The sequence below is a fragment of the Escherichia sp. KTE52 genome (assembly GCF_000408325.1).
In the GTDB taxonomy this organism is placed as follows: domain Bacteria; phylum Pseudomonadota; class Gammaproteobacteria; order Enterobacterales; family Enterobacteriaceae; genus Escherichia; species Escherichia marmotae.
In genome coordinates, this window is sequence record NZ_KE138680.1 from 1,138,398 (window position 1) to 1,196,068 (window position 57,671).

At 50.7% G+C, this 57,671-nt stretch carries 51 protein-coding genes, 3 tRNA genes, 3 rRNA genes and 1 pseudogene (2 of these 58 cut by a window edge); 27 read left to right on the forward strand and 31 right to left on the reverse strand.

Translation table 11 applies throughout. From position 1 onward, the window contains the following. The 5 genes from ilvE to ilvL form a co-directional block, all read right to left on the reverse strand. Positions 1–832 carry the 5' portion of a branched-chain-amino-acid transaminase gene (ilvE, locus tag A1SC_RS06245; RefSeq protein WP_000208520.1) on the reverse strand. It extends 98 nt beyond the left edge of the window, so 832 of the gene's 930 nt are visible here — the first part of the coding sequence; the start codon lies at positions 830–832; its stop codon lies off the left edge, out of view. A gap of 19 nt (positions 833–851) precedes the next feature. Next, positions 852–1,115, reverse strand: a complete 264-nt coding sequence (ilvM, locus tag A1SC_RS06240) for an acetolactate synthase 2 small subunit (protein ID WP_000983255.1) — start codon at positions 1,113–1,115, stop codon at positions 852–854. Then, complete coding sequence (ilvG, locus tag A1SC_RS06235) at positions 1,112–2,758, reverse strand: acetolactate synthase 2 catalytic subunit (protein WP_001012639.1); 1,647 nt, start codon at positions 2,756–2,758, stop codon at positions 1,112–1,114. Before ilvG ends, ilvM begins: the two co-directional genes overlap by 4 nt. Positions 2,759–2,760: 2 nt before the next feature. Next, complete coding sequence (gene ilvX, locus A1SC_RS25230) at positions 2,761–2,811, reverse strand: peptide IlvX (protein ID WP_001387183.1); 51 nt, start codon at positions 2,809–2,811, stop codon at positions 2,761–2,763. A gap of 86 nt (positions 2,812–2,897) precedes the next feature. Further along, complete coding sequence (ilvL, locus tag A1SC_RS0122270; protein ID WP_001311244.1) at positions 2,898–2,996, reverse strand: ilv operon leader peptide; 99 nt, start codon at positions 2,994–2,996, stop codon at positions 2,898–2,900. A gap of 350 nt (positions 2,997–3,346) precedes the next feature. On the opposite strand from ilvL, the gene A1SC_RS06230 reads away from it, so the two are divergent. Next, positions 3,347–4,867, forward strand: coding sequence for a YifB family Mg chelatase-like AAA ATPase (locus A1SC_RS06230; protein ID WP_000059010.1), 1,521 nt, complete (start codon positions 3,347–3,349; stop codon positions 4,865–4,867). Between the two features lie 25 nt (positions 4,868–4,892). Here the strand turns inward: A1SC_RS06230 and maoP are convergent, their stop codons facing one another. Further along, positions 4,893–5,231, reverse strand: a complete 339-nt coding sequence (gene maoP / locus A1SC_RS06225) for a macrodomain Ori organization protein MaoP (protein ID WP_000841001.1) — start codon at positions 5,229–5,231, stop codon at positions 4,893–4,895. A gap of 118 nt (positions 5,232–5,349) precedes the next feature. On the opposite strand from maoP, the gene hdfR reads away from it, so the two are divergent. After that, on the forward strand, positions 5,350–6,189 hold the full coding sequence (gene hdfR / locus A1SC_RS06220; protein ID WP_000379233.1) for an HTH-type transcriptional regulator HdfR: 840 nt from the start codon (positions 5,350–5,352) through the stop codon (positions 6,187–6,189). A 95-nt stretch (positions 6,190–6,284) separates the two neighbouring features. On the opposite strand, the gene A1SC_RS06215 is transcribed toward hdfR, so the two are convergent. The 6 genes from A1SC_RS06215 to A1SC_RS06190 form a co-directional block, all read right to left on the reverse strand. Continuing rightward, positions 6,285–6,360, reverse strand: a tRNA-Trp gene (locus A1SC_RS06215). A gap of 8 nt (positions 6,361–6,368) precedes the next feature. Then, positions 6,369–6,445 (reverse strand) — tRNA-Asp (locus A1SC_RS06210). A gap of 54 nt (positions 6,446–6,499) precedes the next feature. Continuing rightward, positions 6,500–6,615: ribosomal RNA gene (gene rrf, locus A1SC_RS06205) — 5S ribosomal RNA — on the reverse strand. Between the two features lie 93 nt (positions 6,616–6,708). Continuing rightward, positions 6,709–9,613, reverse strand: a 23S ribosomal RNA gene (locus A1SC_RS06200). Positions 9,614–9,806: 193 nt separating this feature from the next. Next, positions 9,807–9,882, reverse strand: a tRNA-Glu gene (locus A1SC_RS06195). An 85-nt stretch (positions 9,883–9,967) separates the two neighbouring features. Continuing rightward, a 16S ribosomal RNA gene (locus tag A1SC_RS06190) occupies positions 9,968–11,509 on the reverse strand. The 16S, 23S and 5S rRNA genes sit together here with 3 tRNA genes alongside, the layout of an rRNA operon. 477 nt (positions 11,510–11,986) lie before the next feature. Here A1SC_RS06190 and A1SC_RS06185 point away from each other — a divergent pair. Together A1SC_RS06185 and A1SC_RS23955 are read left to right on the forward strand one after the other, a co-directional pair. Further along, a complete protein-coding gene (locus A1SC_RS06185) occupies positions 11,987–12,679 on the forward strand; it encodes a FadR/GntR family transcriptional regulator (RefSeq protein WP_001131156.1) in 693 nt (230 codons plus the stop codon). A 21-nt stretch (positions 12,680–12,700) separates the two neighbouring features. After that, positions 12,701–12,880 (forward strand): annotated as a pseudogene (locus A1SC_RS23955) (MFS transporter); the annotation flags it as partial. Positions 12,881–12,893: 13 nt separating this feature from the next. On the opposite strand, the gene rbsR reads toward A1SC_RS23955, so the two are convergent. The 7 genes from rbsR to kup form a co-directional block, all read right to left on the reverse strand. Then, on the reverse strand, positions 12,894–13,886 hold the full coding sequence (gene rbsR, locus A1SC_RS06180; RefSeq protein WP_000224458.1) for a ribose operon transcriptional repressor RbsR: 993 nt from the start codon (positions 13,884–13,886) through the stop codon (positions 12,894–12,896). Positions 13,887–13,889: 3 nt separating this feature from the next. Continuing rightward, positions 13,890–14,819 (reverse strand): ribokinase, encoded by a 930-nt coding sequence (gene rbsK, locus A1SC_RS06175; RefSeq protein WP_001517412.1) that lies wholly within the window; start codon positions 14,817–14,819, stop codon positions 13,890–13,892. A gap of 126 nt (positions 14,820–14,945) precedes the next feature. Beyond that, positions 14,946–15,836 carry a ribose ABC transporter substrate-binding protein RbsB gene (gene rbsB / locus A1SC_RS06170; protein WP_001056270.1) on the reverse strand — a complete coding sequence of 297 codons (891 nt, stop codon included), beginning with the start codon at positions 15,834–15,836 and terminating at the stop codon, positions 14,946–14,948. 24 nt (positions 15,837–15,860) lie between these two features. Further along, positions 15,861–16,826, reverse strand: coding sequence for a ribose ABC transporter permease (gene rbsC / locus A1SC_RS06165; RefSeq protein ID WP_000211871.1), 966 nt, complete (start codon positions 16,824–16,826; stop codon positions 15,861–15,863). Between the two features lie 4 nt (positions 16,827–16,830). Then, positions 16,831–18,336, reverse strand: a complete 1,506-nt coding sequence (gene rbsA, locus A1SC_RS06160; protein ID WP_000387763.1) for a ribose ABC transporter ATP-binding protein RbsA — start codon at positions 18,334–18,336, stop codon at positions 16,831–16,833. Positions 18,337–18,343: 7 nt separating this feature from the next. Beyond that, positions 18,344–18,763 carry a D-ribose pyranase gene (rbsD, locus tag A1SC_RS06155; RefSeq protein ID WP_001517414.1) on the reverse strand — a complete coding sequence of 140 codons (420 nt, stop codon included), beginning with the start codon at positions 18,761–18,763 and terminating at the stop codon, positions 18,344–18,346. Between the two features lie 167 nt (positions 18,764–18,930). Next, positions 18,931–20,799, reverse strand: a complete 1,869-nt coding sequence (gene kup, locus A1SC_RS06150; RefSeq protein WP_000102299.1) for a low affinity potassium transporter Kup — start codon at positions 20,797–20,799, stop codon at positions 18,931–18,933. A gap of 222 nt (positions 20,800–21,021) precedes the next feature. Between kup and ravA the strand changes: the two genes are divergently transcribed. Next, a complete protein-coding gene (ravA, locus tag A1SC_RS06145) occupies positions 21,022–22,518 on the forward strand; it encodes an ATPase RavA (RefSeq protein ID WP_010377977.1) in 1,497 nt (498 codons plus the stop codon). Continuing rightward, positions 22,512–23,963 (forward strand): ATPase RavA stimulator ViaA, encoded by a 1,452-nt coding sequence (gene viaA, locus A1SC_RS06140; protein ID WP_016262703.1) that lies wholly within the window; start codon positions 22,512–22,514, stop codon positions 23,961–23,963. The genes ravA and viaA overlap by 7 nt, the downstream gene beginning before the upstream one ends. Before the next feature lie 4 nt (positions 23,964–23,967). Here viaA and asnA read toward each other — a convergent pair whose 3' ends face one another. Continuing rightward, positions 23,968–24,960: an aspartate--ammonia ligase gene (asnA, locus tag A1SC_RS06135; protein WP_000845139.1), complete on the reverse strand. Its 993-nt coding sequence runs from the start codon at positions 24,958–24,960 to the stop codon at positions 23,968–23,970. 151 nt (positions 24,961–25,111) lie between these two features. On the opposite strand from asnA, the gene asnC reads away from it, so the two are divergent. The 20 genes from asnC to phoU all read left to right on the forward strand — a co-directional run bounded on the left by asnC (position 25,112) and on the right by phoU (position 45,191). Next, positions 25,112–25,570 carry a transcriptional regulator AsnC gene (gene asnC, locus A1SC_RS06130; protein WP_000433019.1) on the forward strand — a complete coding sequence of 153 codons (459 nt, stop codon included), beginning with the start codon at positions 25,112–25,114 and terminating at the stop codon, positions 25,568–25,570. A gap of 89 nt (positions 25,571–25,659) precedes the next feature. After that, a complete protein-coding gene (gene mioC, locus A1SC_RS06125; protein ID WP_000763754.1) occupies positions 25,660–26,103 on the forward strand; it encodes an FMN-binding protein MioC in 444 nt (147 codons plus the stop codon). A gap of 378 nt (positions 26,104–26,481) precedes the next feature. After that, positions 26,482–28,371, forward strand: coding sequence for a tRNA uridine-5-carboxymethylaminomethyl(34) synthesis enzyme MnmG (gene mnmG / locus A1SC_RS06120; RefSeq protein WP_001517417.1), 1,890 nt, complete (start codon positions 26,482–26,484; stop codon positions 28,369–28,371). A gap of 63 nt (positions 28,372–28,434) precedes the next feature. Beyond that, positions 28,435–29,058, forward strand: coding sequence for a 16S rRNA (guanine(527)-N(7))-methyltransferase RsmG (gene rsmG, locus A1SC_RS06115; RefSeq protein ID WP_000932858.1), 624 nt, complete (start codon positions 28,435–28,437; stop codon positions 29,056–29,058). A gap of 616 nt (positions 29,059–29,674) precedes the next feature. Continuing rightward, positions 29,675–30,055 carry a F0F1 ATP synthase subunit I gene (atpI, locus tag A1SC_RS06110; RefSeq protein ID WP_000116664.1) on the forward strand — a complete coding sequence of 127 codons (381 nt, stop codon included), beginning with the start codon at positions 29,675–29,677 and terminating at the stop codon, positions 30,053–30,055. Between the two features lie 8 nt (positions 30,056–30,063). Then, complete coding sequence (atpB, locus tag A1SC_RS06105; protein ID WP_000135618.1) at positions 30,064–30,879, forward strand: F0F1 ATP synthase subunit A; 816 nt, start codon at positions 30,064–30,066, stop codon at positions 30,877–30,879. A gap of 46 nt (positions 30,880–30,925) precedes the next feature. Then, positions 30,926–31,165, forward strand: a complete 240-nt coding sequence (gene atpE, locus A1SC_RS06100) for a F0F1 ATP synthase subunit C (RefSeq protein ID WP_000429386.1) — start codon at positions 30,926–30,928, stop codon at positions 31,163–31,165. Between the two features lie 61 nt (positions 31,166–31,226). Continuing rightward, the gene (atpF, locus tag A1SC_RS06095) at positions 31,227–31,697 is read left to right on the forward strand and encodes a F0F1 ATP synthase subunit B (RefSeq protein WP_001052219.1); all 471 of its coding nucleotides are present in this window, start codon (positions 31,227–31,229) and stop codon (positions 31,695–31,697) included. A 14-nt stretch (positions 31,698–31,711) separates the two neighbouring features. Continuing rightward, positions 31,712–32,245, forward strand: a complete 534-nt coding sequence (gene atpH, locus A1SC_RS06090) for a F0F1 ATP synthase subunit delta (RefSeq protein WP_001288591.1) — start codon at positions 31,712–31,714, stop codon at positions 32,243–32,245. 12 nt (positions 32,246–32,257) lie between these two features. Then, positions 32,258–33,799: a F0F1 ATP synthase subunit alpha gene (atpA, locus tag A1SC_RS06085; protein ID WP_001176745.1), complete on the forward strand. Its 1,542-nt coding sequence runs from the start codon at positions 32,258–32,260 to the stop codon at positions 33,797–33,799. A gap of 50 nt (positions 33,800–33,849) precedes the next feature. After that, complete coding sequence (atpG, locus tag A1SC_RS06080; RefSeq protein ID WP_000896498.1) at positions 33,850–34,713, forward strand: F0F1 ATP synthase subunit gamma; 864 nt, start codon at positions 33,850–33,852, stop codon at positions 34,711–34,713. Positions 34,714–34,739: 26 nt separating this feature from the next. After that, the gene (atpD, locus tag A1SC_RS06075; RefSeq protein ID WP_000190506.1) at positions 34,740–36,122 is read left to right on the forward strand and encodes a F0F1 ATP synthase subunit beta; all 1,383 of its coding nucleotides are present in this window, start codon (positions 34,740–34,742) and stop codon (positions 36,120–36,122) included. A gap of 20 nt (positions 36,123–36,142) precedes the next feature. Continuing rightward, a complete protein-coding gene (locus tag A1SC_RS06070; protein WP_001251965.1) occupies positions 36,143–36,562 on the forward strand; it encodes a F0F1 ATP synthase subunit epsilon in 420 nt (139 codons plus the stop codon). Positions 36,563–36,938: 376 nt separating this feature from the next. Then, complete coding sequence (gene glmU, locus A1SC_RS06065; protein WP_000933745.1) at positions 36,939–38,309, forward strand: bifunctional UDP-N-acetylglucosamine diphosphorylase/glucosamine-1-phosphate N-acetyltransferase GlmU; 1,371 nt, start codon at positions 36,939–36,941, stop codon at positions 38,307–38,309. A 161-nt stretch (positions 38,310–38,470) separates the two neighbouring features. Next, positions 38,471–40,300: a glutamine--fructose-6-phosphate transaminase (isomerizing) gene (gene glmS / locus A1SC_RS06060; protein WP_000334041.1), complete on the forward strand. Its 1,830-nt coding sequence runs from the start codon at positions 38,471–38,473 to the stop codon at positions 40,298–40,300. 310 nt (positions 40,301–40,610) lie between these two features. Then, a complete protein-coding gene (gene pstS / locus A1SC_RS06055; protein ID WP_000867170.1) occupies positions 40,611–41,651 on the forward strand; it encodes a phosphate ABC transporter substrate-binding protein PstS in 1,041 nt (346 codons plus the stop codon). Positions 41,652–41,737: 86 nt separating this feature from the next. Then, positions 41,738–42,697 carry a phosphate ABC transporter permease PstC gene (gene pstC / locus A1SC_RS06050; protein WP_000741620.1) on the forward strand — a complete coding sequence of 320 codons (960 nt, stop codon included), beginning with the start codon at positions 41,738–41,740 and terminating at the stop codon, positions 42,695–42,697. Beyond that, on the forward strand, positions 42,697–43,587 hold the full coding sequence (gene pstA, locus A1SC_RS06045) for a phosphate ABC transporter permease PstA (RefSeq protein WP_001252002.1): 891 nt from the start codon (positions 42,697–42,699) through the stop codon (positions 43,585–43,587). Before pstC ends, pstA begins: the two co-directional genes overlap by 1 nt. Positions 43,588–43,677: 90 nt before the next feature. Then, positions 43,678–44,451, forward strand: a complete 774-nt coding sequence (gene pstB / locus A1SC_RS06040; protein WP_000063126.1) for a phosphate ABC transporter ATP-binding protein PstB — start codon at positions 43,678–43,680, stop codon at positions 44,449–44,451. A 14-nt stretch (positions 44,452–44,465) separates the two neighbouring features. Then, on the forward strand, positions 44,466–45,191 hold the full coding sequence (phoU, locus tag A1SC_RS06035; RefSeq protein WP_000377803.1) for a phosphate signaling complex protein PhoU: 726 nt from the start codon (positions 44,466–44,468) through the stop codon (positions 45,189–45,191). Positions 45,192–45,284: 93 nt separating this feature from the next. Here phoU and yieH read toward each other — a convergent pair whose 3' ends face one another. After that, positions 45,285–45,950, reverse strand: coding sequence for a 6-phosphogluconate phosphatase (yieH, locus tag A1SC_RS06030; protein ID WP_000078042.1), 666 nt, complete (start codon positions 45,948–45,950; stop codon positions 45,285–45,287). Between the two features lie 166 nt (positions 45,951–46,116). Between yieH and adeP the strand changes: the two genes are divergently transcribed. Beyond that, entirely contained in the window at positions 46,117–47,454 is a 1,338-nt protein-coding gene (gene adeP, locus A1SC_RS06025; protein ID WP_010377951.1) for an adenine permease AdeP, read from the forward strand. Between the two features lie 54 nt (positions 47,455–47,508). Here adeP and yieF read toward each other — a convergent pair whose 3' ends face one another. The 10 genes from yieF to yidD all read right to left on the reverse strand — a co-directional run. After that, positions 47,509–48,075, reverse strand: coding sequence for a class I chromate reductase YieF (yieF, locus tag A1SC_RS06020; protein ID WP_016262704.1), 567 nt, complete (start codon positions 48,073–48,075; stop codon positions 47,509–47,511). Positions 48,076–48,096: 21 nt separating this feature from the next. Beyond that, positions 48,097–48,846, reverse strand: coding sequence for a 4'-phosphopantetheinyl transferase family protein (locus A1SC_RS06015; protein ID WP_001517423.1), 750 nt, complete (start codon positions 48,844–48,846; stop codon positions 48,097–48,099). Between the two features lie 156 nt (positions 48,847–49,002). Beyond that, on the reverse strand, positions 49,003–49,962 hold the full coding sequence (gene yidZ, locus A1SC_RS06010) for an HTH-type transcriptional regulator YidZ (RefSeq protein ID WP_001517424.1): 960 nt from the start codon (positions 49,960–49,962) through the stop codon (positions 49,003–49,005). Continuing rightward, on the reverse strand, positions 49,937–51,112 hold the full coding sequence (gene mdtL / locus A1SC_RS06005; protein WP_000086015.1) for a multidrug efflux MFS transporter MdtL: 1,176 nt from the start codon (positions 51,110–51,112) through the stop codon (positions 49,937–49,939). The genes yidZ and mdtL overlap by 26 nt, the downstream gene beginning before the upstream one ends. 132 nt (positions 51,113–51,244) lie before the next feature. Further along, positions 51,245–52,492, reverse strand: a complete 1,248-nt coding sequence (gene tnaB / locus A1SC_RS06000; protein ID WP_001517425.1) for a low affinity tryptophan permease TnaB — start codon at positions 52,490–52,492, stop codon at positions 51,245–51,247. Positions 52,493–52,583: 91 nt separating this feature from the next. After that, positions 52,584–53,999, reverse strand: coding sequence for a tryptophanase (gene tnaA / locus A1SC_RS05995; RefSeq protein ID WP_001517426.1), 1,416 nt, complete (start codon positions 53,997–53,999; stop codon positions 52,584–52,586). A gap of 218 nt (positions 54,000–54,217) precedes the next feature. Next, positions 54,218–54,292, reverse strand: a complete 75-nt coding sequence (gene tnaC / locus A1SC_RS0122275) for a tryptophanase leader peptide (RefSeq protein WP_010377944.1) — start codon at positions 54,290–54,292, stop codon at positions 54,218–54,220. Between the two features lie 242 nt (positions 54,293–54,534). Beyond that, positions 54,535–55,899 carry a tRNA uridine-5-carboxymethylaminomethyl(34) synthesis GTPase MnmE gene (mnmE, locus tag A1SC_RS05990; protein WP_016262705.1) on the reverse strand — a complete coding sequence of 455 codons (1,365 nt, stop codon included), beginning with the start codon at positions 55,897–55,899 and terminating at the stop codon, positions 54,535–54,537. A 105-nt stretch (positions 55,900–56,004) separates the two neighbouring features. Further along, entirely contained in the window at positions 56,005–57,651 is a 1,647-nt protein-coding gene (gene yidC, locus A1SC_RS05985) for a membrane protein insertase YidC (protein WP_000378258.1), read from the reverse strand. A 2-nt stretch (positions 57,652–57,653) separates the two neighbouring features. After that, positions 57,654–57,671: the end of a membrane protein insertion efficiency factor YidD gene (yidD, locus tag A1SC_RS0122280; protein ID WP_001307474.1), read on the reverse strand. The gene runs 240 nt beyond the window's last position; only the last 18 of its 258 coding nucleotides appear in the window; its start codon lies off the right edge, out of view; its stop codon occupies positions 57,654–57,656.

Here is a 57,671-nt window from a genome sequence, read left to right on the forward strand (position 1 = left end):
AACGACCTTCGCCTACCTGAATACCGTCTACACTGCGCACTGGCGTGATTTCAGCCGCAGTACCGGACATAAAGACTTCATCTGCCAGATAGAGTGATTCGCGCGACAGAACTTGCTCACGCACTTCAATTCCCAGCTCTTTCGCCAGTTTGATGATGGCGTCACGGGTAATGCCCGGTAATGCGGATGAGGTAAACGGCGGGGTGAACAGCACGCCATCTTTCACTTCAAACAGGTTTTCGCCTGCACCTTCAGAGATGTAACCATTCACATCCAGCGCGATACCTTCCTGATAGCCATGGCGGCGCGCTTCGCTACCCACCAGCAGGGAAGAGAGGTAATTACCACCCGCTTTCGCCGCAGTTGGGATGGTGTTTGGTGCTGCGCGGTTCCAGGAGGAAACCATCGCATCAATCCCCTGCTCCAGCGCTTCTGCGCCCAGATACGCTCCCCACGGGAAAGCGGCGATAATCACGTCGGTGGAGTATCCCGCTGGCGGGTTTACGCCCATGCCAACGTCACCGACAAAAATCAGCGGACGGATATAGGCACTGGTGAGATTATTTTTGCGGATTACGTCGCGGCAGGCTTCCATCAGCTCATCAATACTCTGTGAAACCGGGAAGCGATAGATTTTTGCGGAGTCATGCAGACGCTGCATATGCTCACGATGACGGAATACAACCGGTCCTTTATGTGAGTCGTAGCAACGGATACCTTCAAAAACCGAGGTGCCATAGTGCAGCGCGTGCGACATTACATGCACCTTCGCGTCTTCCCAGCGAACCATCTCCCCATTGAACCAAATGTAATCAGCTTTCTTCGTGGTCATTTTTATATTCCTTTTGCGCTCAGGCGCGGATTTGTTGTGATGTTGTTGTGCTCTGGCAGATGGCAACGTGTGCGACGTCCACCAGTTTATTTAACTGACTAAACAGTAAGTCGACCGACCGTGGGCTGGCAACGGTCAATTCGATATTTATATTTTGTGCATCACTGGCGGCGGCCATATTCATTGAGCAAACATGGAAACCACGATGGCGCACCACGCGTAAAACACGTTCTAAGGTTTCCGGATTGAAGCGAGCCGATACATTAACCTGATGTTGCATCATGATAATTTCTCCAACATTTCTGAATTACTGGCACCAGGCGGCACCAGTGGCCAGACGTTCTCAAGTTCGTCGATTGAGACATGAAGCAGGTATGGCCCATCACTGTTCAGCATGGTGTCGAGTGCCGCTTCAACCTGGTCTTTACGGGTGATGTGTTGGCCAGGGATACCGAAGGCTCTGGCTAACATGAGGAAATCGGGGTTATCGGTAAGGGTGGTTTCGCTGTATCTTTCCTGGAAAAACAGTTGCTGCCATTGTCGAACCATCCCTAACCGTTGGTTATCGAGTAAGACGATTTTCAACGGTAATTGCTTGCGTTTTACGGTACCCAACTCTTGCACATTCATCATGAAAGAGCCGTCACCGGAGATACAAACAACGGTATCGTTCGGTCGCGCGACTTGCGCGCCAACCGCCGCTGGTAAACCGAAACCCATGGTGCCTAACCCACTGGATGTGATGAAATTTTCCGGGCGAGTATGGGCGATGTGCTGCGCGGCCCACATCTGATGCTGTCCCACATCCGTGGTCACAACACAATCCGCAGCCTTACGATCCGACAGTTGTTTTAACAACAACGGCGCGTAGATAGCCTCTCCGGGGTGATCGTAGCGCCAGGCATGTTCATCACGCAGTTGTGCGCAATATTGCTGCCAGCCATTGATATTTAACGACTGCTGTAATGCCGGTAACAAAGCATTCAAATCGCCCTGTAATGCCACATGCGCCTGACGCAGTTTGTTCATTTCTGCTGGGTCGATATCCATATGGATCACGCAGGCATGTGGTGCGAAGGTATTCAGTTTGCCGGTAACCCGGTCATCAAAACGTGCACCCACGGCGATCAGCAGATCACACTCCTGTACCGCGAAGTTCGCCGCTTTGGTGCCGTGCATCCCCAACATTCCCAGATAGTACGGATAATCCGTCTCGACTGCGCCCAGCCCTTTCAACGTACAGGTGACAGGCATTTTTGTGGTCGTGAGAAACTCACGCAGAGCAGGAACAGCCTGCGCCATACCGACACCGCCGCCGACATACAACATCGGCTTTTGCGCTTTAGTCAGCATCTGTCGCGCTTGCTCAACTTCTGCATGTGGAAAAGTCACTTCGTTTTCAACGGTGGTGAACCACGGTTCCAGATCGCCGCTGGCTAACTGAATATCTTTTGGGATATCAACCAGAACCGGGCCGGGACGACCTGAGCTGGCGACATCAAACGCTTCCGCCATGATGCGTGGTAATTCTTCCAGCGACTGCACCAGGAAGCTGTGTTTGGTACAGGCTAACGACAATCCCAGTACATCCACTTCCTGAAATGCGTCGGTGCCGATAAACGGTGCGGACACCTGACCGGTGATGGCAACAACCGGAACAGAATCTAACAGCGCATCCGCCAGTCCGGTGATCAGATTGGTTGCACCAGGGCCAGACGTGGCAATGCATACACCGGTTTTGCCGGTAGCACGAGCATAGCCGATAGCTGCCATTGCCGCCCCTTGCTCATGTCGGCACAACAAGTGCTCCACGCCGCCGTCATACAATGCATCATAAACCGGCATAATTGCGCCACCCGGATAACCAAAAACGGTATTCACCCCCTGTGCCCGCAACGCATGTACCACCCACTGTGCGCCATTCATAGTTAGTTCCCCGTCCTGAATCTTGAGAAACAGAATTTTGTGCTGTTATTCATTGTCTGCTTCTCGGTTATGTTTTTAAGGTCAAAAAAAACCCCCGGACCTTTCGGTGCGGGGGTCTTAGTTCGTTAAGGCTTGATCTCTAAGCCTTTCCTCGTCCAAGTGCAGCCCCGCACGGTGGGATAATAATCACCACCACGCTAATCACGACCAGGCTAATCACTCGTAGAAGGGCTGTCATTTTGTCTTTTCTTGCATCTTGTTCGAAGGAATACCTAAAGAGTTACCATAGATTTTGCGAATGGCACAAGATATTTTTTGGTCGCTTTTTATGACAAATATAATAATTTCTATAAAAACCATTGTTTTTTATATAAAAAATAGTGAATGAAAAAAATTCAATTTCCGTATAATTCTTGCCCTTTCTTAAAGACTAATTCTTGCACGCCTCATTTTTGCGAGCGTTAATCCATCGCTAATACAACTCAAATCACTTTGCATAAATAAACAGGAATCTACCGCCAAATAACACAATTTAGCAGGCTACAGCAGCGATCTCTTATGTTCATAATGGTGACTTAAGGAGGACTTATGTCACTGTCAATTGTTCATACCCGTGCCGCGCTGGGAGTAAACGCTCCGCCGATCACTGTTGAGGTACATATCAGTAAAGGTCTACCCGGATTAACGATGGTGGGCTTACCAGAAACAACGGTAAAAGAAGCACGCGATCGCGTGCGTAGCGCCATTATCAATAGCGGATATGAATATCCGTCGAAAAAAATCACCATAAATCTTGCGCCTGCCGATCTACCGAAAGAAGGTGGAAGATATGATTTACCTATCGCCATTGCGTTGCTGGCTGCCTCTGAACAGCTTACAGCCAATAAGTTGGATGAATATGAATTAGTTGGGGAACTGGCGCTTACAGGCGCTTTGCGTGGCGTTCCCGGCGCAATCTCCAGTGCAACTGAAGCTATTAAGTCGGGCAGAAAGATTATCGTCGCGAAAGACAATGAAGCGGAAGTAGGGCTAATTAACGGTGAAGGATGCCTGATAGCCGATCATCTACAAGCGGTCTGTGCATTTCTGGAAGGTAAACATGCTCTCGAACGCCCAAAACCAACAGATGCGGAATCCTGGGTATTACAACATGATCTCAGTGATGTTGTCGGTCAGGAGCAAGGAAAGCGAGGGCTGGAAATTACCGCCGCTGGCGGGCACAACCTTTTACTGATTGGGCCGCCGGGAACGGGTAAAACAATGCTCGCCAGCCGTATTAATGGTCTGTTGCCAGATTTAAGTAATGAAGAGGCACTGGAGAGTGCTGCGATATTAAGTCTGGTAAATGCCGAATCGGTACAAAAACAGTGGCGGCAACGCCCGTTCCGTTCACCACATCACAGTGCGTCGTTAACTGCGATGGTTGGCGGTGGTGCAATTCCCGGGCCTGGTGAAATTTCGCTGGCGCATAACGGCGTGCTTTTTCTTGATGAGCTACCTGAATTTGAACGGCGTACATTGGATGCCTTGCGGGAGCCCATAGAGTCAGGCCAGATCCATCTTTCACGCACGCGAGCGAAAATAACCTATCCGGCACGTTTCCAGCTTGTCGCGGCGATGAATCCCAGCCCTACCGGACATTATCAGGGGAACCATAACCGCTGTACGCCAGAACAAACATTACGTTATCTCAACCGACTCTCAGGTCCCTTTCTCGACCGCTTTGATCTCTCACTGGAGATCCCTCTCCCACCGCCCGGTATTCTGAGTAAAGCGGTAGTTCTGGGGGAAAACAGCGCCACCGTTAAACAACGCGTAATAGCTGCCAGAGAGCGCCAATTTAAGCGGCAGAATAAACTGAATGCCTGGCTGGATAGCCCAGAAATACGACAATTCTGCAAGCTTGAGAGTGAAGACGCACAGTGGCTGGAAGAAACGTTGATCCATCTGGGATTATCTATTCGTGCCTGGCAGCGGTTACTGAAAGTATCAAGAACCATTGCGGATATTGATCAGTCTGAGACCATCACACGCCCGCATCTGCAGGAGGCGGTTAGCTATCGAGCTATCGACCGCTTGTTAATCCATTTGCAAAAACTACTGGCATAAAAAAAGGGCATTTCGCCCTTTTTTATTAATCGTCGGAATCGGTGTAGTCTTCAGCACCTTCGACCTGCGGTTTACCGCCGGAAAGAGTGTGAAAACGTTTTGGACGCTTGATACGCGTCATATATTTAGACCACACGCGTTCTGCTTCTGTCACTGGCTCACGTTCGCCACGGCATACTGCTACGAAGAGTTTCTCTTCTTCGGTCACCGGCTCGCGTTTACCGAGATCCAGCTCATTGAAGGCATAACCATGACGTTCAAGCAGTTGTGCCTCTTTGATGGTAAAATCACCATGACGAGAGAACCCACGTGGATAATGTTTATTGTCGAAATATCGATTAGTCGTCGTAAAGCTTTCCGCCATCCTGCACGCTCCTAATTCTTTGACCGAGCTAGTTATGGCGCGGAGTATTAGTTACGCTTGACAGAGTGTAAAACAAAACATTTAAATCATAACGACAAATAATTTTGCGGAGAGCACTGTGGATACGGAATTGTTAAAAACTTTCCTGGAAGTTAGCCGAACACGTCACTTTGGTCGAGCGGCTGAATCGCTCTATCTGACCCAATCAGCTGTGAGTTTTCGGATCAGGCAACTGGAAAATCAACTGGGTGTGAACCTTTTCACCCGCCACAGGAATAATATCCGTCTGACCGCTGCAGGAGAAAAGCTCCTGCCTTATGCAGAAACGCTCATGAGTACCTGGCAGGCCGCCCGTAAGGAAGTGGCACATACCTCACGACATAATGAGTTCTCCATCGGTGCCAGCGCCTCGTTGTGGGAATGTATGCTTAATCAGTGGCTGGGACGTTTGTATCAAAATCAGGATGCCCACACAGGGTTGCAGTTCGAAGCGCGGATCGCCCAACGGCAGTCACTGGTAAAACAACTGCATGAACGTCAGCTTGATCTTCTTATTACCACTGAAGCGCCCAAAATGGACGAGTTTAGTAGCCAGTTGCTGGGGCATTTTACTTTGGCACTTTATGCCAGCACCCCTTCTAAATTAAAAGGAGATCTTAACTATCTGCGACTGGAATGGGGGCCAGATTTTCAACAACATGAGGCCGGTTTAATCGGTGCTGATGAAGTTCCAATCCTGACAACCAGTTCTGCCGAACTGGCACAGCAACAGATTGCAATGCTTAATTGTTGTACCTGGCTACCAGTAAGTTGGGCTCGCAAAAAAGGCGGATTGCATACTGTTGTCGACAGCACAACGCTTTCACGTCCTCTCTATGCTATATGGCTGCAAAATAGTGATAAACACGCGTTGATTCGCGATCTATTGAAAATTAACGTTCTGGATGATGTGTATTAATTAAAATAGCTGGCAAGGATGCCGGAAGAAGGTTTTACTTTGGATGAATTTATTACAGATAAAAAAAATCCTTAGCTTTCGCTAAGGATGATTTCTGGCAGGGGCGGAGAGACTCGAACTCCCAACACCCGGTTTTGGAGACCGGTGCTCTACCAATTGAACTACGCCCCTAATTAGGGTGGCGGAACGGACGGGACTCGAACCCGCGACCCCCTGCGTGACAGGCAGGTATTCTAACCGACTGAACTACCGCTCCACCGAATTCTTTTACAACCACCAGTTTTATGACCGGCTTACTGCTAAATTTGATGCCTGGCAGTTCCCTACTCTCGCATGGGGAGACCCCACACTACCATCGGCGCTACGGCGTTTCACTTCTGAGTTCGGCATGGGGTCAGGTGGGACCACCGCGCTATCTCCGCCAGGCAAATTCTGTTATCAACCCGCTTATCGCCGGTTAATCTAATCTGTATCAGGCTGAAAATCTTCTCTCATCCGCCAAAACATCTTCGGCGTTGTAAGGTTAAGCCTCACGGTTCATTAGTACCGGTTAGCTCAACGCATCGCTGCGCTTACACACCCGGCCTATCAACGTCGTCGTCTTCAACGTTCCTTCAGGAGACTTAAAGTCTCAGGGAGAACTCATCTCGGGGCAAGTTTCGTGCTTAGATGCTTTCAGCACTTATCTCTTCCGCATTTAGCTACCGGGCAGTGCCATTGGCATGACAACCCGAACACCAGTGATGCGTCCACTCCGGTCCTCTCGTACTAGGAGCAGCCCCCCTCAGTTCTCCAGCGCCCACGGCAGATAGGGACCGAACTGTCTCACGACGTTCTAAACCCAGCTCGCGTACCACTTTAAATGGCGAACAGCCATACCCTTGGGACCTACTTCAGCCCCAGGATGTGATGAGCCGACATCGAGGTGCCAAACACCGCCGTCGATATGAACTCTTGGGCGGTATCAGCCTGTTATCCCCGGAGTACCTTTTATCCGTTGAGCGATGGCCCTTCCATTCAGAACCACCGGATCACTATGACCTGCTTTCGCACCTGCTCGCGCCGTCACGCTCGCAGTCAAGCTGGCTTATGCCATTGCACTAACCTCCTGATGTCCGACCAGGATTAGCCAACCTTCGTGCTCCTCCGTTACTCTTTAGGAGGAGACCGCCCCAGTCAAACTACCCACCAGACACTGTCCGCAACCCGGATCACGGGTCCACGTTAGAACATCAAACATTAAAGGGTGGTATTTCAAGGTCGGCTCCATGCAGACTGGCGTCCACACTTCAAAGCCTCCCACCTATCCTACACATCAAGGCTCAATGTTCAGTGTCAAGCTATAGTAAAGGTTCACGGGGTCTTTCCGTCTTGCCGCGGGTACACTGCATCTTCACAGCGAGTTCAATTTCACTGAGTCTCGGGTGGAGACAGCCTGGCCATCATTACGCCATTCGTGCAGGTCGGAACTTACCCGACAAGGAATTTCGCTACCTTAGGACCGTTATAGTTACGGCCGCCGTTTACCGGGGCTTCGATCAAGAGCTTCGCCTTGCGGCTGACCCCATCAATTAACCTTCCGGCACCGGGCAGGCGTCACACCGTATACGTCCACTTTCGTGTTTGCACAGTGCTGTGTTTTTAATAAACAGTTGCAGCCAGCTGGTATCTTCGACTGATTTCAGCTCCACGAGCAAGTCGCTTCACCTACATATCAGCGTGCCTTCTCCCGAAGTTACGGCACCATTTTGCCTAGTTCCTTCACCCGAGTTCTCTCAAGCGCCTTGGTATTCTCTACCTGACCACCTGTGTCGGTTTGGGGTACGATTTGATGTTACCTGATGCTTAGAGGCTTTTCCTGGAAGCAGGGCATTTGTTGCTTCAGCACCGTAGTGCCTCGTCATCACGCCTCAGCCTTGATTCTCCGGATTTGCCTGGAAAATCAGCCTACACGCTTAAACCGGGACAACCGTCGCCCGGCCAACATAGCCTTCTCCGTCCCCCCTTCGCAGTAACACCAAGTACAGGAATATTAACCTGTTTCCCATCGACTACGCCTTTCGGCCTCGCCTTAGGGGTCGACTCACCCTGCCCCGATTAACGTTGGACAGGAACCCTTGGTCTTCCGGCGAGCGGGCTTTTCACCCGCTTTATCGTTACTTATGTCAGCATTCGCACTTCTGATACCTCCAGCATGCCTCACAGCACACCTTCAACGGCTTACAGAACGCTCCCCTACCCAACAACACATAGTGTCGCTGCCGCAGCTTCGGTGCATGGTTTAGCCCCGTTACATCTTCCGCGCAGGCCGACTCGACCAGTGAGCTATTACGCTTTCTTTAAATGATGGCTGCTTCTAAGCCAACATCCTGGCTGTCTGGGCCTTCCCACATCGTTTCCCACTTAACCATGACTTTGGGACCTTAGCTGGCGGTCTGGGTTGTTTCCCTCTTCACGACGGACGTTAGCACCCGCCGTGTGTCTCCCGTGATAACATTCTCCGGTATTCGCAGTTTGCATCGGGTTGGTAAGTCGGGATGACCCCCTTGCCGAAACAGTGCTCTACCCCCGGAGATGAATTCACGAGGCGCTACCTAAATAGCTTTCGGGGAGAACCAGCTATCTCCCGGTTTGATTGGCCTTTCACCCCCAGCCACAAGTCATCCGCTAATTTTTCAACATTAGTCGGTTCGGTCCTCCAGTTAGTGTTACCCAACCTTCAACCTGCCCATGGCTAGATCACCGGGTTTCGGGTCTATACCCTGCAACTTAACGCCCAGTTAAGACTCGGTTTCCCTTCGGCTCCCCTATTCGGTTAACCTTGCTACAGAATATAAGTCGCTGACCCATTATACAAAAGGTACGCAGTCACCCCATTAAAGAGGCTCCCACTGCTTGTACGTACACGGTTTCAGGTTCTTTTTCACTCCCCTCGCCGGGGTTCTTTTCGCCTTTCCCTCACGGTACTGGTTCACTATCGGTCAGTCAGGAGTATTTAGCCTTGGAGGATGGTCCCCCCATATTCAGACAGGATACCACGTGTCCCGCCCTACTCATCGAGCTCACAGCATGTGCATTTTTGTGTACGGGGCTGTCACCCTGTATCGCACGCCTTTCCAGACGCTTCCACTAACACACATACTGATTCAGGCTCTGGGCTCCTCCCCGTTCGCTCGCCGCTACTGGGGGAATCTCGGTTGATTTCTTTTCCTCGGGGTACTTAGATGTTTCAGTTCCCCCGGTTCGCCTCATTAACCTATGGATTCAGTTAATGATAGTGTGACGGATCACACTGGGTTTCCCCATTCGGAAATCGCCGGTTATAACGGTTCATATCACCTTACCGACGCTTATCGCAGATTAGCACGTCCTTCATCGCCTCTGACTGCCAGGGCATCCACCGTGTACGCTTAGTCGCTTAACCTCACAACCCGAAGATGTTTCTTACGAACCATCATCGTGTTGCGAAAATTTGAGAGACTCACGAACAACTTTCGTTGTTCAGTGTTTCAATTTTCAGCTTGATCCAGATTTTTAAAGAGCAAATATCTCAAACATCACTCGTAAGTGAGTTTTGAGATACAGTGGCCGGCGACTTTCACTCACAAACCAGCAAGTGGCGTCCCCTAGGGGATTCGAACCCCTGTTACCGCCGTGAAAGGGCGGTGTCCTGGGCCTCTAGACGAAGGGGACGTATCAGTCTGCTTCGCAAGACGCCTTGCTTTTCACTTTCTATCAGACAATCTGTGTGAGCACTACAAAGAACGCTTCTTTAAGGTAAGGAGGTGATCCAACCGCAGGTTCCCCTACGGTTACCTTGTTACGACTTCACCCCAGTCATGAATCACAAAGTGGTAAGCGCCCTCCCGAAGGTTAAGCTACCTACTTCTTTTGCAACCCACTCCCATGGTGTGACGGGCGGTGTGTACAAGGCCCGGGAACGTATTCACCGTGGCATTCTGATCCACGATTACTAGCGATTCCGACTTCATGGAGTCGAGTTGCAGACTCCAATCCGGACTACGACGCACTTTATGAGGTCCGCTTGCTCTCGCGAGGTCGCTTCTCTTTGTATGCGCCATTGTAGCACGTGTGTAGCCCTGGTCGTAAGGGCCATGATGACTTGACGTCATCCCCACCTTCCTCCAGTTTATCACTGGCAGTCTCCTTTGAGTTCCCGGCCGGACCGCTGGCAACAAAGGATAAGGGTTGCGCTCGTTGCGGGACTTAACCCAACATTTCACAACACGAGCTGACGACAGCCATGCAGCACCTGTCTCACAGTTCCCGAAGGCACCATCCCATCTCTGGAATGTTCTGTGGATGTCAAGACCAGGTAAGGTTCTTCGCGTTGCATCGAATTAAACCACATGCTCCACCGCTTGTGCGGGCCCCCGTCAATTCATTTGAGTTTTAACCTTGCGGCCGTACTCCCCAGGCGGTCGACTTAACGCGTTAGCTCCGGAAGCCACGCCTCAAGGGCACAACCTCCAAGTCGACATCGTTTACGGCGTGGACTACCAGGGTATCTAATCCTGTTTGCTCCCCACGCTTTCGCACCTGAGCGTCAGTCTTCGTCCAGGGGGCCGCCTTCGCCACCGGTATTCCTCCAGATCTCTACGCATTTCACCGCTACACCTGGAATTCTACCCCCCTCTACGAGACTCAAGCTTGCCAGTATCAGATGCAGTTCCCAGGTTGAGCCCGGGGATTTCACATCTGACTTAACAAACCGCCTGCGTGCGCTTTACGCCCAGTAATTCCGATTAACGCTTGCACCCTCCGTATTACCGCGGCTGCTGGCACGGAGTTAGCCGGTGCTTCTTCTGCGGGTAACGTCAATGAGCAAAGGTATTAACTTTACTCCCTTCCTCCCCGCTGAAAGTACTTTACAACCCGAAGGCCTTCTTCATACACGCGGCATGGCTGCATCAGGCTTGCGCCCATTGTGCAATATTCCCCACTGCTGCCTCCCGTAGGAGTCTGGACCGTGTCTCAGTTCCAGTGTGGCTGGTCATCCTCTCAGACCAGCTAGAGATCGTCGCCTAGGTGGGCCGTTACCCCGCCTACTAGCTAATCCCATCTGGGCACATCCGATGGCAAGAGGCCCGAAGGTCCCCCTCTTTGGTCTTGCGACATTATGCGGTATTAGCTACCGTTTCCAGTAGTTATCCCCCTCCATCGGGCAGTTTCCCAGACATTACTCACCCGTCCGCCACTCGTCAGCAAAGAAGCAAGCTTCTTTCTGTTACCGTTCGACTTGCATGTGTTAGGCCTGCCGCCAGCGTTCAATCTGAGCCATGATCAAACTCTTCAATTTAAAAGTTTGATGCTCAAAGAATTAAACTTCGTAATGAATTACGTGTTCACTCTTGAGACTTGGTATTCATTTAGCGTCTTGCGACGTTAAGAATCCGTATCTTCGAGTGCCCACACAGATTGTCTGATAAATTGTTAAAGAGCAGTGCCGCTTCGCTTTTTCTCAGCGGCGCGGGGTGTGCATAATACGCTTTCCCGCTACAGAGTCAAGCATTTTTTCGCTTTTCTCTGTCGAAGTTCTCAGGAGAACCCCGCTGACCCGGCGGCTTATTTGCCGTTGTTCCGTGTCAGTGGTGGCGCATTATAGGGAGTTATTCCGGCCTGACAAGAGGAAATTTAAAATAATTTTCCGAATGCGTGTTTTTTCATCAAAACACCTGTTAATGCGCCATAAAACAAGCAATTTGCCGTTTTTGCAACCGCAATCACACTTCCTGGTGGCATACTAAGGATGAAAAAAAGAATAAGGAAGATGAGTATGCCATTAAGCGCACAACAGTTAGCTGCACAGAAAAACCTTTCGTATGTTCTGGCTGAGAAGCTGGCGCAACGGATCTTAAAAGGTGAATACGCACCCGGCACCATTCTGCCTGGTGAAATTGAGCTGGGTGAGCAATTTGGAGTGAGCCGTACTGCGGTACGCGAAGCGGTCAAGACGTTAACGGCAAAAGGAATGGTTTTGCCACGTCCACGAATTGGTACGCGTGTCATGCCGCAATCCAACTGGAACTTTCTTGATCAAGAGTTGCTTACCTGGTGGATGACGGAAGATAACTTTCATCAAGTTATTGATCATTTTCTAGTTATGCGTATCTGTCTGGAACCGCAAGCCTGCTTACTGGCAGCAACGATGGGCACCGCAGAACAGAAGGCACATCTTAATACGCTGATGGCCGAAATGGTGGCATTAAAAGAAAATTTCCGCCGGGAACGTTGGGTTGAGGTTGATATGGCCTGGCATGAACACATTTATAAAATGAGTGCTAACCCGTTTTTGACCTCTTTCGCCTCGTTATTTCATTCGGTTTATCACACCTACTTTACATCGATAACCAGCAACACTGTAATAAAACTGGATCAGCACCAGGCGATCGTTGATGCGATAATCCATAGTGATGGCAACGCAGCTTTCAAAGCTTGTCAGGCACTGCTACTTCCCCTCGAGAAGTGAGACAGCCTAACGAAACACTGAATGAGCGATAAAAAGCGTGGTATGGCGAGTTTATTGTGGATTGCGGCAATGACCTTCTTTATGCAGACTCTCGATGCCGCCATTCTGAATACTTCCTTCCCCGCTATCGCTCATAGCCTCAATCGCTCACCCCTTGCCATGCAATCGGCCATTATCAGTTATACGTTAACGGCGGCAATATTTTGCTTAAAATCTAAGCAGAACCGCGCTCCATCAGAATCGGGGTGAGTTGTAATCGTTGTTGCTGTAAGGTTGGTTGAGCCATCCGGTGGATAAGTACATCAATTGCCAGCTCTCCCAGTTCATCTTTCGGTTGATGAATTGTGGTGAGCGGTGGCGTCATATAACGTGCCAGTTCAATATCGTCATAACCAATCACCGCGATGTCCTGCGGAACATGTAACCCAGCCTGGTATAACGCCTGGTACACACCGACCGCCATCGCGTCATTTCCAGTAAACACAGCCTGGGGACGTAACGGATGCGATAATAACTGCTGCATCGCGTCAAACCCGCCGTTAAATTCAAAATCGCCTGTCACTTCATAGCCATCAGGAACTTCCAGTCCAGCACGATCCATTGCCGCCCGGTAACCTTCCAGCCGCAAACGTGCAGGCGTTTTATCCAGCGGGCCGGTAATACAGGCAATACGGGTATAGCCTTTGTCGATCAGATATTGCGTCGCTAAATCCCCCCCCAGAAACGAGTTATCCTGAATGAGATCGCTGTCGCCATCGAACGGCGCCCAGTCCATCATCACGGTAGGAATTGTTGGATAGCGTTGCATGATCTCACGCGAAGGCTGGTGTGTTTCAGTACAGAGTAATAGCAAACCATCGACACGTTTTTGCATCAACGTTTCCAGATTGCGATTCATTCGCTGCTCATCGCCTTCGGTATTGCAGAGAACAAGGCTATAACCGCGTTCAAAGCAACTGCGTTCAACGCCACGCACCAGTTCAGAATAGAAAGGATTGGTACTGGCAGTGATCAACATGCCAATAGTATGTGTTTGATTGAGCTTGAGACTACGTGCCAGAGCTGATGGCGCGTAATTGAGTTCTTTAATCGCCGCTTCAACTTTGGCGGTAATCGCTTCGCTGACGAAGCGATCTTTATTGATGACGTGAGAAACTGTCGATGTAGAAACGCCCGCCAGACGGGCAACATCTTTCATTGTAGCCAAGCGTCACCTCTGCCTGTCTAAGAAGGTATCGATCTCTTCACGCCAGGGAACGGAAGGTTGTGCACCTTTACGTGTCACAGCAATCGCAGCGGCAGCATGGGCAAAACGAATCGCCTCAGGCAATGTTTTTTCTTCCAGCAACGCCGTGATTAACGCGCCATTAAAAGTATCTCCGGCAGCAATAGTATCAACAGCCTGAACCCGGAATCCAGGTACGCGCTGACCTTCGCCATTCACACTGGCCCACACGCCACGGCTCCCTAAGGTAATCAGTACAGTACGGATACCTTTCTCATGTAGTATCTGCGCAGCTTTCGCCGCATCTTCATCATTTTCAACACGAATACCGGTGAGCTTTTCTGCTTCCGTTTCGTTTGGCGTGATGATGTCCACCAGCGCCAGCAATTCGTCAGGAAGTTCACGAGCCGGAGCCGGGTTAAGTGCAACGATAGTTTTATTTTGATGGGCGATTTTCGCCGCTGCCATCACACTTTCGAGTGGTGATTCCAACTGCATTAATAATGCCGACGCGTTGGCAATACGCTCACGTTGCGCTTCCACCAGCGTTGGGGAAAGGGCTGCGTTAGCCCCGGCATGAATGCCGATAACGTTCTCGCCTTCGGCATTAACAAAAATCAGCGCTACGCCTGTCGATTCGCCCTTGATCACGCTGACCGGAGAAATATCAATATTATCAGTGGCGAGTTGCTGACGAACACTCTCACCAATGCTGTCATCCCCTGTGCAGGCAATGAACGCAATATTCGCGCCACTACGCCCTGCGGCCACAGCCTGATTCGCGCCTTTACCGCCGAATGCGACCTGATAGTGGTTACCGGTTACGGTTTCGCCTGGAGTAGGAAAAGATTGAAGATTAAGGATATGGTCAGCATTAATGCTGCCAAGAACAACGAGGCTGCCTGCATTTTGCATATTCGGGATGTCCATAAAATGCGCCACCGGGTTAGGGTGGCGCGTGCCCTGCTTTTCTTTATATTACACGTTCATCTGTCGATGCCGTATTTATGCCACCATCAGGTTATAAAACCTGATTAAAGACTACTGCTTAACAACCAGTTTCAGATCAACCGGATACTTAGCCTGAACTTTCTCGCCTTTCAGCACTTTATCGGCGGTTTCGACGCCTTTCGCGCCAATCTGATCGGGTAACTGAGCGATAGTCGCTGCTAGTTTGCCATCATTAACCGCTTTTTCGCCATCCGGCGTACCGTCAAATCCGACAACCATCACATCCGATTTACCGGCAGTTTGCAGAGCGCGCAGTGCGCCCAGCGCCATTTCATCGTTCTGCGCGAATACAGCCTGCACATCCGGGTGCGCCGTCAGCAAGTTCTGCATCACGTTCAGACCTTTGGTACGGTCGAAGTCTGCTGGCTGGCTGGCGAGAACGTTAAATTTGTGAGCTGCAACGGCCTGCTGGAAGCCTTCGCCACGTTCGCGAGCAGCGGATGTACCGGCGATGCCCTGCAATTCGATAACTTTCGCCCCTTCACCTGCTTTCTTCGCGATGTAATCACCGGCAATTTTGCCGCCCAGTACGTTATCGGAAGCAATGTGGCTAACAACGTCGCCTTTCGTTGCCTGGCGGTCAAGAGTGATTACCGGGATGTTCGCCTGGTTGGCCATCTTCACGGCGTTACCTACCGCGTCGGAGTCGGTCGGGTTAATCAGCAGAATTTTGGTGCCGCGAACAGTTAAGTCCTGCACATTCGCCAGTTCTTTTGCCGGGTTGTTCTGGGAGTCCAGCACCACCAGGTTATAGCCGAGTTTATCCGCCTCTTTCTGCGCGCCATCTTTCAGCGATACAAAGAACGGGTTATTGAGCGTGGAAACCACCAGCGCAATGGTATCTTTTGCCATTGCATTCGCACTGACGGTGGCGCTTAACGCAACAGCAGAAACCAGGGTAGCCAGTTTTTTCATGTTCATATTCAAGATGTCCTGTAGTCGTTATTACTGCTTTTTGTTGTCTACCAGCACCGCCAGCAAAATCACCACCGCTTTGACGATCATCTGGTAATAGGAGGAAACACCTAACAAATTCAAACCATTATTAAGGAAGCCAAGAATTAATGCGCCGATCAATGTCCCAACAATGCGACCTTTTCCGCCTGCCAGACTCGTCCCCCCCAGAACCACCGCGGCAATGGCATCCAGCTCGTAGCCAGTCCCCGCCGTCGGTTGCGCAGAGGAAAGACGCGCTACTTCAATGATCCCAGCCAGCGATGCCAGCAGTCCACAAAGAGAGTAGACGATGATTTTGATTCTATTGACATTGATACCAGAAAGACGCGTTGCCGCTTCGTTGCCACCCAGCGCGTAGATGTAACGCCCCAGACGCGTGTGATGCAGCATGTACCAGGCCGCGAGGAAGACAATACCCATGATCCACACAGGCGTCGGTACGCCCAGCGGACGACCAATACCAAACCAGCCAAACAAGTCGGCGTTCTCGGTAAAGCCGGTATTCACCGGGCTACCGTTGGTGTAAACCATCGTCACGCCACGCAGTAAAAGCATCATCACCAGGGTAGCGATAAACGCCTGGACGCGGCCTTTCGCTACAATCACCCCGGTTACCGCGCCAATTGCAGCTCCTAATGCCAGTGCGGCAGCAACAGCCACCAACGCGTTAACTTCAATGCCAACGATGGAGGCAGCAACTGCGCCAGTTAGCGCCAGCAGAGAACCGACGGACAGGTCGATACCCGACGTCAGGATCACCAGCGTCATGCCGACCGCCATAATGGCGTTAACCGAGGTTTGCTGGAGAATATTGAATAAGTTATTAACGGTGAAAAAGTTCGGACTTAACGTCGAGACAATCGCGATCAGCACCAGCAGAGCGATAAGCGATTTCTGCTCCATCAGCCACGCTTTCGTGAAATAACGGCGACCAGAGACAGTCTGGGTTGTCATTTTTTTACTCCTGATTCACGCGATTAAGCTTGCCCACAGCGGCAGCCATTAACACTTCCTGGGTGGCCTGCTCACGAGTAAATTCCCCGCTGAGATGCCCTTCATGCATAACGATGATGCGATCGCTCATGCCTAATACTTCTGGCATTTCCGATGACACCAGAATGATGCTCAAACCATCGGCTTTGAACTGGTTGATCAGTTGATAAATCTCTTTTTTCGCACCGACATCCACGCCACGGGTGGGTTCATCAAGGATAAGCACTTTCGGGCGCGTCATCAGACCGCGGGCAATCGCCACTTTTTGCTGATTGCCACCGGAAAGCAGACCAATTGCCTGTTCCATCGACGGCGTTTTCACATTGAACAGACGAATAAAATCACTCACCGCCTGTTGCTCATCGGCATGCTTCAGACTGCCATCAGCACGGCTGAAGTAACGCAGGGCAGTTAGCGACATGTTCTCTTTTACTGACATGCCCAGCACTAAACCGTCGCGTTTGCGGTCTTCGGAGATATACACAATGCCATTTGCCAGGCCATCCTGCGGTGAACGGGTAACAACTTCATGCCCATCCAGAGTGACGTAACCGCTGGTGCGCGGCAGTGCGCCGTAGAGCACTTTCATCAGTTCGGTGCGGCCGGCGCCCATCAAACCAGAGACGCCGAGAATTTCACCTTTACGTAGGGTAAAAGAGACATCGTTAACGCCAGGTCCGCAGAGATTATCAACTTTCAGACGGATATCTCCCGGCGCTTTTTCCAGGTGTGGATATTGTTCTTCCAGTTTGCGGCCCACCATCATCTCAATCAGCGAATCTTCGGTTAGTGATGCCACTTCACGCTCGGCAATAAATTGCCCGTCACGAAAAACCGTAACGTCATCACAAATCTCGAAGATTTCTTTCATACGGTGGGAAATGTAGACAACGCCGCGCCCTTGCAATTTCAGCTCGCGAATGACGCGGAACAGGGATTCGGTTTCGGTATCGGTCAGCGCATCGGTCGGTTCATCCATAATGATAACTTTCGACTCAAAGCTTAATACCTTCGCGATTTCAACCATCTGCTGGTCACCGATGGAAAGATCGCCCACCAGCTTGTCGCTTTTAAACCGCAGATTAAGTTTAGCCAGCAATTTATCCGCTTCGGCATACATGGTTTTCCAGTCAATTTTGCCAAAACGATTCACAAACTCTCGGCCGAGGAAAATATTTTCCGCAATGGTCAGTTGCGGGATCAGATTCAGTTCCTGGTGGATAATGCCAATTCCAGCTTCCTGAGAAGATTTCGGCCCGGTAAACGTCGTTTCTTTGCCCAGCCATAAAAGCGTACCAGCATCACGGGTATAGATACCGGTAAGCACTTTCATCATGGTGGATTTACCCGCGCCATTTTCACCTACCAGCGCCATCACGCGACCCGGATAGACATTTAGCGCGGCTCCCGAAAGCGCTTTTACGCCCGGGAAGGCTTTATCGATACCTTTAAGCTGTAGTAATGCTTCCATGGCGGCCTCAGAACGTCACGCCAGCACAGAGAATGATATTCGCATACGGGGAACACTCCCCGCTGCGAATTACCGCCTGACTGTTTGCGGTTTGTTGTTTGAATTGTTCATGCGTGATGTAACGAATTTCAATGAAATTTCCCTGGTGTTTTTGCAGCGTCTCAAGATGTGAGAGCAACGTTTCGTGGAGTTGCGGATTATGTTGTTTGATCTCTTCCGCGATAATGGCAGCCTCGACCTGCATTTCACTTGTGACGACGCCCAGCACCTGCATAAAAGAAGGTACGCCCTGGGTTAATGCCATATCGATACGCGTTGTACTTTTGGGGATAGGTAAACCAGCATCACACACCACCAGCGTATCGGTATGCCCCAGGCGGGAGATCACCGACGAAATACCTGAATTAAGAACGGCGCCTTTTTTCATTTTTTTCTCCATCAGCGAAACGTTTCGCTGACCCGCAGTTTAATCCCGTCTAATTAAGGAAAACCATCGCGACGTTGCAGAAATGTGATCAACATCGAAACGTTTTATATCGAGAGCAAACAATGAAAATAAAAACGCCCCCTTATGGAGAAAGGAGGCGTCTGGGGTTAGATCTCGACCTGTGTACCCAACTCGATAACCCGGTTTGGTGGGATTTCAAACTGATCCGGAGCGCGCAACGCATTACGTTGCAACAGCAAATACAGCTTGCCGCGCAAACGTAAGTACCACGGACGTTTGCCGAGGATCAGTGATTCATGTGACATAAAGAAGGACGTTTCCATCATTCGACAACTTAACCCTTCCAGACCACAGCGGTGGAAAACTTCTTCTACGTTTGGCGTTTCCCGCCAGCCGTAACTTGCCACCACGCGCCAGAAAGTAGGCGACAGTTGTTCAATCTGTACCCGACGGACGTTATGGACATATGGCGCGTCTTCAGTACGCAGAGTTAACAGAATAACCCGCTCGTGCAATACCTTGTTATGTTTGAGGTTATGCATTAGAGCAAAGGGAATGACATTGATTGCGCGCGACATATACACCGCAGTTCCGGGCACACGAACAGGCGGTGATTTCTCCAGCGAAGCAATCATCGCCTCCAGAGAGTTACCATGTTCATGCATCCGCCGCAGCAGGCGGAAACGCTCACTCTTCCAGGTGGTCATCACGATAAACATCACCGTACCGAGGCTCAATGGCAACCAGCCACCGGAGAGCAGTTTATCGAGGTTAGCGGTAAACAGCGGGATATCAACACACAAGAAGGCAATCAGAATCAGCGCAACAAAATACTTATTCCAGTGCCAGTTCTGGCGCGCCACGGTAGTTGAAAGAATAGACGTCAGTACCATAGTTCCGGTAACTGCAATCCCATATGCCGCCGCCAGGTTACTGGAGTGCTCAAAGCTGACTATCACAATCACGACTGCGACATAAAGCATCCAGTTCACAAATGGAATGTAGATTTGCCCCGATTCCATTTCAGAAGTGTGAATAATGCGCATCGGAGACAAATAGCCCAGACGTACCGCCTGACGCGTCAATGAGAAGACACCAGAGATAACCGCCTGCGAGGCAATTACCGTTGCCAGTGCGGCGATGATCAGCAGCGGGATCAGCGCCCAGTCCGGTGCCAACAGAAAAAACGGGTTTTTAATCGCTTCCGGGTTCTTTAACAGCAGCGCCCCCTGACCGAAGTAGTTAAGGGTTAAAGAAGGCAGTACGACGGTAAACCATGCCAGGCGAATCGGGAACTTACCAAAGTGCCCCATATCAGCGTACAGCGCCTCAACACCGGTAATCGACAGAACCACCGCGCCTAACGCAATAAAGGAAACGGTTTTATATTCAAGGAAGAAATGCACCGCCCACATTGGGTTTAAGGCATGCAACACTTCTGGATTGGCAATAATGCTACGTAACCCAAGAGCTGCCAGAATCAAAAACCAGGTCAGCATAATCGGCGCAAAAAGCTTACCGACCATAGCAGTGCCATGTTTTTGAATCATAAACAGTAACGTGAGAACGATGATTGAGAGGGGAACAATCCAGGTGTCCAGTTGTGGGGCGACGATTTCCAGACCTTCGATGGCAGACATTACCGAAATGGCGGGTGTTATGACAACTTCACCATAGAAAAAGCTGCCGCCTATTAGCCCCATAATCACCAGAATTGAGGTCGTTCGCGCCGACGTATTGCGCCCGGCAAGCGACATCAGCGTCAGAATTCCCCCTTCACCGGCGTTATCTGCACGCATCACGAAGGTGAGATATTTTATGGAAACCACAAAGATTAGCAGCCAGAAGATCAGCGATAAAAAGCCAAACACGGCATCGCGTTCAACGCCAAAACCAAACTGGCCGGACAAACATTCACGAAGCGTATATAACGGGCTGGTACCAATATCGCCGTAGACAACTCCAATCGCCGCGAGGGTAATCGCGGGCAACGATTGCTTATTATCAGTGCTCATAGACTAGTCTTTCGTTGAAATATGAAATGTGTGCGTAGTCCCTTGGCCCACAAAAAAGCGTTCAGTATGCACGATTAACGGCAAAATCGTACTCCTAAATGCGGTCACATTAACCTGGCTCAAAGAAAAATAGCCCTCCTTTGAGACTATTTTTGCCACCATCAAGAAACGTCTATACTCGCAGTTTACGCAGAACTTTTGACGAAAGGACGCCACTTCATTATGGCTCACCCTCATTTATTAGCGGAAAGAATTTCCCGCCTGAGCAGTTCGCTGGAAAAGGGGCTTTATGAACGTAGCCACGCCATCCGCCTGTGTTTGTTAGCGGCATTAAGCGGCGAAAGTGTATTCCTGCTCGGCCCGCCAGGTATTGCCAAAAGTCTGATTGCCCGGCGTTTAAAATTCGCCTTTCAGAATGCTCGCGCGTTTGAATATCTGATGACCCGCTTCTCCACCCCGGAAGAAGTTTTTGGCCCGCTTTCCATTCAGGCGCTAAAAGATGAAGGCCGCTATGAGCGTTTAACCACCGGTTACCTGCCGGAAGCAGAAATCGTCTTTCTTGATGAGATCTGGAAAGCCGGGCCAGCGATTCTTAATACCCTACTGACCGCTATTAATGAACGCCACTTCCGCAACGGTGCACATGTCGAAAAAATTCCTATGCGCCTGCTGGTGGCGGCCTCCAACGAACTGCCGGAAGCAGACAGTAGCCTGGAAGCGTTATATGACCGTATGCTGATTCGTCTGTGGTTAGATAAAGTGCAGGATAAAGCGAATTTCCGCTCCATGTTGACCAGCCAACAGGATGAAAATGACAATCCCGTTCCTCCCTCTCTACAGGTTACAGATGAGGAATATGAACGTTGGCAGAAAGAGATTAGTGAAATTACGCTGCCCGATCATGTATTTGAGCTGATTTTTATGCTGCGCCAACAACTGGATAAATTGCCGGATGCCCCCTATATTTCCGATCGCCGCTGGAAAAAAGCAATCCGTTTACTGCAGGCCAGCGCCTTTTTTAGCGGTCGCAATGCGGTAGCCCCGATTGATCTGATCTTGCTGAAAGATTGCCTGTGGTATGACGCGCAAAGCCTGAATTTGATTCAACAACAAATTGATGTATTGATGACCGGTCACGCATGGCAACAGCAAGGGATGTTGACTCGCCTGGGCGCGATTGTGCAGCGTCGCCTGCAACTTCAGCAACAACAAAGCGATAAAACGGCTTTTACCGTGATTCGTCAGGGCGGTATGTTCAGCCGTCGCCCACAATATCAACTTCCAGCCGACGTTACCGCTTCCACGTTGACCCTGCTGCTGCAAAAACCATTAAAACTGCATGATATGGAAGTGGTTCATATCGCTTTTGAGCGTAGCGCACTGGAACAGTGGCTGAACAAAGGCGGTGAAATTCGCGGCAAATTAAATGGTATTGGTTTTGCCCAGAAGCTGAATATGGAAGTTGATAGCGCCCAACATCTTGTTGTCCGTGATGTCAGTTTGCAGGGTACGACACTGGCTCTCCCCGGCACATCTGCAGAAGGCCTGCCTGGCGAAATAAAACAACAACTGGAAGAGCTTGAAAGTGACTGGCGTAAACAACAAGTTTTATTCAGCGAACAGCAAAAATGTCTGTTTATCCATAGCGACTGGTTAGGTCGCATTGAAGCCAGCCTACAGGATGTCGGTGCCCAGATTCGCCAGGCGCAACAATGCTAACACTGGATACGCTTAATGTAATGCTGGCCGTCAGCGAAGAGGGATTGATCGAAGAGATGATCATCACGCTGTTGGCCTCGCCACAACTGGCTGTTTTCTTTGAAAAATTCCCACGCCTGAAGGCGGCAATCACTGATGATATTCCCCGCTGGCGTGAGGCGCTGCGCAGTCGGCTGAAAGATGCACGCGTCCCACAGGAACTCACTGAAGAGGTCATGTGCTATCAGCAAAGCCAACTTCTCTCCATACCGCAATTTATTGTGCAGTTACCGCAGATCCTGGACTTACTGCATCGACTAAATTCCCCATGGGCCGAACAAGCCCGGCAGTTGGTTGATGCCAACAGCACGATCACCCCAGCATTACACACGCTTTTTCTCCAACGTTGGCGCTTAAGTCTAATCGTGCAAGCGACGACGTTAAATCAACAATTATTAGAAGAAGAACGTGAACAACTGTTGAGCGAGGTTCAGGAACGCATGACGTTAAGCGGTCAACTTGAACCGGTTCTGGCGGAAAACAACACCGCAGCCGGTCGCCTGTGGGATATGAGCGCCGGTCAGCTCAAACGCGGCGACTATCAGTTAATTGTGAAATATGGTGAATTTCTTAACGAGCAGCCGGAGCTGAAACGTCTGGCTGAACAGTTAGGGCGTTCACGGGAAGCAAAATCGATCCCCCGCAACGATGCGCAGATGGAAACCTTCCGCACAATGGTACGCGAACCAGCGACCGTTCCTGAGCAGGTTGATGGCTTGCAGCAAAGCGATGATATTTTACGCCTTCTGCCGCCGGAACTGGCGACTCTGGGCATTACTGAACTGGAGTATGAATTTTACCGTCGGCTGGTGGAAAAACAGTTGCTCACTTATCGCCTGCACGGTGAATCATGGCGTGAAAAAGTTATCGAACGTCCGGTCGTCCATAAAGATTATGACGAACAGCCGCGCGGGCCGTTTATTGTCTGCGTAGATACATCTGGCTCAATGGGCGGCTTTAATGAACAGTGCGCGAAAGCGTTCTGTCTGGCCTTGATGCGCATTGCCCTCGCTGAAAATAGGCGCTGCTTTATTATGTTATTTTCCACCGAGATCGTCCGTTATGAGCTTTCAGGCCCACAAGGCATCGAGCAAGCGATCCGTTTTTTAAGCCAGCAGTTTCGTGGCGGCACCGATCTTGCCAGTTGTTTTCGCGCCATTATGGAGCGCTTGCAAAGCCGGGAATGGTTTGACGCCGATGCGGTGGTGATTTCTGATTTTATCGCCCAACGGTTGCCTGACGACGTGACGAGTAAAGTAAAAGAGTTGCAGCGGGTACATCAGCATCGCTTTCATGCAGTGGCGATGTCGGCGCACGGCAAACCCGGCATCATGCGCATTTTCGATCATATCTGGCGCTTTGATACCGGGATGCGTAGCCGCCTGCTCAGACGCTGGCGGCGATAAGTCATTACAACAGAGAAGAGACGCTCTCGCGAACGGCCGCAGGCCATACGCCGCACTGAACCTGCCCAATATGTGGCAGTTGCAGCAACAACATGGTTAAACGAGACTGACCGATACCGCCGCCGATAGTCTGTGGCATTTCGCCGCGCAGCAGCGCCTGATGCCACTCCAGTTGCAGACGATCTTCATCACCGGTCAGCGCCAGTTGATGTTTCAACGTCTCGGCATCCACACGGATACCCATTGAAGAAAGCTCAAACGCATCTTCCAGTACGGGGTTCCACACCAGAATATCGCCGTTCAACCCCGCATATCCAAGCTCTGAAGGAGTACTCCAGTCATCATAATCCGGTGCGCGCACGTCGTGGCGGTGGCCATCGCTTAACTTGCCGCCAATTCCGACGAGGAATACCGCGCCAAGATCTTTCGCAATCGCCCGCTCACGCCCTTTGGCATCAAGATCCGGATAACGGGACAGTAATTCCTGACTATGTACAAAGTGGATCTGATCCGGCAGGAACGGTGCCAGGCCAAACTCTTTGCTAACTGCGGCTTCGGTCGCTTTAATTCCCGCCCAGATCGCCTCTACCGTGCTTTTCAGAGTGGAGAATTGGCGCTCACCGTCGCCCATTACGCGTTCCCAATCCCACTGATCAACATAGACCGAGTGCAACGGGGAAAGACGGTCTTCATCGGGGCGAAGGGCTTTCATGTGCGTGTAAAGCCCTTCGCCCACGCTGAAGTCGTGTTGCCCTAATGTCTGACGTTTCCACTTCGCCAGTGAATGAACCACTTCGAACTGGGCGTCAGGCAGCGCTTTCACTTTTACCTGCACCGCTTTTTCACAGCCCGACAAGTTATCCTGCGTGCCATCCCCCACACGGCTAAGGATTGGCGCCTGGACTTCAATCAGCCCTAAGCGTTCTTCCAGTTGACGAGAAAAGTGAGATTTCACGAAGCTAATTTGACGTTGTTTGGCAATGTAAGCGGTTTTCATTTTTTATACTCCTGCGTCCTGTTGCTTATGATTAAGCAACAAAAACCGGCACACATGCAATAATCATTCAATAAAAAGCCTTGCTTACTTTTGATTCATTAAAAGTTAAGGCTAAAATAGACTGAATCATTAATATTCATAAGAAAAATCTATGGAAAATTATCAAATCGACAATCTGGACCGCGGCATTCTGGAAGCATTAATGGGCAATGCGCGTACCGCTTACGCCGAACTGGCGAAACAATTTGGCGTCAGTCCGGGAACGATCCACGTTCGCGTAGAGAAAATGAAGCAGGCAGGGATTATTACTGGTGCTCGGATTGATGTTAGCCCGAAACAGCTCGGTTATGACGTAGGCTGCTTTATCGGCATTATATTGAAGAGCGCCAAAGACTATCCTTCCGCGCTGGCAAAACTGGAAAGCCTTGATGAAGTAACTGAAGCCTATTACACCACCGGCCACTACAGCATCTTTATTAAGGTAATGTGCCGCTCGATCGACGCTCTCCAGCATGTACTTATCAACAAGATCCAAACAATTGATGAAATTCAGTCCACTGAAACTCTGATCGTACTGCAGAACCCGATCATGCGTACTATCAAGCCATGATCGACTTTTTTAATCCCATACTTTTCCACAGGTAGATCCCAAAGCGTTCACAGCGTACAATACGCCACTCTAAAAAAAGGTGGCGGTTTATGGCAGATATTACTCTTATCAGCGGCAGCACCCTCGGTGGTGCCGAATATGTGGCAGAACACCTGGCTGAAAAGCTGGAAGAGGCAGGTTTTACCACCGAAACGCTGCACGGCCCGTTGTTAGAAGAGTTATCTACCTCTGGGATCTGGCTGGTTATCAGTTCTACCCACGGTGCCGGAGACATTCCGGACAACCTCTCTCCTTTCTATGAAGCATTGCTGGAACAAAAAACCGATCTTTCTGCGGTACGCTTTGGCGCAATCGGCATTGGTAGTCGTGAATACGACACTTTTTGTGGTGCTATCGATAAACTCGATGCTGAACTCAAAAATTCCGGTGCGAAACAGATTGGCGAAACACTGAAGATCAACATCCTTGATCATGACATTCCGGAAGATCCGGCAGAAGAATGGCTGGGATCGTGGGTTAATTTACTCAAATAACTATACAGATCGTGCGATCTACTGTGGATAACTCTGGTAGGAAGCTTGGATCAACCGGTAGTTATCCAAAGAACAACTGTTGTTCAGTTTTTGAGTTGTGTATAACTCCGCATTCTGATCCCAGCTTATACTGACCAGGATCACCGATCATTCACAGCTAATGATCCTCAGCAGGTCATTGATCTTAAAAGCCAGATCCTTGTTATCCACAGACCAGGTCGATCCTAATAAGAGATCACAATAGAACAGATCTCTAAATAAAAAGATCTTCTTTTTAATACTCAGGATCCCAGGTCTTTCTCAAGCCGTCAAAGTTGAGTAGAATCCACGGCCCGGGCTTCAATCCATTTTCATACCGCGTTATGCGAGGCAATCACCATGTTTTATCCGGATCCTTTTGACGTCATCATCATTGGCGGGGGTCATGCAGGCACCGAGGCAGCGATGGCCGCGGCGCGTATGGGTCAACAGACTCTGCTTTTGACACACAATATCGACACTCTGGGGCAGATGAGCTGCAACCCGGCGATCGGCGGTATTGGGAAGGGACATCTGGTAAAAGAAGTGGATGCACTCGGCGGTCTGATGGCAAAAGCGATCGACCATGCAGGTATTCAGTTTAGGATACTAAACGCCAGCAAGGGGCCAGCGGTTCGGGCTACCCGGGCACAGGCGGATCGCGTGCTCTATCGTCAAGCGGTACGTACTGCTTTGGAGAATCAACCGAACCTGATGATCTTCCAGCAGGCGGTTGAAGATCTTATTGTCGAAAACGATCGCGTGGTCGGCGCTGTTACCCAAATGGGCCTGAAATTCCGTGCCAAAGCTGTCGTTCTTACTGTCGGGACTTTCCTTGACGGTAAGATTCATATCGGTCTGGATAATTACAGCGGTGGTCGTGCTGGCGATCCTCCATCCATTCCGCTCTCGCGCCGTTTACGTGAACTTCCGCTGCGTGTTGGTCGTCTGAAAACCGGGACACCGCCGCGTATTGATGCGCGTACCATCGACTTTAGCGTCCTTGCACAACAGCATGGCGATAACCCGATGCCGGTGTTCTCGTTTATGGGCAATGCGGCCCAGCATCCACAGCAGGTGCCGTGCTACATCACCCATACCAACGAAAAAACGCATGACGTGATCCGCAGTAACCTCGATCGCAGTCCGATGTATGCCGGAGTGATCGAAGGTGTCGGCCCACGCTACTGTCCGTCGATCGAAGACAAAGTCATGCGCTTTGCTGACAGAAACCAGCATCAGATCTTCCTTGAGCCAGAAGGGTTAACGTCTAACGAAATTTATCCGAACGGTATCTCCACCAGCCTGCCGTTCGATGTGCAGATGCAAATCGTCCGCTCCATGCAGGGGATGGAAAACGCGAAGATCGTGCGTCCGGGTTATGCCATTGAATATGACTTCTTCGATCCGCGTGACCTGAAACCTACGCTGGAGAGTAAGTTTATCCAGGGGCTGTTCTTTGCCGGTCAAATTAATGGCACTACAGGTTACGAAGAAGCGGCGGCGCAAGGTTTGCTGGCCGGTCTTAACGCCGCTCGCCTGTCTGCAGACAAAGAAGGCTGGGCACCGGCGCGCTCCCAGGCGTACCTCGGCGTACTGGTAGATGACCTCTGCACACTGGGTACTAAAGAACCGTATCGTATGTTTACCTCTCGTGCGGAATATCGTCTGATGCTGCGCGAAGATAACGCCGACCTGCGTCTGACTGAAATCGGACGTGAGCTGGGGCTGGTTGACGATGAACGTTGGGCGCGCTTTAACGAGAAACTCGAAAATATCGAGCGTGAGCGTCAGCGTCTGAAATCCACTTGGGTAACCCCGTCGGCGGAAGCTGCTGCCGAAGTGAATGCTCACCTGACTGCGCCGCTTTCCCGTGAAGCCAGTGGTGAAGATCTGTTGCGTCGTCCGGAAATGACCTATGAAAAATTAACCTCGCTGACGCCGTTTGCCCCTGCGTTGACAGACGAGCAGGCGGCGGAACAGGTTGAGATTCAGGTTAAATATGAGGGTTATATTGCGCGCCAACAGGATGAGATCGAAAAACAGCAGCGTAACGAGAACACACTGCTGCCTGCGACACTGGATTACCGCCAGGTATCCGGTCTGTCTAACGAAGTGATCGCTAAACTCAACGATCACAAACCGGCCTCTATTGGTCAGGCTTCGCGTATTTCTGGCGTCACGCCTGCGGCCATCTCCATTCTGCTGGTGTGGCTGAAAAAACAAGGTATGCTGCGTCGTAGCGCATAACGCATTAAAAATGCCTGGTAAGCACCCGCTTACCGGGCAACGCATCAAGAACAGGTAATCACCGTGCTCAACAAACTCTCTTCACTGCTGAAAGACGCAGGAATTTCGCTTACCGATCACCAGAAAAATCAGCTTATTGCCTACGTAAATATGCTGCATAAATGGAATAAGGCGTACAACCTGACTTCGGTCCGCGATCCTAATGAGATGCTGGTACGCCATATTCTCGACAGCATTGTCGTGGCACCGTATCTGCAAGGTGAACGTTTTATCGATGTCGGTACAGGACCGGGTCTGCCAGGTATTCCACTCTCTATTGTGCGTCCTGAGGCCCACTTCACGTTGCTGGATAGCCTCGGTAAACGCGTGCGCTTCCTTCGTCAGGTGCAACATGAGTTAAAACTGGAGAACATTGAGCCAGTACAGAGTAGGGTAGAAGAGTTTCCGTCAGAGCCACCGTTTGATGGTGTGATTAGCCGTGCTTTTGCCTCTCTGAACGATATGGTGAGCTGGTGCCATCATCTTCCTGGTGAACAAGGTCGTTTTTATGCGCTGAAAGGCCAAATGCCAGAAGATGAAATGGCCCTGCTACCAGCAGAATATCAGGTTGAATCAGTGGTTAAACTTCAGGTTCCGGCTCTGGATGGCGAACGTCATCTGGTGGTGATTAAAGCAAATAAAATTTAATTTTTATCAAAAAAATCATAAAAAATTAATCGGTTTGACTGTTAACAACAACCGGGTTTTTTACTGATATAACTGGTTACATTTAACGCCACGTTCACGATTTTGATTCAATACTGTAACGTGGCTTTTTTTGATAAGCAGAAAATAAGTCATTAGTGAAAATATCAGCCGGCTAAAAATCGGCGCTAAGAAGCATAACTTGCTGTTAAAATATTATTAAGAATGTCAATGGCTGGTTTTTGTTATGTAAATGTCATTTATGAAAACAGTATCTGTTTTTAGACTGAAATATCAGAAGCTTGCAATGGCATCATTTGCCAAGTAAATAAATATGCTGTGCGCGAACATGCGCGATATGTGATCTGAAGCACGCTTTATCACCAGTGTTTACGCGTTATTTACAGTTTTTCATGATCCGACATGGTTAGCAGAAAAGTCGCAATTGTATGCACTGGAAAAATATTTAAACATTTATTCACCTTTTGGCTACTTATTGTTTGAAATCACGGGGGCGCACCGTATAATTTGACCGCTTTTTGATGCTTGACTCTAAGCCTTAAAGAAAGTTTTATACGACACGCGGCATACCTCGAAGGGAGCAGGAGTGAAAAACGTGATGTCTGTGTCGCTCTTGAGTCGAAACGTTGCTCGGAAGCTTCTGCTCGTTCAGTTACTGGTGGTGATAGCAAGTGGATTGCTGTTCAGCCTCAAAGACCCCTTCTGGGGCGTCTCTGCGTTAAGCGGGGGCCTGGCAGTCTTTCTGCCTAACGTTTTGTTTATGATATTTGCCTGGCGTCACCAGGCGCATACACCAGCGAAAGGCCGGGTAGCCTGGACATTCGCTTTAGGCGAAGCTTTCAAAGTTCTGGCAATGTTGGTGTTACTGGTGGTGGCGTTGGCGGTTTTAAAGGCGGTATTCTTGCCGCTGATCGTTACGTGGGTTTTGGTGCTGGTGGTTCAGATACTGGCGCCGGCTGTAATTAACAACAAAGGGTAAAAGGCATCATGGCTTCAGAAAATATGACGCCGCAGGATTACATAGGACACCACCTGAATAACCTTCAGCTGGACCTGCGTACATTCTCGCTGGTGGATCCGCATAACCCCCCAGCCACCTTCTGGACAATTAATATTGACTCCATGTTCTTCTCGGTGGTGCTGGGTCTGTTGTTCCTGGTTTTATTCCGTAGCGTAGCCAAAAAGGCAACCAGCGGCGTACCAGGTAAGTTTCAGACCGCGATTGAGCTGGTAATCGGCTTTGTTAATGGTAGCGTGAAAGACATGTACCATGGCAAAAGTAAGCTGATTGCTCCGCTGGCCCTGACGATTTTTGTCTGGGTGTTCCTGATGAACCTGATGGACTTACTGCCTATCGATCTGCTGCCGTACATTGCTGAACATGTACTGGGGCTGCCTGCTCTGCGTGTGGTTCCGTCTGCTGACGTGAACGTAACGCTGTCTATGGCACTGGGCGTATTTATCCTGATTCTGTTCTACAGCATCAAAATGAAAGGCATCGGCGGCTTCACGAAAGAGTTGACGCTGCAGCCGTTCAATCACTGGGCGTTCATTCCTGTCAACTTAATCCTTGAAGGGGTAAGCCTGCTGTCCAAACCTGTTTCACTCGGTTTGCGACTGTTCGGTAACATGTACGCGGGTGAGCTGATTTTCATTCTGATTGCTGGTCTGTTGCCGTGGTGGTCACAGTGGATCCTGAATGTGCCGTGGGCCATTTTCCACATCCTGATTATTACGCTGCAAGCCTTCATCTTCATGGTTCTGACGATCGTCTATCTGTCGATGGCGTCTGAAGAACATTAATTTACCAACACTACTACGTTTTAACTGAAACAAACTGGAGACTGTCATGGAAAACCTGAATATGGATCTGCTGTACATGGCTGCCGCTGTGATGATGGGTCTGGCGGCAATCGGTGCTGCGATCGGTATCGGCATCCTCGGGGGTAAATTCCTGGAAGGCGCAGCGCGTCAACCGGATCTGATTCCACTGCTGCGTACTCAGTTCTTTATCGTTATGGGTCTGGTGGATGCTATCCCGATGATCGCTGTAGGTCTGGGTCTGTACGTGATGTTCGCTGTCGCGTAGTAAGCGTTGCTTTTATTTAAAGAGCAATATCAGAACGTTAACTAAATAGAGGCATTGTGCTGTGAATCTTAACGCAACAATCCTCGGCCAGGCCATCGCGTTTGTCCTGTTCGTTCTGTTCTGCATGAAGTACGTATGGCCGCCATTAATGGCTGCCATCGAAAAACGTCAAAAAGAAATTGCTGACGGTCTTGCTTCCGCAGAACGAGCACACAAGGACCTTGACCTTGCAAAGGCCAGCGCGACCGACCAGCTGAAAAAAGCGAAAGCGGAAGCCCAGGTAATCATCGAGCAGGCGAACAAACGTCGCTCTCAGATTCTGGACGAAGCTAAAGCTGAGGCAGAACAGGAACGTACTAAAATCGTGGCTCAGGCGCAGGCGGAAATTGAAGCCGAGCGTAAACGTGCCCGTGAAGAGCTGCGTAAGCAAGTTGCTATCCTGGCTGTTGCTGGCGCCGAGAAGATCATCGAACGTTCCGTGGATGAAGCTGCTAACAGCGACATCGTGGATAAACTTGTCGCTGAACTGTAAGGAGGGAGGGGCTGATGTCTGAATTTATTACGGTAGCTCGCCCCTACGCCAAAGCAGCTTTTGACTTTGCCGTCGAACACCAAAGTGTAGAACGCTGGCAGGACATGCTGGCGTTTGCCGCCGAGGTAACCAAAAACGAACAGATGGCAGAGCTTCTGTCTGGTGCACTGGCACCAGAAACGCTCGCCGGGTCGTTTATCGCAGTTTGTGGTGAGCAACTGGACGAAAACGGTCAGAACCTGATTCGGGTTATGGCTGAAAATGGTCGTCTTAACGCGCTCCCGGATGTTCTGGAGCAGTTTATTCACCTGCGTGCTGTGAGTGAGGCTACCGCTGAGGTAGACGTCATTTCCGCTGCCGCGCTGAGTGAACAACAGCTCGCGAAAATTTCTGCTGCGATGGAAAAACGTCTGTCACGCAAAGTTAAGCTGAATTGCAAAATCGATAAGTCTGTAATGGCAGGCGTTATCATCCGAGCGGGTGATATGGTCATTGATGGCAGCGTACGCGGTCGTCTTGAGCGCCTTGCAGACGTCTTGCAGTCTTAAGGGGACTGGAGCATGCAACTGAATTCCACCGAAATCAGCGAACTGATCAAGCAGCGCATTGCTCAGTTCAATGTTGTGAGTGAAGCTCACAACGAAGGTACTATTGTTTCTGTAAGTGACGGTGTTATCCGCATCCACGGCCTGGCCGATTGTATGCAGGGTGAAATGATCTCCCTGCCGGGTAACCGTTACGCTATCGCACTGAACCTCGAGCGCGACTCTGTAGGTGCGGTTGTTATGGGTCCGTACGCTGACCTTGCCGAAGGCATGAAAGTTAAGTGTACTGGCCGTATCCTGGAAGTTCCGGTTGGCCGTGGCCTGCTGGGCCGTGTGGTTAACACTCTGGGTGCGCCAATCGACGGTAAAGGTCCGCTGGATCACGACGGCTTCTCTGCTGTAGAAGCTATCGCTCCGGGCGTTATCGAACGTCAGTCCGTAGATCAGCCGGTACAGACTGGTTATAAAGCTGTTGACTCCATGATCCCAATCGGTCGTGGTCAGCGTGAATTGATCATCGGTGACCGTCAGACCGGTAAAACCGCACTGGCTATCGATGCCATCATCAACCAGCGCGATTCCGGTATCAAATGTATCTATGTTGCTATCGGTCAGAAAGCGTCCACCATTTCTAACGTGGTACGTAAACTGGAAGAGCACGGCGCACTGGCTAACACCATCGTTGTGGTAGCAACCGCGTCTGAATCCGCTGCACTGCAATACCTGGCACCGTATGCGGGTTGCGCAATGGGCGAATACTTCCGTGACCGTGGTGAAGATGCGCTGATCATTTACGATGACCTGTCTAAACAGGCTGTTGCTTACCGTCAGATCTCCCTGCTGCTCCGTCGTCCGCCAGGACGTGAAGCATTCCCGGGTGACGTATTCTACCTCCACTCTCGTCTGCTGGAGCGTGCTGCGCGTGTTAACGCCGAATACGTTGAAGCTTTCACCAAAGGTGAAGTGAAAGGGAAAACCGGTTCTCTGACCGCGCTGCCGATTATCGAAACTCAGGCTGGTGACGTTTCTGCGTTCGTTCCGACCAACGTAATCTCTATTACCGATGGTCAGATCTTCCTGGAAACCAACCTGTTCAACGCCGGTATTCGTCCTGCGGTTAACCCGGGTATCTCCGTATCCCGTGTTGGTGGGGCAGCACAGACCAAGATCATGAAAAAACTGTCCGGTGGTATCCGTACCGCTCTGGCGCAGTATCGTGAACTGGCAGCGTTCTCTCAGTTTGCATCCGACCTTGACGATGCAACGCGTAAGCAGCTTGACCACGGTCAGAAAGTGACCGAACTGCTGAAACAGAAACAGTATGCGCCGATGTCCGTTGCGCAGCAGTCTCTGGTTCTGTTCGCAGCAGAACGTGGTTACCTGGCGGATGTTGAACTGTCGAAAATCGGCAGCTTCGAAGCCGCTCTGCTGGCTTACGTCGACCGTGATCACGCTCCGTTGATGCAAGAGATCAACCAGACCGGTGGCTACAACGACGAAATCGAAGGCAAGCTGAAAGGCATCCTCGATTCCTTCAAAGCAACCCAATCCTGGTAACGTCTGGCGGCTTGCCTTAGGGCAGGCCGCAAGGCATTGAGGAGAAGCTCATGGCCGGCGCAAAAGAGATACGTAGTAAGATCGCAAGCGTCCAGAACACGCAAAAGATCACTAAAGCGATGGAGATGGTCGCCGCTTCCAAAATGCGTAAATCGCAGGATCGCATGGCGGCCAGCCGTCCTTATGCAGAAACCATGCGCAAAGTGATTGGTCACCTTGCACACGGTAATCTGGAATATAAGCACCCATACCTGGAAGATCGCGACGTTAAACGCGTGGGCTACCTGGTGGTGTCGACCGACCGTGGTTTGTGCGGTGGTTTGAACATTAACCTGTTCAAAAAACTGCTGGCGGAAATGAAGACCTGGACCGACAAAGGCGTTCAATGCGACCTCGCAATGATCGGCTCGAAAGGTGTGTCGTTCTTCAACTCCGTGGGCGGCAATGTTGTTGCCCAGGTTACAGGTATGGGGGATAACCCTTCCCTGTCCGAACTGATCGGTCCGGTAAAAGTGATGTTGCAGGCCTACGACGAAGGCCGTCTGGACAAGCTTTACATTGTCAGCAACAAATTTATTAACACCATGTCTCAGGTTCCGACTATCAGCCAACTGCTGCCGTTACCGGCGTCAGATGATGATGATCTGAAACATAAATCCTGGGATTACCTGTACGAACCCGATCCGAAGGCGTTGCTGGATACCCTGCTGCGTCGTTATGTCGAATCTCAGGTTTATCAGGGCGTGGTTGAAAACCTGGCCAGCGAGCAGGCCGCCCGTATGGTGGCGATGAAAGCCGCGACCGACAATGGCGGCAGCCTGATTAAAGAGCTGCAGTTGGTATACAACAAAGCTCGTCAGGCCAGCATTACTCAGGAACTCACCGAGATCGTCTCGGGGGCCGCCGCGGTTTAAACAGGTTATTTCGTAGAGGATTTAAGATGGCTACTGGAAAGATTGTCCAGGTAATCGGCGCCGTAGTTGACGTCGAATTCCCTCAGGATGCCGTACCGCGCGTGTACGATGCTCTTGAGGTGCAAAATGGTAATGAGCGTCTGGTGCTGGAAGTTCAGCAGCAGCTCGGCGGCGGTATCGTGCGTACCATCGCAATGGGTTCCTCCGACGGTCTGCGTCGCGGTCTGGATGTAAAAGACCTCGAACACCCGATCGAAGTCCCGGTAGGTAAAGCGACTCTGGGCCGTATCATGAACGTACTGGGCGAACCGGTCGACATGAAAGGCGAGATCGGTGAAGAAGAGCGTTGGGCGATTCACCGCGCAGCACCTTCCTACGAAGAGCTGTCAAACTCTCAGGAACTGCTGGAAACCGGTATCAAAGTTATCGACCTGATGTGTCCGTTCGCGAAGGGCGGTAAAGTTGGTCTGTTCGGTGGTGCGGGTGTTGGTAAAACCGTAAACATGATGGAGCTTATTCGTAACATCGCGATCGAGCACTCCGGTTACTCTGTGTTTGCGGGCGTAGGTGAACGTACTCGTGAGGGTAACGACTTCTACCACGAAATGACCGACTCCAACGTTATCGATAAAGTATCCCTGGTGTATGGCCAGATGAACGAGCCGCCGGGAAACCGTCTGCGCGTTGCACTGACCGGCCTGACCATGGCGGAGAAATTCCGTGACGAAGGTCGTGACGTTCTGCTGTTCGTTGACAACATCTATCGTTACACCCTGGCCGGTACGGAAGTATCCGCACTGCTTGGCCGTATGCCTTCAGCGGTAGGTTATCAGCCGACCCTGGCGGAAGAGATGGGTGTTCTGCAGGAACGTATCACCTCCACCAAAACAGGTTCTATCACCTCCGTTCAGGCGGTATACGTACCTGCGGATGACTTGACTGACCCATCACCGGCCACCACCTTTGCGCACCTTGACGCAACCGTGGTACTGAGCCGTCAGATCGCGTCTCTGGGTATCTACCCGGCCGTTGACCCGCTGGACTCCACCAGCCGTCAGTTGGACCCGCTGGTAGTTGGTCAGGAACACTACGACACCGCGCGTGGCGTACAGTCCATCCTGCAACGTTATCAGGAACTGAAAGACATCATCGCCATCCTGGGTATGGATGAACTGTCTGAAGAAGATAAACTGGTGGTAGCGCGCGCTCGTAAGATCCAGCGCTTCCTGTCCCAGCCGTTCTTCGTGGCAGAAGTATTCACCGGTTCTCCGGGTAAATACGTCTCCTTGAAAGACACCATCCGTGGCTTTAAAGGCATCATGGAAGGCGAATACGATCACCTGCCGGAGCAGGCGTTCTACATGGTCGGTTCCATCGAAGAAGCTGTGGAAAAAGCCAAAAAACTTTAACGCCTTAATCGGAGGGTGATATGGCAATGACTTACCACCTGGACGTCGTCAGCGCAGAGCAACAAATGTTCTCTGGTCTGGTCGAGAAAATCCAGGTAACGGGTAGCGAAGGTGAACTGGGAATTTACCCGGGCCACGCACCGCTGCTCACCGCCATTAAGCCTGGTATGATTCGCATCGTGAAACAGCACGGTCACGAAGAGTTTATCTATCTGTCTGGCGGCATTCTTGAAGTGCAGCCTGGCAACGTGACCGTTCTGGCCGACACCGCAATTCGCGGCCAGGATCTCGACGAAGCGCGAGCCATGGAAGCGAAACGTAAGGCTGAAGAGCACATTAGCAGCTCTCACGGCGACGTAGATTACGCTCAGGCGTCTGCGGAACTGGCCAAAGCGATCGCGCAGTTGCGCGTTATCGAGTTGACTAAAAAAGCGATGTAACACCGGCTTGAAAAGCACAAAAGCCAGTCTGGAAACAGGCTGGCTTTTTTTCGCGCGTCGCCGCGAGATTTGTTCTGCTATGTTTTTATATCCCGCAATTAAACCGTCTTTATAACTCAGCGAAATCCTTCGTTGGTTTTCTTGTTTATTCATTGATCGAAATAAGAGCAAAAACATCAGGCTGACGCTTAAATGAAGGTGATGCCTTACTTTTATGCAGACAAAAGGCGTGACGATGGTCGAAAATGGTGCTTTCGCCAGCGAGGATAATCCGTTATTGAACAATTTATCCTCTGTCCATTTCACGATGAAAAAAATGTAGTTTTTTCAAGGTGAAGCGGTTTAAATTCGTTCTCAAATTACAGTCAGGACGCGTATGTTGAATAATGCTATGAGCGTAGTGATCCTTGCCGCGGGCAAAGGCACTCGCATGTATTCCGATCTTCCGAAAGTGCTGCATACCCTTGCCGGGAAAGCGATGGTTCAGCATGTCATTGATGCTGCGAATGAATTAGGCGCAGCACACGTTCATCTGGTGTATGGTCACGGTGGCGATCTGCTTAAACAGGCGCTGAAAGATGACAACCTGAACTGGGTACTTCAGGCAGAGCAACTGGGTACTGGTCATGCGATGCAGCAGGCTGCGCCTTTCTTTGCCGATGATGAAGACATTTTAATGCTTTACGGCGACGTACCGCTGATCTCTGTCGAAACACTCCAGCGTCTGCGTGATGCTAAACCGCAGGGCGGCATTGGTCTGTTGACGGTGAAACTGGATGACCCGACCGGTTATGGTCGTATCACCCGTGAAAACGGCAAAGTTACTGGCATTGTTGAACATAAAGATGCCACCGATGAGCAGCGTCAGATTCAGGAAATCAACACCGGCATTCTGATCGCCAACGGCGCAGATATGAAACGCTGGCTGGCGAAGCTGACTAACAATAACGCTCAGGGCGAATACTACATCACCGATATTATTGCGCTGGCGTATCAGGAAGGGCGTGAAATCGTCGCTGTACATCCGCAACGCTTAAGCGAAGTTGAAGGCGTGAATAACCGCCTGCAACTCTCCCGTCTGGAGCGCGTTTATCAGTCCGAACAGGCTGAAAAACTGCTGTTGGCAGGGGTTATGCTACGCGATCCGGCCCGTTTTGATCTGCGCGGAACGCTTACTCACGGGCGTGATGTTGAAATTGATACTAACGTTATCATCGAGGGTAATGTTACTCTCGGCAATCGCGTGAAAATTGGCACTGGTTGCGTGATTAAAAACAGCGTGATTGGTGATGATTGCGAAATCAGCCCATATACAGTGGTGGAAGACGCGAATCTGGCAGCGGCCTGTACCATTGGCCCGTTTGCCCGTCTGCGCCCGGGGGCAGAGCTGCTTGAAGGCGCACACGTCGGTAACTTTGTTGAGATGAAAAAAGCGCGTCTGGGTAAAGGTTCAAAAGCCGGTCATCTGACTTATCTGGGCGATGCGGAAATCGGTGATAACGTTAACATCGGTGCAGGAACCATTACCTGCAACTATGATGGTGCGAATAAATTTAAAACCATTATTGGCGACGATGTGTTTGTCGGCTCTGACACCCAACTTGTTGCACCGGTAACGGTTGGTAAAGGCGCGACTATTGCTGCGGGTACTACCGTAACGCGCAATGTTGGCGAAAACGCTCTGGCAATTAGCCGCGTGCCGCAGTCGCAAAAAGAAGGTTGGCGTCGTCCAGTAAAGAAAAAGTAATTCTGGCCGGGTAATCCGGCCTCCTGGGATGAGGAGATAACATAATCTCCCGCCTGCAAGCAGTAACAATAAAAATAACCCCACTCTCTACAAGGCTCGGGGCGCCCGGAAAAACGGGCATACAGGTTGACCGACAACGATATCAATCGGAATTAAAAACTATGTGTGGAATTGTTGGCGCGATCGCGCAACGTGATGTAGCTGAAATCCTTCTTGAAGGTTTACGTCGTCTGGAATACCGCGGTTATGACTCTGCTGGCCTGGCAGTAGTCGATGCGGACGGTAATATGACCCGTCTGCGTCGTCTCGGTAAAGTGCAAATGCTGGCCCAGGCAGCGGAAGAACATCCTCTGCATGGCGGAACGGGTATTGCTCATACCCGTTGGGCGACCCACGGTGAACCTTCAGAAGTGAATGCGCATCCGCATGTTTCTGAACACATTGTGGTGGTGCATAACGGCATCATCGAAAACCATGAACCACTGCGTGAAGAGTTAAAAGCGCGTGGCTATACCTTCGTTTCTGAAACCGACACCGAAGTGATTGCGCATTTGGTTAACTGGGAACTGAAACAGGGCGGCACCCTGCGTGAAGCTGTTCTGCGTGCTATCCCGCAACTGCGTGGCGCTTACGGTACGGTAATTATGGATACCCGTCACCCGGATACCCTGCTGGCGGCTCGTTCCGGTAGTCCGCTGGTTATCGGCCTTGGCATGGGCGAAAACTTTATCGCTTCTGACCAACTGGCACTGCTGCCGGTGACCCGTCGCTTTATCTTCCTTGAAGAGGGTGATATTGCGGAAATCACTCGCCGTTCAGTAAACATCTTCGATAAATCTGGCGCGGAAGTTAAACGCCAGGATATCGAATCCAATCTGCAATATGATGCGGGCGATAAAGGCATTTACCGTCATTACATGCAGAAAGAGATCTACGAACAGCCGAACGCGATCAAAAACACTCTTGCCGGGCGTATCAGCCACGGTCAGGTGGATCTAAGTGAACTGGGGCCGAACGCAGATGAACTGCTGTCGAAGGTTGAGCATATTCAGATCCTCGCCTGTGGTACTTCGTACAATTCAGGTATGGTTTCCCGTTACTGGTTTGAATCGCTGGCTGGTATTCCGTGCGACGTCGAAATCGCCTCTGAATTCCGCTATCGCAAATCTGCTGTTCGCCGTAACAGTCTGATGATCACCCTGTCGCAGTCGGGAGAAACCGCGGATACACTGGCTGGCCTGCGCCTGTCGAAAGAGCTGGGATATCTCGGCTCGCTGGCGATCTGTAACGTTGCAGGCTCTTCTCTGGTTCGTGAATCCGATTTGGCGCTGATGACCAACGCAGGTACTGAAATTGGCGTGGCGTCCACCAAAGCATTCACCACTCAGTTAACTGTGCTGTTGATGCTGGTGGCAAAACTGTCCCGCCTGAAAGGCCTGGATGCCTCCATTGAACATGACATCGTGCATGGTCTGCAGGCGCTGCCGAGCCGTATCGAGCAGATGCTGTCTCAGGACAAACGTATTGAAGCTCTGGCGGAAGATTTCTCTGATAAACACCACGCGTTGTTCCTGGGCCGTGGCGATCAGTACCCCATCGCGCTGGAAGGCGCATTGAAGCTGAAAGAGATCTCCTACATTCACGCCGAAGCCTATGCTGCGGGCGAACTGAAACACGGCCCGCTGGCGCTGATTGACGCTGATATGCCGGTTATCGTCGTTGCACCGAACAACGAACTGCTGGAAAAACTAAAATCCAACATCGAAGAAGTTCGTGCGCGTGGCGGTCAGTTGTACGTCTTTGCCGATCAGGATGCAGGATTTGTGAGCAGCGATAACATGCACATCATCGAGATGCCGCATGTGGAAGAAGTGATTGCTCCGATCTTCTATACCGTTCCGCTGCAACTATTGGCGTACCACGTCGCGCTGATCAAAGGCACCGACGTTGACCAGCCGCGTAACCTGGCAAAATCGGTTACGGTTGAGTAATACACAGATGCCCTGCTTTCGCAGGGCATTTTTTCCTGTTATGTTTTTAATCAAACATCCAGCCCACGTCATGTGACAAATCGTCATCTTCGGCTATTTTTTCACTGTCACAGAGTGAAAATTTTCTGTTATCTCTTCTTTATTAATATTTGTAACATACTGAATTTAAATGGTTATTTAAATAAGAGTGAAGACTTTCTTTCTCTGTCATAAAACTGTCATAAACCTTACATATAACTGTCACCTGTTTGTCCTATTTTGCTTCTTGTAGCCAACAAACAATGCTTTATGAATCCTCCCAGGAGACATTATGAAAGTTATGCGTACCACCGTCGCAACTGTTGTCGCCGCGACCTTATCGATGAGTGCTTTCTCTGTGTTTGCAGAAGCAAGCCTGACAGGTGCAGGTGCAACCTTCCCTGCGCCGGTGTATGCCAAATGGGCTGACACTTATCAGAAAGAAACCGGTAATAAAGTTAACTACCAGGGGATTGGTTCTTCTGGTGGCGTAAAACAGATTATCGCTAACACCGTTGATTTCGGTGCTTCTGACGCACCGCTGTCTGACGAAAAACTGGCTCAGGAAGGACTGTTCCAATTTCCGACCGTGATTGGCGGCGTCGTGCTGGCAGTTAACCTGCCGGGTCTTAAATCTGGCGAATTGGTGCTGGATGGTAAAACCCTCGGTGACATCTACCTGGGCAAAATTAAAAAGTGGGATGACGAAGCGATCGTCAAACTGAATCCGGGTCTGAAACTGCCTTCACAGAACATCGCCGTGGTGCGCCGCGCAGATGGCTCCGGGACTTCTTTCGTTTTCACCAGCTACCTGGCGAAAGTAAATGAAGAGTGGAAAAACAGCGTTGGTACTGGCTCTACCGTAAAATGGCCGATCGGTCTGGGTGGTAAAGGTAACGACGGTATTGCCGCATTTGTTCAGCGTCTGCCTGGGGCAATTGGCTACGTTGAATATGCTTACGCGAAGCAAAACAACCTCGCCTACACCAAACTGATCTCCGCTGATGGTAAACCTGTTGCGCCGACCGAAGAGAACTTCGCAAATGCGGCAAAAGGCGCAGACTGGAGCAAAACATTCGCTCAGGATCTGACCAACCAGAAAGGCGAAGATGCGTGGCCGATCACCTCTACCACGTTCATTCTGGTTCACAAAGATCAGAAGAAACCAGAGCAAGGTGCAGAAGTGCTGAAGTTCTTCGACTGGGCATACAAAACCGGAGCTAAACAGGCCAACGACCTGGATTACGCCAGCCTGCCGGATAGCGTAGTTGAACAGGTTCGCGCTGCGTGGAAGACCAATATTAAAGACAGTAGCGGTAAGCCGCTGTACTAATAAAACTCCAGGCCGGATAAGGCGTTTTACACCGTATCCGGCATTACAAAATGACTTTGTAAACGCGTTTAACTGAAGAGTAACTTATGGCTGCAACCAAGCCTGCTTTTAACCCACCGGGTAAAAAGGGCGACATAATTTTCAGCGTGCTGGTAAAACTGGCGGCGCTGATTGTGCTATTGATGTTGGGTGGCATTATTGTCTCTCTGATCATCTCCTCCTGGCCGAGCATTCAGAAATTTGGTCTGGCTTTCCTGTGGACCAAAGAGTGGGATGCGCCGAACGATATTTACGGGGCGCTGGTGCCGATCTACGGTACGCTGGTGACTTCGTTTATCGCGCTGCTGATCGCCGTCCCGGTGAGTTTCGGGATTGCCCTGTTCCTGACAGAGCTTGCGCCAGGCTGGCTGAAGCGCCCGCTGGGTATCGCCATTGAACTGCTGGCAGCCATTCCAAGTATCGTTTACGGCATGTGGGGGCTGTTTATTTTTGCACCGCTGTTTGCCGTCTACTTCCAGGAACCAGTCGGCAATATCATGTCGAATATCCCGATTGTTGGCGCGCTGTTCTCCGGCCCGGCATTTGGTATCGGTATCCTCGCGGCGGGCGTGATCCTCGCCATTATGATCATTCCGTACATTGCGGCGGTAATGCGCGATGTCTTCGAACAAACCCCGGTGATGATGAAAGAGTCAGCCTACGGTATCGGCTGCACCACCTGGGAAGTTATCTGGCGTATCGTTCTTCCGTTCACCAAAAATGGTGTGATCGGCGGCATTATGCTGGGTCTGGGGCGCGCGCTCGGTGAAACGATGGCGGTGACCTTTATCATCGGTAACACCTACCAGCTCGACAGCGCCTCGCTGTATATGCCAGGTAACAGTATTACTTCCGCGTTGGCGAACGAATTTGCGGAAGCAGAATCCGGTCTGCACGTGGCTGCACTGATGGAACTCGGCCTGATCCTGTTTGTGATTACCTTCATCGTCCTGGCCGCATCGAAGTTTATGATTATGCGCCTGGCTAAGAATGAGGGGGCACGCTAATGGCTATGGTTGAAACACAAACTACCGCGGCGCTGGCAGAATCCCGCCGCAAAATGCAGGCGCGTCGCCGCCTCAAAAACCGTATTGCGCTGACGCTCTCAATGGCGACGATGGCTTTCGGTCTGTTCTGGCTGATCTGGATTTTAATGTCCACCATCACCCGCGGTATCGACGGTATGTCTCTGGCGCTGTTCACCGAAATGACGCCGCCGCCAAATACAGAAGGTGGTGGCCTGGCGAACGCCCTGGCGGGTAGCGGCCTGTTAATTTTGTGGGCCACGGTATTCGGTACGCCGCTGGGGATTATGGCGGGGATTTATCTGGCGGAATATGGACGTAAATCCTGGCTGGCTGAAGTTATTCGCTTCATTAACGACATTCTGCTCTCCGCGCCGTCGATTGTTGTTGGTCTGTTTGTTTATACCATCGTGGTGGCTCAGATGGAGCACTTCTCCGGTTGGGCTGGCGTGATTGCCCTGGCACTGTTGCAGGTGCCGATTGTTATCCGCACCACCGAGAACATGCTGAAACTGGTGCCGGACAGCCTGCGTGAAGCGGCTTATGCGCTGGGGACGCCGAAGTGGAAGATGATCTCCGCGATTACTCTGAAAGCGTCGGTCTCCGGGATTATGACCGGTATTCTGCTGGCGATTGCTCGTATTGCGGGTGAAACCGCGCCGCTGCTGTTTACCGCGCTCTCCAACCAGTTCTGGAGCACGGACATGATGCAGCCGATCGCTAACCTGCCGGTAACGATCTTTAAGTTCGCGATGAGCCCGTTTGCGGAATGGCAGCAACTGGCCTGGGCTGGTGTGTTGATCATTACCCTGTGCGTACTGCTGCTGAACATTCTGGCGCGCGTTGTTTTTGCCAAGAATAAACACGGTTAACACTTTGCCGGATGCGGCGTGAACGCCTTATCCGGCCTACGGTAAGCCTGATTAGCGAAGTGCATCAGGCACGATGAGGAAAAGATTGCAATGAGTATGGTTGAAACTGCCCCGAGTAAAATTCAGGTTCGTAATTTGAACTTCTACTACGGCAAATTCCATGCCCTGAAAAACATCAACCTGGATATCGCTAAAAACCAGGTTACGGCGTTTATCGGGCCGTCTGGCTGCGGTAAATCGACGCTGCTGCGTACCTTCAACAAAATGTTTGAACTGTATCCGGAGCAGCGTGCGGAAGGTGAAATTCTGCTTGATGGCGACAACATCCTGACCAACACTCAGGATATCGCCCTGCTGCGTGCGAAAGTGGGCATGGTGTTCCAGAAACCGACGCCGTTCCCGATGTCCATTTACGACAACATTGCCTTTGGTGTCCGTCTGTTTGAGAAACTCTCCCGTGCCGACATGGACGAGCGTGTACAGTGGGCATTGACCAAGGCCGCATTGTGGAACGAAACCAAAGATAAATTACACCAGAGTGGTTACTCTCTCTCTGGTGGTCAGCAACAACGTCTGTGCATTGCGCGTGGTATCGCTATTCGCCCGGAAGTGTTGTTGCTCGATGAACCGTGTTCGGCACTCGACCCTATCTCCACCGGGCGTATTGAAGAGCTGATCACCGAATTGAAGCAGGATTACACCGTAGTGATCGTAACTCACAACATGCAGCAGGCTGCGCGTTGTTCTGACCACACGGCGTTTATGTACCTGGGCGAATTGATTGAGTTCAGCAACACGGACGATCTGTTCACCAAGCCAGCGAAGAAACAAACAGAAGACTACATCACCGGCCGTTACGGTTGATTCAGGAGTGCGTTATGGACAGTCTCAATCTTAATAAACATATTTCCGGCCAGTTCAACGCCGAACTGGAAAGCATCCGCACGCAGGTGATGACCATGGGCGGGATGGTGGAGCAACAGCTTACCGATGCCATCACTGCGATGCACAACCAGGACAGCGATCTGGCGAAGCGCGTGATCGAAGGCGACAAAAACGTCAACATGATGGAAGTGGCGATCGATGAAGCCTGCGTGCGCATTATTGCCAAACGTCAGCCGACGGCGAGCGACCTGCGTCTGGTGATGGTGATCAGTAAAACTATCGCTGAGCTGGAGCGTATTGGTGATGTGGCGGACAAAATCTGCCGTACTGCGCTGGAGAAATTCTCCCAGCAGCATCAGCCATTGTTAGTCAGTCTGGAGTCGCTGGGGCGTCACACCATCCAAATGCTGCACGACGTGCTGGACGCGTTCGCGCGCATGGACATTGACGAAGCCGTGCGAATCTATCGTGAAGATAAAAAAGTTGATCAGGAGTACGAAGGTATTGTTCGTCAACTGATGACCTACATGATGGAAGATTCGCGCACCATTCCGAGCGTACTTACCGCGCTGTTCTGTGCACGCTCCATCGAACGTATTGGTGACCGCTGCCAGAATATCTGCGAATACATCTTCTACTACGTGAAGGGGCAAGATTTCCGCCACGTAGGCGGTGATGAGCTGGATAAACTGCTGGCAGAAAAAGAACCGAAAAAGTAACGCTAACTGTAGGACGGATAAGGCGTTTACGCCGCATCCGGAAAAATGTGAATATGTAATCTGCCCGGTGAACATATCACCGGGTTTCTTTATTTACCGTGTAATATCCCAGCCACGCGCCTTCCACAGTTCCGGCAACTGCGAAAGATGGGTAAAGGTAGTGACTTTCGGATGAACGATCGGCTTATTGTGCGGGTCAGCGCAGAAGTAAAACACTTCCATACCGGCATCGATTCCTGACTGTGCTCCTGCGCTGGAGTCATCGACCAGAATGCAGTTTTCAACGTTCACATTCATTGCTTTTGCGGCGTGGAACATTAATGCCGGATCGGGTTTCCAACGCTGAATGTCGTAACCGCTGAACAGTTTTTCCGGGAAATAGTGCAGCATGTTGAGTTTGCCGAGTGAATGCTGCATTTTGTTGACCGGACCGTTAGAGACGACGCACATCGGCACTTTCACGCTTTCCAGTAAGGCGTTTGCTCCCGCAATCACCTCCAGTTCGCTATCAAACAGACGCGCCACCTCTGCACGATAAACGTGTTCGGCATCGGCACGGACTATTTCTACGCCCTGTTCTTTGCTAATGATGTCGATGATTTCGTAGAGTTTTACGCCTTTAAAGCGGGTAAAAATCTCTTCAAGGTCAACGTTAATGCCAAACTCTTTGAACATCGTGACATAGGCACGAGAGCAAATAACCTCGCTGTCGACCAGCGTACCGTCGCAGTCGAAAAATACCGCTTCTATCTGGGACATGTCTTTCCTTTATCGTTAGTTTAACGTTTTCGTCATGCAGATTTGAGTGACGCAATCGTTGCCGTATAAGCAAATACAATTAAAAAAAGTTATCTTCAGCCGTCCATATTGTCTCATTTTGGTATAGGATAGCGACGGATTTTCCCTCCTTGTTCGGAAATAGATAATGAGTCAACAACACACAACCCAGGCTTCTGGCCAGGGGATGCTGGAACGCGTGTTTAAACTGCGCGAACATGGCACGACGGCACGGACCGAAGTGATCGCCGGTTTTACCACTTTCCTGACGATGGTTTACATCGTTTTTGTTAACCCGCAAATTCTTGGCGTAGCTGGCATGGACACCAGCGCCGTCTTCGTCACCACCTGTCTGATTGCTGCGTTCGGCAGTATTCTGATGGGGCTGTTTGCTAACCTGCCAGTCGCGCTGGCTCCCGCTATGGGCCTGAACGCGTTCTTCGCTTTTGTAGTGGTGCAGGCGATGGGCTTGCCGTGGCAAGTCGGGATGGGCGCAATTTTCTGGGGCGCGATTGGTCTGCTGCTGCTGACTATTTTCCGCGTTCGCTACTGGATGATTGCCAACATTCCAGTAAGTCTGCGTGTGGGCATTACCAGCGGTATCGGTCTGTTCATTGGTATGATGGGGCTGAAAAACGCGGGGGTGATTGTTGCTAACCCGGAAACGCTGGTGAGTATCGGTAACCTGACATCTCACAGCGTACTGCTGGGTATCCTCGGCTTCTTCATCATTGCTATTCTGGCCTCGCGCAACATTCACGCGGCGGTGCTGGTTTCCATCGTGGTGACGACGCTTCTGGGCTGGATGCTGGGTGATGTGCACTACAACGGCATCGTCTCTGCGCCACCGAGCGTAATGACGGTGGTGGGGCACGTGGATTTGGCCGGGTCGTTTAACCTCGGCCTGGCAGGCGTAATTTTCTCTTTCATGCTGGTCAACCTGTTTGACTCCTCCGGCACCCTGATTGGCGTGACCGATAAGGCGGGTCTGGCTGATGAAAAGGGTAAATTCCCGCGCATGAAGCAGGCGCTGTATGTCGACAGTATCTCTTCTGTTACCGGTTCGTTTATCGGTACATCTTCTGTCACGGCGTATATTGAATCTTCTTCTGGTGTTTCCGTTGGCGGTCGTACTGGTCTGACGGCAGTGGTTGTTGGTTTGCTGTTCCTGCTGGTTATCTTCTTGTCGCCGCTGGCGGGAATGGTGCCTGGCTATGCTGCTGCTGGTGCGCTGATTTACGTTGGCGTACTGATGACTTCCAGTTTAGCACGCGTGAAATGGCAGGATCTGACTGAATCCGTTCCGGCGTTTATTACCGCTGTGATGATGCCGTTCAGTTTCTCGATTACCGAAGGTATCGCGCTGGGCTTTATCTCCTACTGCGTGATGAAGATCGGCACAGGACGTCTGCGTGATCTAAGCCCGTGCGTAGTCATCGTTGCACTGCTGTTTATCCTGAAAATTGTGTTTATTGACGCTCATTAAAATCGATAGCACGCTAAAAAACCCGCCATGCGTTATTGCTGGCGGGTTTTTTATTTAGATTTTCACCCGCTGAATAAACTCGCCAAACGCAGTTAACTGCCCGGCCAGGTGATCCAGCGTTCCCTGATCAATCACCTCTCTGGTTTGCGGATCGACTTTGTTCTGAATCACGCCGCCCATAAACTCAGGTTTGTTCATTACCATCGCATCGAGGAAGACCAGAATCTGGCGCAGGTGATACTGACAACGTGCGCCGCCAATCACACCCATTGAACTGGTCTGAATCAGCACCGGTTTACCGGCCAACGGTTGATCCGGCAGGCGAGATAGCCAGTCGATGGCATTTTTCAGCCCACCCGGCACCGAGTAGTTATATTCCGGCGTGACAATCACCACACCGTCAGCCTGACGGATCTGTTCCGCCAGAGCTTCAACTGTCGCGGGAAAGCCTTCTTCCTGCTGAACATCTGCGTCATACAGGGGAATATCGGCAATGGAAGGCAACGCGTTGACTTCCATATCCGCCGGGGCAATTTTCGGCAGCGTACGTGCAACCATGCCATTAAATGAACCTTTACGCAGGCTCCCCAATAACGTAACCACCTTCAATTTTTCAGACATGATGACTCCTGTGGTTGTTTATTAATTTGGCGAAAAAGACTTCACGGTAGAAAGCTGGGCAAAACGCATCATCCGGCTGGTGGGGTTGTTGGCACGGTTGTGAATATCAGGCAGGCTTTTCCAGCCTTGTTTGCCATCAAACTCCCAGACATTGAGCTTTTCAATTGCCGGAGTGACTGCCACGGACCACACCAGCACGTCCTCTGCGTCGCATAATACTTCTACATGATTGAGATGGGCACATTTCAGGCGTCCCGCAATGGGCATCAATTGCAGATCGCGCGGGTCGTCATTCAGTACATCGCCGGTAAGTTTTAGCACGCTTCGACGCAAAGTAATGAGTTGCGCTCGTGCTTCGTTAGGATCGTTCTGTTTGCTGATCCATAACGATTCATTGCTGGAAAAAATAGGGTTATCGGGTGCATGGGGGCTATGAAACCCGCGTGTCGCGCGCTGGAGTTCCATATCGAGGCCGCATTCGCCTTCGGTTGTTAACGCCACACCGACGATATTTCCGGCATAGGATATTGAAAATGATGGCAAACTTTTATCGCGGAAAACTGGCTTTCCTTTAGCCTGGGTGACGATTTCCGGCAATTCACTAATGCCATACAGCATGAACATCAGTTCTGCGAGTAAACCTCTGGACGCCAGGAAACGGCTTTGACGATGAGGGGGAATATTTTGGGTTTCTTGATGACACTGCGAGGGTAGGCGAACAGATATCAGATGTCCTTCCGTTAACGTTCCTCGGGCAAAGTGAGTCGCCATTTTTCGCTCCATGCTTAATGGTCCATTATGAATACAAGAGTAATCATTTACTGGAACTATGGACAGACTAAAGCGGCGAAAAGTTCGATTCGGATAAACTTATTACATATATTTTACATTTAAACGCGAGATATGGTCGTATTTCATACAACTTGATTATGCCATCGAGGCGTAAAGATTTTTAATGGTTTCTCGTAACCAGACAATCTTCGGGTTATGGCTATTCCGTTTGTGCCACAGCAGAGTAAACGGTACTTCCAGCTTTTTTTGCTGGATTTCATCAAACGGGAGAGGGAGAGCAACCAGCGGAAGCTGGTGGAGCTGGTTGTAGTACTGACAGTAGCGTGGCGCGGTCGCCAGTAGCAGATTGTCAGGCTGCGCCGCCATAAATAGCGCCTGCTCAAATTCCGGTAGACTCATAGCAATCGTGCGTTCGCGTCCTGATTCTTGCAATACATTGTCCAGCGCCCAGGTATCGCTCTGTTCCCAGCAAATGCTGATATGCGGATAACGCAGAAACGAGTCCAGGTTCCACGCTTCATTCAGCACCGGATGATCTTTACGCAGCCAGACGCAGGGTAAATCGCTAAATAGCACTTCATAATCAATGGATAACGGCAGTGAACTTAGCAGTTCCCGGGAGCGTGGATGACTTTCACGCCCGGAAAAACCGATATCCACTTCACCACGAGTAATGGCATCCAGCGAATCGTAATCCCAGTTACGTAATTTAATAGTCGCCTGGGGGTAACGCTGGTAGATCTGTTTCGATAGCGCATTAAACATGATCATCATCAGCGGCGACTCCGCCGCCAGCTCAAATTTCAGGCCGCGCGGCGTTTCATGATGCGGTTTGTCCAGCAGTTGATTGCTCATTTGCATCCACTCCGCCAGATTTTGCTCCATGCTGACCATCAGCGGTGTGGGCGTCAGACCCAACGGGGAGTTCACAAAGAGCGGATCATCAAACCATGTCCGAAGCTTTGCCAGCGATTTACTCACTGCCGAAGGTGTTACGTTCATCCGCTTCGCCGCTTTGGTCACGCTGCGCTCCTGCATCAGTAATTGCAGGCAGAGCAGTAAATTGAGATCAAGCGTGGTGATGGATTTCTTCATGAGCGGCAACAGGGCGTCCAGGTGCGACGAGCATAATCAGCAACAGGCTTACTATGCTACAGGCAATCAGAATCCCGATCAGCATATTCCAGGCGCTGATGCCAATCACTGCCGCCAGCCAAATCCACAGTGACGAGCCACAAACCTGTGCAATGCCTAACGTCGAGCTGGCCACGCCTGCGCGTAATGAAAACGGGCCTAATGCCTGGCTCATTGCCACGCCGAAGCCCACTGAGAAACCGGCGCAAATCAGCGTGATGCCAAACAGCGAAACCGCATGGGAAGGCGAAACTGCAAGGATGATACCCGCCGCCAGGAATAACATTTGCGAGGTGATCATCAGTGTGCGCGGCTTAAAAATTCCCAATGCAAACGGCGTGGAAAACGAAACGGTCATGCTGACGCCTGCGGTTAACGCCATAATGGTGGCGTATTCACCACGTTCGAAGCCCATAATTTCCATCATCAATACAGGCGACGTATTCACGAAGGTAAGAATCACGGAAACGCTGAGAGTGGTGATAAGCACACGGCTAAGGAAAAAACGATTAAGCAGCGACTCGGTATTCTCTCGTGGTCTGTCCGAAGCAGCAGGTGCAGCAGGGCGTGTTTCTTTTAAAATAAACAAAGACAACATGAGTACAGTGATGCCCATCATCGCCATTGTCCAGAACAGGCTCTGCCACGGAAATTTGAGCATAATCAGGTGCCCGAGTACCGGAGCTAACACCGGAATGATGCAGGTAATACCATTGAGCAATGACAGCACTTTTGCTCTGCGTCGATCATCCAGCGTGTCGCGTAAAATCGCGAATGCGACGACATAACAGCAGCCAGCGCCCAGCCCTTGCATAAAGCGTCCGACAAGAAATAGCGTGCTGGTTTCAGACAGTGAACAGAGCACAGAGGCGATAATAAATAGCGCCGCGCCGGGAATGGCGACAGGTTTTCTTCCTGAACGATCGGCCACTTTACCGGCAAACAGCATTGCTGCCGCCATCCCCGCCAGATAAACCGAGAAAGCTATATGCAACTGCGCTTCGCTGGCATTGAGATCGGCGGCAATGCGTGGCAAGCCGACCAGATACATATCAATACCTGCGGGATAAAGTAAAACCAGAGCAAAACTACAAATCAAAAAACGGGACATGGGCTAGCGTCCTGACGGTAAGGTGACGCAAAGCATACGTGGTGAAAGAGAATCAGGCGAGTTGCCATTTGGACATGAGTGATTTCCTGACAGGCAAAAAGCCAGCGAATGACCGCTGGCTTTTTGAAGTGCTTAACCAAATTTGGGTAACACATTAAAGACGTTACCAAACCAGCACAAAATCACGGTTATGCCAAAGAGAATAACAATCGCCGGAATAAGATTACCGCCCCAAACTGTGAATATCTGGTTGGGAAATTTCTTGCGGGCTTTGATAGCCAGTACCGCGGGGATAATCACCGCCCAGATGGTGGCGCACAACCCGGCACCGCCGATCCCGTAAATAAAGCCATTAGGGAAGACCAGATACAACAAAGCGGGTGGCAGGAAGGTTAACAGCACGGTTTTGCAACGTCCGGCGTGGGAGTTATCAATCTTAAACAGATCCGCCAGATAATCGAACAGCCCCAGCGTGACGCCAAAAAATGAACTGGCAACAGCTAAGTTTGAGAACACCAGCAGGCAAAACTCGATAATGCCATGCTGTTTGGTGCCGAGGAACGATTTTACCAGCGAATCAACATTGCCGCCCGAAGAGATAATCGCCTTAAAGCTTTCTCGCGGAATATTCCCCATTGTGCAATACAGCCAGAAGAGATAAATCACCAACGCCAGCAGCGAACCGAAGATCACGCTTTTGATTAGCTTATCTTTGCGTTTGCCATAGCAAATAATCAGGCTGGGAATATTGCCGTGGAAACCAAATGACGCCAGGCATACCGGCAAAGCCATAAAGATATACGGGAAGTAAGACGTCCCCGAAGTCGTGCTGGTGGCATCGCGCAGAATGGAATAATCGACCTGGAAGAAGAAAGAACCAAACACAATCACAAAGGAGATAATTTTCAGGCCGAGAAACAACGAGGTAATACGACTGGCGGCTAACGAACTTATCCACAGTACGCTGGCGACGAAAATGGCCGTGCAGATCCCAACAATGCGAGGATTAGCGTGATAGCCGAAATTCATCGATATCGTTTCGCTAATGATTGCGCCGTTAGCGGAGATATAGGCGTAGGTGAGAATATAGAGAACGAAAGCAACCGTAATACCACTAATAATGTTCCAGGTGTTACCGATTAAATCTTTGGTGATGGTATTAAAACTGGAGCCGACGGGATAATTTAAATTTGCTTCTAATAACAATAACCCAGAATGTAGCATTGAAAACCAGGCAATGATGAGGATAAATGCGCCCCAAAAAAACCAGGCACCAGCTAGATCAACAGGTAAAGCAAACATACCTCCACCAATTACTGTACCCGCTATAACCATGACACCCCAAAATGCAGAGTGTTTTTTTTCTGATTGTTCAGTCATGATGCCACCTTTAGAGGAAGGCTATTTTTGTTATTGAGGATGTAGAGAATAAGAGTGGCTAACATCCTTATAGCCACTCTGAGTATATTAATTAAACTTCTTTCAGTTTTGCAGTGAAGTGACGTAATACTTTGGGTTCGTATGTAAAGGTTAACCCTTTAATATTTGCCGCGTTCTCTTTCACATGTTTGAAGGCTTCAATAATGAAGTCCATATGTGTTTGCGTATAAGTTGCGCGTGGAATGGTTAAACGCAGCAGCTCAGCCGGACATGGTAATTGTTTACCGGTTTTCGGATCGCGACCTAACAGGAAAGACCCAATTTCTACCGCACGAATCCCCGCGACTTTATACAGCTCGCAGGCCAGCGCCTGTGCCGGAAACTGGTCTGCAGGGATATGCGGCAACAGTTTACCGGCATCCACGAATGCCGCGTGACCGCCCGCCTGCTGACACACTACGCCAATCTCTTCCAGGCCATCGACCAGATACTGCACCTGCGCAATACGATAGGCCAGCCAGTCCAGATTCATGCCGTCATACAGACCTACCGCCAGACGTTCCATTGCGCCGCCTTCCAGACCGCCATATGTCGGGAAGCCTTCCTGCACCACGCAAAGAGTTCTGCACTCGGTGTAGACATCGAAGAAGCTGTCATCTTTCACGCACAGCAGGCCACCCATTGGCACCATCGCATCTTTCTTGGCGGACATCGCCAGCATATCGGCATATTTGTAGGTTTCACGGGTGATCTGCTCGATAGTCCAGTCTTTATATTCCGCTTCGCGCTGTTTGATGAAATAGGCGTTTTCGGCAAAGCGTGCGGAGTCCATTACCACTGGAATGTCATATTTCTTCGCAATGCTGTACATCGCTTTCATGTTCGCCAGTGAAACCGGCTGGCCGCCTGCGGAGTTACTGGTGATGGTCGCGACGATATATGGCACATTATTCGGGCCAACTTCTTCAATACCGCGTTCTAATCCTTCAAGGTCAAAGTTACCTTTAAAGTCATAACGCACGCCAGTATCGAAGGCTTCTTTGATATAGACGTTGCGTACGGTACAGCCGTTAATCTGGCTATGGCCCTGAGTGGTGTCGAAGAAATAGTTAGAGAACGCCACCATTTTGCTGCGATCCAGGCCTTTTTCCTGTTCACGCTTTTTAATCAGTACCGGAATATAGATTTGCTCTGCACCTCGGCCCTGGTGCGTTGGAATGGTGTATTGATAACCAAAGATATTTTTTACTGACTCAGCTAATGCATAGTAGCTACGACTGCCGCTATAGGCTTCGTCGCCGCGCATCATCGCTGCCTGCATACTCTGCGTCACCGCCCCGGTGCCGCTGTCGGTCAGTAAATCGATAAACACATCTTCGCTATCCAGCAGAAATGGGTTCATACCGGATTTAATAATCGCTTCTTCACGATAAGCGCGGGTAGTACGTTTTACGGGTTCAATAACACGAATGCGGAACGGTTCAGGGAGATGTTTAAAGTTTTCCATTACATAATCCTTCATTTATTTTAATTGCAATGATCCCTGTGAATATTACATTTGCAATATCTATTAATTTCCAAAATATATACATCTACAATTATTAGCTTAATAAAGCAATTAAGACGGAAATAACGTAGATAAAAAGGAAAATAAAGATATAGCAAACTCATAGATCACATTGAATCTAATCGGTTTGACTCTGGTGATGGCGACAGAAGGGAAAATTAAGGGCGGTGATCGACAATCTTGTTGTCAATATTAAACCACTTTGAGGTCACACATATATGTAAGGTATTCATAATGCACTTATCCTCGAAAGACACGACGCTACAGTATAATACTCAAGATTTTTGTCTATTCTGAAATTGTTTAAATGTGAATCGAATCACAAACGGTCGTGAAGCAATATTAAATGCTCTTTTTAAGAGAATAAATTATGTGAGAAGTTTAATTTTTATAAAAAGGGTTGATTAATAATAAGAGTGCCAACAAGAAAGCGAAACCGCATCTGACAATCAGAATGCGGCTTCGTAATTGCGGGTTACTTACCAATACAGAAGCTGGAGAAAATCCGTCCCAGCAGATCGTCAGAAGTAAACTCTCCTGTGATCTCGCTTAAGTTCTGCTGCGCCAGACGCAGTTCTTCCGCCAGTAATTCACCCGCCCATGCGCCCAGCAGTTGCGCTTTACCCTGCTGCAGATGCTCCGCCGCTTGCTCCAGCGCCTGTAAGTGACGGCGACGCGCCAGGAAACCACCTTCCATATTGGTATCAAAGCCCATGCTCTGTTTGAGATGGTTACGCAGAACGTCCACACCTTCGCCAGTGCGTGCTGAGAGGCGAATCAATGCATGGCCGTTAACTTCACTCATCCCCAGCGCTTCGCCAGTAATATCGGCTTTATTGCGCACCACGGTGATCGGCAGTTTGGCAGGCAGACGGGCAATAAATTCCGGCCAGATTTCTGCCGGATCTACGGCGTCTGTCGTGGTGCCATCGACCATAAACAGCACGCGGTCGGCCTGTTCAATTTCCTGCCATGCGCGCTCGATACCAATGCGTTCGACTTCGTCGCTGGCTTCGCGTAACCCGGCGGTATCGATGATATGCAGCGGCATCCCATCAATGTGGATATGCTCACGCAGTACGTCACGCGTGGTTCCGGCGATATCGGTAACGATAGCGGCTTCACGGCCCGCCAGCGCGTTTAGCAGGCTCGATTTACCGGCGTTAGGACGCCCGGCAATCACCACTTTCATGCCTTCACGCAGCAGGCTGCCCTGACGTGCTTCGGCGCGTACCGCGTCGAGATCGGCAATCACGTCATTAAGCTGGGCTTCAATTTTGCCGTCGGAGAGGAAATCGATCTCTTCATCGGGGAAATCAATCGCCGCTTCGACGTAAATGCGCAAGTGGGTGAGGGCTTCTACCAGATGATTAACTCGTGCAGAGAATGCGCCTTGCAGTGAGTTAAGCGCCGAGCGAGCCGCCTGTTCGGAGCTGGCGTCGATAAGATCCGCAATCGCTTCGGCCTGGGCTAAATCAAGTTTATCGTTGAGAAATGCGCGCTCTGAAAACTCACCTGGGCGGGCAATCCGCAGGCCTGGAATGGTCAGGATACGTTTTAACAGCAGGTCGAGGATCACCGGACCGCCATGACCTTGCAGCTCCAGCACATCTTCGCCGGTGAACGAGTTCGGGCCGGGGAACCATAGCGCGATGCCCTGATCCAGCACGCTGCCGTCGGCGTCTTTAAACGGAAGATAATCGGCGTAGCGCGGTTTGGGTAACTTACCCAGCACGGTTTCGGCAACCTCGCGCGCTTTGAGGCCGGAGATGCGCAGGATACCCACACCGCCACGTCCTGGAGGCGTGGCCTGGGCTACGATAGTGTCATTATCGCTCATGATGTTCCTGTTGCTTTGTTTGGCGGATGCGCTGTGCTTATCCGCCCTACGAAAAGAAAAAAGGCGGTCAACTGACCGCCCTTATTTTAGCGAAAACTCACCGAATCAGGATTTTTTCTTCTCGCGGCTATGCAGGCCACGTTTTTCCAGACCACGGTAAATCAACTGCTGCTGGATAATGGTTACCAGGTTGCTGACGATATAGTACAGCACCAGACCTGACGGGAACCACAGGAAGAACACGGTGAAGATGACTGGCATAAAGGTCATGATCTTCTGCTGCATCGGGTCGGTCACGGTGGTCGGTGACATCTTCTGAATGAAGAACATCGTTACGCCCATCAGGATCGGCAGGATGTAGTATGGGTCCTGTGCAGACAGGTCATGGATCCACAGTGCAAACGGTGCCTGACGCAGTTCAACGGAACCCATCAGCATGTAGTACAACGCCAGGAAGATTGGCATCTGGATCAGCAGCGGGAAGCAGCCGCCCAGCGGGTTAACCTTCTCAGCTTTGTACAGCGCCATCATTTCCTGGCTGATACGCTGTTTGTCATCGCCCAGACGCTCACGCATGGCCTGAATCTTAGGCTGCAGCATACGCATCTTCGCCATGGAGGTGTACTGCGCTTTGGTCAGCGGGTACATGATGCCACGAACGATAAAGGTGATGATGATAATGGAGAAGCCCCAGTTACCCACAAAGCTATGGATCCATTTCAGCAATTTGAACAGCGGCTGAGAGATGAACCACAACCAACCGTAATCAACGGTCAGATCCAGATGCGGAGCAACTGCCGCCATTTTGTCCTGGATTTCCGGGCCAACCCACAGGGTGCTGTTCATCGCGCCAGTCTGACCAGGCTGAACCAGTACCGGCTGAGACTTATAGCCGATAGCGGCGATGCCGTTACCCAGATTAGCGGTATAGAAGTTGTTGGTGCCGTCGTTATGCGGGATCCATGCCGTCGCGAAATACTGTTGCAGCATCGCGACCCAACCACCTTTCGAAGAGATGTTCAGGTTTTCGTTGTCGGCAATAGTATCGAACTTGTATTTCTCGTATTTTTCGTCAGGCGTGGAGTACGCCGCGCCACGGAAAGTGTGCAGTGCGAAGTTGCTGCTTCCGGTGTCGAGATGCGGTGGCAGAGTGATGGATTGCTTCAACTGACCAAAGGTGGAGATCTCCAGCGGTTTTTCGCCAGCGTTCTGCACGTTGTAGTTGACGTTGACAGCGTAATCACCACGTTTCAGGACAAACGTTTTAGTAAACGTGTTGCCTGCTGCGTCGGTATACGTCATCGGCACCTGCAGTTCGTTTTGACCTTCGGCCAGCACATAAGCGTCTTTTTCGACGTTATACAGTGGACGCGGGCCGTTAGCCGGATTATCCGGGCCATCACGACCGGTCAGACCGCTCTGTGCCTGATAAATAAACTGCGGTGAGGTTTCCAGCAACTGGAACGGCTGGGTAGAGTTCAGCTCTTTCGGGTAAGCCGGCAGCAGAGCCTGCTCAACATCACCACCACGGGTGTTGATGGTCAGATCAAGCACGTCGGTTTTTACCGAAATCAGTTTCCCCTGGCCACTGGCCGGTACGCCCTGGTCGGCGGCGCTACCCGCTGCGGTGGTCGTTGTCTGCGTGGTCTGTTGAGCCTGAGGTTGCGGGTTTTTATCCTGCTCCCAGGCTTGCCAGATCATGAAAGACACGAACAGCAAAGCGATGACTAAAAGATTGCGTTGCGAATCCATCGTTAGTGTTCTCTGGTATC

Excerpts from the sequence above, each read along its gene's own strand:
- atpE (WP_000429386.1), top strand. The coding sequence starts at position 30,926 with ATGGAAAACCTGAATATGGATCTGCTGTACATGGCTGCCGCTGTGATG.
- atpD (WP_000190506.1), top strand. The coding sequence starts at position 34,740 with ATGGCTACTGGAAAGATTGTCCAGGTAATCGGCGCCGTAGTTGACGTC.
- tnaA (WP_001517426.1), bottom strand. The coding sequence starts at position 53,999 with ATGGAAAACTTTAAACATCTCCCTGAACCGTTCCGCATTCGTGTTATT.
- atpB (WP_000135618.1), top strand. The coding sequence starts at position 30,064 with ATGGCTTCAGAAAATATGACGCCGCAGGATTACATAGGACACCACCTG.
- pstA (WP_001252002.1), top strand. The coding sequence starts at position 42,697 with ATGGCTATGGTTGAAACACAAACTACCGCGGCGCTGGCAGAATCCCGC.
- phoU (WP_000377803.1), top strand. The coding sequence starts at position 44,466 with ATGGACAGTCTCAATCTTAATAAACATATTTCCGGCCAGTTCAACGCC.
- asnC (WP_000433019.1), top strand. The coding sequence starts at position 25,112 with ATGGAAAATTATCAAATCGACAATCTGGACCGCGGCATTCTGGAAGCA.
- A1SC_RS06185 (WP_001131156.1), top strand. The coding sequence starts at position 11,987 with ATGCCATTAAGCGCACAACAGTTAGCTGCACAGAAAAACCTTTCGTAT.
- atpH (WP_001288591.1), top strand. The coding sequence starts at position 31,712 with ATGTCTGAATTTATTACGGTAGCTCGCCCCTACGCCAAAGCAGCTTTT.
- A1SC_RS06230 (WP_000059010.1), top strand. The coding sequence starts at position 3,347 with ATGTCACTGTCAATTGTTCATACCCGTGCCGCGCTGGGAGTAAACGCT.
- rbsD (WP_001517414.1), bottom strand. The coding sequence starts at position 18,763 with ATGAAAAAAGGCGCCGTTCTTAATTCAGGTATTTCGTCGGTGATCTCC.
- ilvG (WP_001012639.1), bottom strand. The coding sequence starts at position 2,758 with ATGAATGGCGCACAGTGGGTGGTACATGCGTTGCGGGCACAGGGGGTG.
- mnmE (WP_016262705.1), bottom strand. The coding sequence starts at position 55,899 with ATGAGCGATAATGACACTATCGTAGCCCAGGCCACGCCTCCAGGACGT.
- rbsC (WP_000211871.1), bottom strand. The coding sequence starts at position 16,826 with ATGACAACCCAGACTGTCTCTGGTCGCCGTTATTTCACGAAAGCGTGG.
- yieH (WP_000078042.1), bottom strand. The coding sequence starts at position 45,950 with ATGTCCCAGATAGAAGCGGTATTTTTCGACTGCGACGGTACGCTGGTC.
- glmS (WP_000334041.1), top strand. The coding sequence starts at position 38,471 with ATGTGTGGAATTGTTGGCGCGATCGCGCAACGTGATGTAGCTGAAATC.
- ilvL (WP_001311244.1), bottom strand. The coding sequence starts at position 2,996 with ATGACAGCCCTTCTACGAGTGATTAGCCTGGTCGTGATTAGCGTGGTG.
- atpA (WP_001176745.1), top strand. The coding sequence starts at position 32,258 with ATGCAACTGAATTCCACCGAAATCAGCGAACTGATCAAGCAGCGCATT.
- pstB (WP_000063126.1), top strand. The coding sequence starts at position 43,678 with ATGAGTATGGTTGAAACTGCCCCGAGTAAAATTCAGGTTCGTAATTTG.
- atpG (WP_000896498.1), top strand. The coding sequence starts at position 33,850 with ATGGCCGGCGCAAAAGAGATACGTAGTAAGATCGCAAGCGTCCAGAAC.
- yieF (WP_016262704.1), bottom strand. The coding sequence starts at position 48,075 with ATGTCTGAAAAATTGAAGGTGGTTACGTTATTGGGGAGCCTGCGTAAA.
- viaA (WP_016262703.1), top strand. The coding sequence starts at position 22,512 with ATGCTAACACTGGATACGCTTAATGTAATGCTGGCCGTCAGCGAAGAG.
- rbsB (WP_001056270.1), bottom strand. The coding sequence starts at position 15,836 with ATGAACATGAAAAAACTGGCTACCCTGGTTTCTGCTGTTGCGTTAAGC.
- yidZ (WP_001517424.1), bottom strand. The coding sequence starts at position 49,962 with ATGAAGAAATCCATCACCACGCTTGATCTCAATTTACTGCTCTGCCTG.
- yidC (WP_000378258.1), bottom strand. The coding sequence starts at position 57,651 with ATGGATTCGCAACGCAATCTTTTAGTCATCGCTTTGCTGTTCGTGTCT.
- ilvM (WP_000983255.1), bottom strand. The coding sequence starts at position 1,115 with ATGATGCAACATCAGGTTAATGTATCGGCTCGCTTCAATCCGGAAACC.
- mioC (WP_000763754.1), top strand. The coding sequence starts at position 25,660 with ATGGCAGATATTACTCTTATCAGCGGCAGCACCCTCGGTGGTGCCGAA.
- pstS (WP_000867170.1), top strand. The coding sequence starts at position 40,611 with ATGAAAGTTATGCGTACCACCGTCGCAACTGTTGTCGCCGCGACCTTA.
- mdtL (WP_000086015.1), bottom strand. The coding sequence starts at position 51,112 with ATGTCCCGTTTTTTGATTTGTAGTTTTGCTCTGGTTTTACTTTATCCC.
- adeP (WP_010377951.1), top strand. The coding sequence starts at position 46,117 with ATGAGTCAACAACACACAACCCAGGCTTCTGGCCAGGGGATGCTGGAA.
- maoP (WP_000841001.1), bottom strand. The coding sequence starts at position 5,231 with ATGGCGGAAAGCTTTACGACGACTAATCGATATTTCGACAATAAACAT.
- mnmG (WP_001517417.1), top strand. The coding sequence starts at position 26,482 with ATGTTTTATCCGGATCCTTTTGACGTCATCATCATTGGCGGGGGTCAT.
- pstC (WP_000741620.1), top strand. The coding sequence starts at position 41,738 with ATGGCTGCAACCAAGCCTGCTTTTAACCCACCGGGTAAAAAGGGCGAC.
- asnA (WP_000845139.1), bottom strand. The coding sequence starts at position 24,960 with ATGAAAACCGCTTACATTGCCAAACAACGTCAAATTAGCTTCGTGAAA.
- A1SC_RS06015 (WP_001517423.1), bottom strand. The coding sequence starts at position 48,846 with ATGGCGACTCACTTTGCCCGAGGAACGTTAACGGAAGGACATCTGATA.
- tnaB (WP_001517425.1), bottom strand. The coding sequence starts at position 52,492 with ATGACTGAACAATCAGAAAAAAAACACTCTGCATTTTGGGGTGTCATG.
- rbsK (WP_001517412.1), bottom strand. The coding sequence starts at position 14,819 with ATGCAAAATGCAGGCAGCCTCGTTGTTCTTGGCAGCATTAATGCTGAC.
- rbsA (WP_000387763.1), bottom strand. The coding sequence starts at position 18,336 with ATGGAAGCATTACTACAGCTTAAAGGTATCGATAAAGCCTTCCCGGGC.
- kup (WP_000102299.1), bottom strand. The coding sequence starts at position 20,799 with ATGAGCACTGATAATAAGCAATCGTTGCCCGCGATTACCCTCGCGGCG.
- A1SC_RS06070 (WP_001251965.1), top strand. The coding sequence starts at position 36,143 with ATGGCAATGACTTACCACCTGGACGTCGTCAGCGCAGAGCAACAAATG.
- ravA (WP_010377977.1), top strand. The coding sequence starts at position 21,022 with ATGGCTCACCCTCATTTATTAGCGGAAAGAATTTCCCGCCTGAGCAGT.
- glmU (WP_000933745.1), top strand. The coding sequence starts at position 36,939 with ATGTTGAATAATGCTATGAGCGTAGTGATCCTTGCCGCGGGCAAAGGC.
- atpI (WP_000116664.1), top strand. The coding sequence starts at position 29,675 with ATGTCTGTGTCGCTCTTGAGTCGAAACGTTGCTCGGAAGCTTCTGCTC.